The 57671-nt window shown below is 49.8% G+C and carries 57 protein-coding genes, 1 rRNA gene, 1 other RNA gene and 1 riboswitch (1 of these 60 running past the window's edge); of the genes, 20 read left to right on the forward strand and 39 right to left on the reverse strand.

The features are described 5' to 3' along the window. The 16 genes from MRBLPE1_RS09440 to rpoE form a co-directional block, all read right to left on the reverse strand. Nucleotides 1–92, reverse strand: a 16S ribosomal RNA gene (locus tag MRBLPE1_RS09440); the annotation flags it as partial. 285 nt (nt 93–377) lie between these two features. After that, the gene (locus MRBLPE1_RS09445; RefSeq protein WP_364144629.1) at nt 378–641 is read right to left on the reverse strand and encodes a pro-sigmaK processing inhibitor BofA family protein; all 264 of its coding nucleotides are present in this window, start codon (nt 639–641) and stop codon (nt 378–380) included. Then, a complete protein-coding gene (locus MRBLPE1_RS09450; RefSeq protein WP_364144632.1) occupies nt 638–886 on the reverse strand; it encodes a DUF2508 family protein in 249 nt (82 codons plus the stop codon). The genes MRBLPE1_RS09445 and MRBLPE1_RS09450 overlap by 4 nt, the downstream gene beginning before the upstream one ends. A gap of 165 nt (nt 887–1051) precedes the next feature. Further along, nucleotides 1052–1651 carry a recombination mediator RecR gene (gene recR, locus MRBLPE1_RS09455; RefSeq protein WP_053373262.1) on the reverse strand — a complete coding sequence of 200 codons (600 nt, stop codon included), beginning with the start codon at nt 1649–1651 and terminating at the stop codon, nt 1052–1054. Between the two features lie 41 nt (nt 1652–1692). After that, nucleotides 1693–2004 carry a YbaB/EbfC family nucleoid-associated protein gene (locus MRBLPE1_RS09460; RefSeq protein WP_138756088.1) on the reverse strand — a complete coding sequence of 104 codons (312 nt, stop codon included), beginning with the start codon at nt 2002–2004 and terminating at the stop codon, nt 1693–1695. A 24-nt stretch (nt 2005–2028) separates the two neighbouring features. Beyond that, nucleotides 2029–3822 (reverse strand): DNA polymerase III subunit gamma/tau, encoded by a 1794-nt coding sequence (gene dnaX / locus MRBLPE1_RS09465; protein ID WP_364144637.1) that lies wholly within the window; start codon nt 3820–3822, stop codon nt 2029–2031. Between the two features lie 221 nt (nt 3823–4043). Then, nucleotides 4044–4311, reverse strand: an RNA gene (gene ffs, locus MRBLPE1_RS09470) — signal recognition particle sRNA large type. A 72-nt stretch (nt 4312–4383) separates the two neighbouring features. Beyond that, complete coding sequence (locus MRBLPE1_RS09475; protein ID WP_364144640.1) at nt 4384–4803, reverse strand: hypothetical protein; 420 nt, start codon at nt 4801–4803, stop codon at nt 4384–4386. Nucleotides 4804–4886: 83 nt separating this feature from the next. Next, a complete protein-coding gene (gene rpmE / locus MRBLPE1_RS09480; RefSeq protein ID WP_053373265.1) occupies nt 4887–5084 on the reverse strand; it encodes a 50S ribosomal protein L31 in 198 nt (65 codons plus the stop codon). 143 nt (nt 5085–5227) lie between these two features. After that, nucleotides 5228–6481 (reverse strand): radical SAM protein, encoded by a 1254-nt coding sequence (locus MRBLPE1_RS09485; protein ID WP_364144643.1) that lies wholly within the window; start codon nt 6479–6481, stop codon nt 5228–5230. Between the two features lie 21 nt (nt 6482–6502). Further along, nucleotides 6503–7837, reverse strand: a complete 1335-nt coding sequence (gene rho, locus MRBLPE1_RS09490; RefSeq protein ID WP_364144646.1) for a transcription termination factor Rho — start codon at nt 7835–7837, stop codon at nt 6503–6505. A gap of 123 nt (nt 7838–7960) precedes the next feature. Further along, nucleotides 7961–9223: a UDP-N-acetylglucosamine 1-carboxyvinyltransferase gene (locus MRBLPE1_RS09495; protein WP_364144649.1), complete on the reverse strand. Its 1263-nt coding sequence runs from the start codon at nt 9221–9223 to the stop codon at nt 7961–7963. Nucleotides 9224–9337: 114 nt separating this feature from the next. Beyond that, nucleotides 9338–9553 carry a class II fructose-bisphosphate aldolase gene (locus tag MRBLPE1_RS09500; RefSeq protein ID WP_364144653.1) on the reverse strand — a complete coding sequence of 72 codons (216 nt, stop codon included), beginning with the start codon at nt 9551–9553 and terminating at the stop codon, nt 9338–9340. 155 nt (nt 9554–9708) lie between these two features. Beyond that, complete coding sequence (locus MRBLPE1_RS09505; RefSeq protein ID WP_364144656.1) at nt 9709–10107, reverse strand: response regulator; 399 nt, start codon at nt 10105–10107, stop codon at nt 9709–9711. A gap of 158 nt (nt 10108–10265) precedes the next feature. Next, on the reverse strand, nt 10266–11867 hold the full coding sequence (locus tag MRBLPE1_RS09510) for a CTP synthase (protein WP_364144659.1): 1602 nt from the start codon (nt 11865–11867) through the stop codon (nt 10266–10268). Nucleotides 11868–12343: 476 nt separating this feature from the next. Then, on the reverse strand, nt 12344–12919 hold the full coding sequence (gene rpoE, locus MRBLPE1_RS09515; RefSeq protein WP_364144663.1) for a DNA-directed RNA polymerase subunit delta: 576 nt from the start codon (nt 12917–12919) through the stop codon (nt 12344–12346). 460 nt (nt 12920–13379) lie between these two features. On the opposite strand from rpoE, the gene MRBLPE1_RS09520 reads away from it, so the two are divergent. Further along, entirely contained in the window at nt 13380–14513 is a 1134-nt protein-coding gene (locus MRBLPE1_RS09520; protein ID WP_364144665.1) for a S8 family peptidase, read from the forward strand. A 30-nt stretch (nt 14514–14543) separates the two neighbouring features. Here MRBLPE1_RS09520 and argS read toward each other — a convergent pair whose 3' ends face one another. The 9 genes from argS to MRBLPE1_RS09565 form a co-directional block, all read right to left on the reverse strand. Beyond that, nucleotides 14544–16223 carry an arginine--tRNA ligase gene (gene argS / locus MRBLPE1_RS09525; RefSeq protein ID WP_364144668.1) on the reverse strand — a complete coding sequence of 560 codons (1680 nt, stop codon included), beginning with the start codon at nt 16221–16223 and terminating at the stop codon, nt 14544–14546. Beyond that, complete coding sequence (locus tag MRBLPE1_RS09530; RefSeq protein ID WP_364144671.1) at nt 16223–16693, reverse strand: DUF1934 domain-containing protein; 471 nt, start codon at nt 16691–16693, stop codon at nt 16223–16225. Before MRBLPE1_RS09530 ends, argS begins: the two co-directional genes overlap by 1 nt. A gap of 79 nt (nt 16694–16772) precedes the next feature. After that, nucleotides 16773–17282, reverse strand: a complete 510-nt coding sequence (locus MRBLPE1_RS09535) for a DNA-deoxyinosine glycosylase (protein ID WP_364144673.1) — start codon at nt 17280–17282, stop codon at nt 16773–16775. A 377-nt stretch (nt 17283–17659) separates the two neighbouring features. Then, nucleotides 17660–19861: a bifunctional 2',3'-cyclic-nucleotide 2'-phosphodiesterase/3'-nucleotidase gene (locus tag MRBLPE1_RS09540; protein WP_364144810.1), complete on the reverse strand. Its 2202-nt coding sequence runs from the start codon at nt 19859–19861 to the stop codon at nt 17660–17662. Between the two features lie 228 nt (nt 19862–20089). Then, nucleotides 20090–21109, reverse strand: coding sequence for a tyrosine-protein phosphatase (locus MRBLPE1_RS09545; protein WP_364144675.1), 1020 nt, complete (start codon nt 21107–21109; stop codon nt 20090–20092). A 38-nt stretch (nt 21110–21147) separates the two neighbouring features. Continuing rightward, on the reverse strand, nt 21148–21981 hold the full coding sequence (gene phnE, locus MRBLPE1_RS09550; protein ID WP_364144677.1) for a phosphonate ABC transporter, permease protein PhnE: 834 nt from the start codon (nt 21979–21981) through the stop codon (nt 21148–21150). Next, complete coding sequence (phnE, locus tag MRBLPE1_RS09555; RefSeq protein ID WP_364144679.1) at nt 21981–22772, reverse strand: phosphonate ABC transporter, permease protein PhnE; 792 nt, start codon at nt 22770–22772, stop codon at nt 21981–21983. The genes phnE (MRBLPE1_RS09550) and phnE (MRBLPE1_RS09555) overlap by 1 nt, the downstream gene beginning before the upstream one ends. Nucleotides 22773–22774: 2 nt before the next feature. Beyond that, entirely contained in the window at nt 22775–23575 is an 801-nt protein-coding gene (gene phnC / locus MRBLPE1_RS09560; RefSeq protein WP_364144682.1) for a phosphonate ABC transporter ATP-binding protein, read from the reverse strand. Nucleotides 23576–23606: 31 nt separating this feature from the next. Next, nucleotides 23607–24569: a phosphate/phosphite/phosphonate ABC transporter substrate-binding protein gene (locus MRBLPE1_RS09565; protein WP_364144685.1), complete on the reverse strand. Its 963-nt coding sequence runs from the start codon at nt 24567–24569 to the stop codon at nt 23607–23609. A gap of 193 nt (nt 24570–24762) precedes the next feature. On the opposite strand from MRBLPE1_RS09565, the gene MRBLPE1_RS09570 reads away from it, so the two are divergent. Then, nucleotides 24763–25410 (forward strand): GntR family transcriptional regulator, encoded by a 648-nt coding sequence (locus MRBLPE1_RS09570; RefSeq protein WP_364144688.1) that lies wholly within the window; start codon nt 24763–24765, stop codon nt 25408–25410. Between the two features lie 148 nt (nt 25411–25558). Here the strand turns inward: MRBLPE1_RS09570 and speB are convergent, their stop codons facing one another. Together speB and speE are read right to left on the reverse strand one after the other, a co-directional pair. Beyond that, nucleotides 25559–26428, reverse strand: a complete 870-nt coding sequence (gene speB / locus MRBLPE1_RS09575; RefSeq protein WP_076271583.1) for an agmatinase — start codon at nt 26426–26428, stop codon at nt 25559–25561. 36 nt (nt 26429–26464) lie between these two features. Then, the gene (gene speE, locus MRBLPE1_RS09580; protein ID WP_364144690.1) at nt 26465–27292 is read right to left on the reverse strand and encodes a polyamine aminopropyltransferase; all 828 of its coding nucleotides are present in this window, start codon (nt 27290–27292) and stop codon (nt 26465–26467) included. A gap of 344 nt (nt 27293–27636) precedes the next feature. On the opposite strand from speE, the gene MRBLPE1_RS09585 reads away from it, so the two are divergent. The 7 genes from MRBLPE1_RS09585 to MRBLPE1_RS09615 all read left to right on the forward strand — a co-directional run bounded on the left by MRBLPE1_RS09585 (nt 27637) and on the right by MRBLPE1_RS09615 (nt 35731). After that, nucleotides 27637–29739: a transglycosylase domain-containing protein gene (locus MRBLPE1_RS09585; protein ID WP_364144692.1), complete on the forward strand. Its 2103-nt coding sequence runs from the start codon at nt 27637–27639 to the stop codon at nt 29737–29739. A 181-nt stretch (nt 29740–29920) separates the two neighbouring features. After that, entirely contained in the window at nt 29921–30202 is a 282-nt protein-coding gene (locus MRBLPE1_RS09590; RefSeq protein ID WP_364144695.1) for a hypothetical protein, read from the forward strand. 284 nt (nt 30203–30486) lie between these two features. Next, nucleotides 30487–31491, forward strand: coding sequence for a ubiquinol oxidase subunit II (gene cyoA, locus MRBLPE1_RS09595; protein WP_414698860.1), 1005 nt, complete (start codon nt 30487–30489; stop codon nt 31489–31491). Between the two features lie 62 nt (nt 31492–31553). Continuing rightward, nucleotides 31554–33524: a cbb3-type cytochrome c oxidase subunit I gene (locus tag MRBLPE1_RS09600; protein ID WP_364144698.1), complete on the forward strand. Its 1971-nt coding sequence runs from the start codon at nt 31554–31556 to the stop codon at nt 33522–33524. Further along, nucleotides 33524–34165: a cytochrome o ubiquinol oxidase subunit III gene (cyoC, locus tag MRBLPE1_RS09605; protein ID WP_364144700.1), complete on the forward strand. Its 642-nt coding sequence runs from the start codon at nt 33524–33526 to the stop codon at nt 34163–34165. Before MRBLPE1_RS09600 ends, cyoC begins: the two co-directional genes overlap by 1 nt. Nucleotide 34166: 1 nt before the next feature. Continuing rightward, nucleotides 34167–34496, forward strand: a complete 330-nt coding sequence (gene cyoD / locus MRBLPE1_RS09610) for a cytochrome o ubiquinol oxidase subunit IV (RefSeq protein ID WP_364144702.1) — start codon at nt 34167–34169, stop codon at nt 34494–34496. 200 nt (nt 34497–34696) lie between these two features. Then, a complete protein-coding gene (locus tag MRBLPE1_RS09615) occupies nt 34697–35731 on the forward strand; it encodes a GNAT family N-acetyltransferase (protein WP_364144705.1) in 1035 nt (344 codons plus the stop codon). A gap of 77 nt (nt 35732–35808) precedes the next feature. On the opposite strand, the gene MRBLPE1_RS09620 is transcribed toward MRBLPE1_RS09615, so the two are convergent. The 5 genes from MRBLPE1_RS09620 to MRBLPE1_RS09640 all read right to left on the reverse strand — a co-directional run bounded on the left by MRBLPE1_RS09620 (nt 35809) and on the right by MRBLPE1_RS09640 (nt 39556). After that, nucleotides 35809–36492 carry a hypothetical protein gene (locus MRBLPE1_RS09620; protein ID WP_364144708.1) on the reverse strand — a complete coding sequence of 228 codons (684 nt, stop codon included), beginning with the start codon at nt 36490–36492 and terminating at the stop codon, nt 35809–35811. Next, a complete protein-coding gene (locus tag MRBLPE1_RS09625; RefSeq protein WP_364144710.1) occupies nt 36489–37670 on the reverse strand; it encodes a hypothetical protein in 1182 nt (393 codons plus the stop codon). The genes MRBLPE1_RS09620 and MRBLPE1_RS09625 overlap by 4 nt, the downstream gene beginning before the upstream one ends. Nucleotides 37671–37704: 34 nt before the next feature. Further along, on the reverse strand, nt 37705–38283 hold the full coding sequence (locus MRBLPE1_RS09630) for a zf-HC2 domain-containing protein (RefSeq protein WP_364144712.1): 579 nt from the start codon (nt 38281–38283) through the stop codon (nt 37705–37707). Further along, the gene (locus MRBLPE1_RS09635; protein WP_414698861.1) at nt 38280–38732 is read right to left on the reverse strand and encodes a sigma-70 family RNA polymerase sigma factor; all 453 of its coding nucleotides are present in this window, start codon (nt 38730–38732) and stop codon (nt 38280–38282) included. Before MRBLPE1_RS09635 ends, MRBLPE1_RS09630 begins: the two co-directional genes overlap by 4 nt. A 299-nt stretch (nt 38733–39031) precedes the next feature. After that, nucleotides 39032–39556: a YwhD family protein gene (locus tag MRBLPE1_RS09640; RefSeq protein WP_364144716.1), complete on the reverse strand. Its 525-nt coding sequence runs from the start codon at nt 39554–39556 to the stop codon at nt 39032–39034. A gap of 106 nt (nt 39557–39662) precedes the next feature. On the opposite strand from MRBLPE1_RS09640, the gene MRBLPE1_RS09645 reads away from it, so the two are divergent. From MRBLPE1_RS09645 to MRBLPE1_RS09665, 5 genes are all read left to right on the forward strand, one after another. Then, nucleotides 39663–41678 carry a M1 family metallopeptidase gene (locus MRBLPE1_RS09645; protein WP_364144719.1) on the forward strand — a complete coding sequence of 672 codons (2016 nt, stop codon included), beginning with the start codon at nt 39663–39665 and terminating at the stop codon, nt 41676–41678. Nucleotides 41679–41705: 27 nt separating this feature from the next. Beyond that, nucleotides 41706–42524, forward strand: coding sequence for a hypothetical protein (locus tag MRBLPE1_RS09650; protein WP_364144722.1), 819 nt, complete (start codon nt 41706–41708; stop codon nt 42522–42524). 128 nt (nt 42525–42652) lie between these two features. After that, nucleotides 42653–43237: a hypothetical protein gene (locus tag MRBLPE1_RS09655; RefSeq protein WP_364144725.1), complete on the forward strand. Its 585-nt coding sequence runs from the start codon at nt 42653–42655 to the stop codon at nt 43235–43237. A 413-nt stretch (nt 43238–43650) separates the two neighbouring features. Further along, a riboswitch (cyclic di-AMP (ydaO/yuaA leader) is annotated at nt 43651–43803 on the forward strand. A gap of 3 nt (nt 43804–43806) precedes the next feature. After that, on the forward strand, nt 43807–44283 hold the full coding sequence (locus tag MRBLPE1_RS09660) for a C40 family peptidase (RefSeq protein ID WP_364144727.1): 477 nt from the start codon (nt 43807–43809) through the stop codon (nt 44281–44283). 159 nt (nt 44284–44442) lie between these two features. Further along, nucleotides 44443–45786 (forward strand): cryptochrome/photolyase family protein, encoded by a 1344-nt coding sequence (locus MRBLPE1_RS09665; protein ID WP_364144730.1) that lies wholly within the window; start codon nt 44443–44445, stop codon nt 45784–45786. Between the two features lie 143 nt (nt 45787–45929). Here the strand turns inward: MRBLPE1_RS09665 and MRBLPE1_RS09670 are convergent, their stop codons facing one another. Next, nucleotides 45930–47171, reverse strand: coding sequence for an MFS transporter (locus tag MRBLPE1_RS09670; protein WP_364144732.1), 1242 nt, complete (start codon nt 47169–47171; stop codon nt 45930–45932). A 124-nt stretch (nt 47172–47295) separates the two neighbouring features. On the opposite strand from MRBLPE1_RS09670, the gene MRBLPE1_RS09675 reads away from it, so the two are divergent. After that, entirely contained in the window at nt 47296–47817 is a 522-nt protein-coding gene (locus tag MRBLPE1_RS09675) for a GNAT family N-acetyltransferase (RefSeq protein ID WP_364144734.1), read from the forward strand. A gap of 2 nt (nt 47818–47819) precedes the next feature. On the opposite strand, the gene MRBLPE1_RS09680 is transcribed toward MRBLPE1_RS09675, so the two are convergent. Together MRBLPE1_RS09680 and MRBLPE1_RS09685 are read right to left on the reverse strand one after the other, a co-directional pair. Next, on the reverse strand, nt 47820–49055 hold the full coding sequence (locus MRBLPE1_RS09680; protein ID WP_364144736.1) for an EAL domain-containing protein: 1236 nt from the start codon (nt 49053–49055) through the stop codon (nt 47820–47822). Between the two features lie 133 nt (nt 49056–49188). Continuing rightward, on the reverse strand, nt 49189–49482 hold the full coding sequence (locus MRBLPE1_RS09685) for a hypothetical protein (protein WP_364144738.1): 294 nt from the start codon (nt 49480–49482) through the stop codon (nt 49189–49191). A gap of 181 nt (nt 49483–49663) precedes the next feature. Here MRBLPE1_RS09685 and motA point away from each other — a divergent pair, with 181 nt between their 5' ends. Both motA and MRBLPE1_RS09695 read left to right on the forward strand, forming a co-directional pair. After that, nucleotides 49664–50464, forward strand: coding sequence for a flagellar motor stator protein MotA (gene motA, locus MRBLPE1_RS09690; RefSeq protein WP_364144740.1), 801 nt, complete (start codon nt 49664–49666; stop codon nt 50462–50464). Beyond that, nucleotides 50448–51290: a flagellar motor protein MotB gene (locus tag MRBLPE1_RS09695; RefSeq protein ID WP_364144742.1), complete on the forward strand. Its 843-nt coding sequence runs from the start codon at nt 50448–50450 to the stop codon at nt 51288–51290. Before motA ends, MRBLPE1_RS09695 begins: the two co-directional genes overlap by 17 nt. A 69-nt stretch (nt 51291–51359) precedes the next feature. On the opposite strand, the gene rluF is transcribed toward MRBLPE1_RS09695, so the two are convergent. From rluF to MRBLPE1_RS09710, 3 genes are read right to left on the reverse strand one after another with little or no spacing between them, the layout of a single operon-like run. Continuing rightward, entirely contained in the window at nt 51360–52061 is a 702-nt protein-coding gene (gene rluF / locus MRBLPE1_RS09700) for a 23S rRNA pseudouridine(2604) synthase RluF (RefSeq protein WP_364144745.1), read from the reverse strand. A gap of 7 nt (nt 52062–52068) precedes the next feature. Next, nucleotides 52069–52857, reverse strand: coding sequence for an NAD(P)H-binding protein (locus MRBLPE1_RS09705; protein WP_364144748.1), 789 nt, complete (start codon nt 52855–52857; stop codon nt 52069–52071). A gap of 44 nt (nt 52858–52901) precedes the next feature. After that, complete coding sequence (locus MRBLPE1_RS09710; protein WP_364144750.1) at nt 52902–54728, reverse strand: ATP-binding protein; 1827 nt, start codon at nt 54726–54728, stop codon at nt 52902–52904. A gap of 199 nt (nt 54729–54927) precedes the next feature. Here MRBLPE1_RS09710 and tadA point away from each other — a divergent pair, with 199 nt between their 5' ends. Then, a complete protein-coding gene (tadA, locus tag MRBLPE1_RS09715) occupies nt 54928–55392 on the forward strand; it encodes a tRNA adenosine(34) deaminase TadA (RefSeq protein WP_364144753.1) in 465 nt (154 codons plus the stop codon). Between the two features lie 6 nt (nt 55393–55398). Here the strand turns inward: tadA and MRBLPE1_RS09720 are convergent, their stop codons facing one another. Further along, nucleotides 55399–55593 carry an aspartyl-phosphate phosphatase Spo0E family protein gene (locus MRBLPE1_RS09720; RefSeq protein ID WP_364144756.1) on the reverse strand — a complete coding sequence of 65 codons (195 nt, stop codon included), beginning with the start codon at nt 55591–55593 and terminating at the stop codon, nt 55399–55401. Nucleotides 55594–56104: 511 nt separating this feature from the next. On the opposite strand from MRBLPE1_RS09720, the gene MRBLPE1_RS09725 reads away from it, so the two are divergent. After that, the gene (locus tag MRBLPE1_RS09725) at nt 56105–57292 is read left to right on the forward strand and encodes a carboxylate--amine ligase (protein WP_364144759.1); all 1188 of its coding nucleotides are present in this window, start codon (nt 56105–56107) and stop codon (nt 57290–57292) included. A gap of 47 nt (nt 57293–57339) precedes the next feature. Continuing rightward, on the forward strand, nt 57340–57671 hold the 5' end (the start) of the coding sequence (locus MRBLPE1_RS09730) for a UDP-N-acetylmuramoyl-L-alanyl-D-glutamate--2,6-diaminopimelate ligase (protein WP_364144762.1). Its footprint extends 1138 nt past the window's final position; 332 of the gene's 1470 nt are visible here — the first part of the coding sequence; the start codon lies at nt 57340–57342; the stop codon falls past the right edge of the window.

Genomic DNA, 57671 nt, shown 5'->3' on the forward strand with positions numbered 1-57671 from the left:
AACCTTGTCCCGAAGGACAAGATCCGCTCGACTTGCATGTATTAGGCACGCCGCCAGCGTTCGTCCTGAGCCAGGATCAAACTCTCCAAATTGGTGTTTGAAATGCTCATTACTTTTTATCGCTTTTTTCGCTTATCCCAAAGGATTTGCGAGGCAGTTATTACTCGTTGTTCAGTTTTCAAAGAGCAATCTTTTCTTTCGTGTCGGCCGTGTTTCTCGTTGGCGACTTTTATAATATATCACAGATGCCCAAGTTAATGCAAGTGTTTTTTTTATTTCTTTTTTTGAAGCTCATTCACTCTTCCTTGGCGCGAGATATAATGTAGCATATAAATGATACGCGAGTCAACCTTTTGTTCAATCCTTTTTACAAATCGTTAAACCGCTATCCACTGAACGCCAATAATCAAACCGACTCCAGGTACACCCAAAGCAAGCACCGTGCCAATTGTTAAAGGATTCAGCGGAATATACATGCCGGGTACGAGCCCTGAATAATTCAGTAGGTACAATAACCCCGCAGCCAAAACAAGATGAAGAGCAAAGCTGCGAAGCAAGCCCCATGACAGCTTGCTTCGGAATAGAACGGCAGCCAATAAAACCGAGGAAACAATTAAAACGGTTAACCAAACAACTTTCATAAACTCATCCCTCTCCAAGCCGGCCATTTATCACTCATACGCTTTGCCAATCGAAGCAGCATTTCATATCTCTTCTCCGCCGTAATCAAATAATATATTGCATAATCAATTTGATCTTTTCCGACTGCATAGTCAAAGAAACGAATGGCGTTCTCCCAATCCCGATGCGCTTCCGCTATTTCAAAGCGGATATCTTCCATTTGTTTGGTTTCTTTCTCCATGGTCGCTAGCTGCTTGCTGGTCAAACCTATCCCCTCCCGCATGTCCTCGCTATTCAAAGCTCTTTACTATATCTATAGGCTTGGACATTGAATTAGAACGGGATCTTGATCGGCCGCAGCATCTTATTGAAACAAAAAAAGCAGCAGACCGAGTTTTCACCCGATCTGCTGCTTTGAAATGGCATTTCTTTAATTGATTTCCCTTCGGCCTTCTAATGCTTTCGATAAAGTAACCTCATCCGCATATTCAAGGTCCCCGCCAACCGGAAGCCCATGCGCGATCCGCGTAACACGGATCCCAAACGGCTTTATAAGCCTCGAGAGGTACATGGCCGTCGCTTCGCCCTCAATGTTCGGATTCGTCGCCAATATAAGCTCCTGCACGCGCTCATCACTTAGTCTTCGCAACAGCTCTGCAATTCGAATCTCATCCGGACCGATCCCTTCCATTGGAGAGATGGCACCTTGCAGGACATGATATTGCCCTTGAAAATCCTTCATTCGCTCGATAGCCACTAAATCCTTCGATTCTTGCACGACGCAAATGACGGAATTGTCACGAGACTTATCTTGGCATATTCTGCACGGATCGGTATCGGTGATGTTACAGCAAACCGAGCAATAGAACAAATTGCGCTTAACGCTTACGAGCGCCTTCGCAAAATCAATGACGTCGTCTTCTTTCATTCGAAGCACATGAAACGCCAGTCGGGCGGCCGTTTTGGGCCCAATACCCGGTAATCGCGTAAATGCATCAATTAACTTCGCTATCGGTTCGGGGTAATACAAAACTGGGTACAGCTCCTTTCAAACGGAAGCAAGGCTGCTTTTTAGAACAATCCAGGAATTTTCATTCCGCCTGTAAATTTACCCATATCTTTATTCGCAAGCTCATCTACTTTAGCCAGCGCATCATTGACAGCAGTAAGCACTAGGTCCTGCAGCATTTCAACATCCTCCGGGTCAACCGCTTCAGGCTTAATCGTAATGTTAAGAAGCTTCTTATGGCCGTTGGCAGATACCGTTACCACTCCGCCGCCCGCTGTTCCTTCAACCGTCTTTGTTTCAAGCTCTTCTTGCGCCTTCATCATTTGATCCTGCATCTTCTTAACTTGCTTCATCATTTGGTTCATATTGTTCATTTCCATTCACCTCATCGTTAGTATTTAATCGTTGTCCTTCACAACTACCAGGTCTTCGCCAAAAAGCTTTACGGCTTCTTCCACCCATACGGGCCTGCTTGGCGTTTGTGGCGCGTTAGGGGCGTTTGATGACTCAGGCTCGAGCTGGAGCGTCTCGCTCTTCTGTTCGCTGGCTCCCTGCGCCGCCGCCTGCCAATCCTTCATCATGACCGTTACAATCCTGAATTGACCTCCAAGCACGTCATGCATTACCTTCTCAATAATATCACGATTTGCTGGTTTTTCGGTGGTTTCACGGTGCATTGTGTTCTTAAAAGCTACAAGGATGGCATCATCAGCCGATGCGACAGGCTCGCCGTCCTTCAACCAAGCGTGAACGGTTATTTTGGCATCCTTCACGCCTTGCAGCACATCATTCCATTTCATGCGGACTTGATTGAATTCTGGACTCCCGGCTGTCGCTAAATAAGGATCCAGCTTAACGGCTGATCTTGCAATACCACCTGAGCCTCCGAATGAAGTGCGAACCGCATTGGTGCGGGCAGCTTGTTTGCTAGCCGCATTGTCCGAAGACGTTTGGCCTCCGCCAGCCACTCCATTTTGAATAGCCTGTTCGAGCTTGCGTTCAAGCGCTTCAACCTGTTGCCGCAAACGCCCTACTTCGGCGGATTGCGCACCGCTCGAAGGCGAGGAAGCTGCATTTGCAGATGCCGCTCCATTTGCCGGTTGCTCGTCGCCTAGAGTGCAAAGCTTCATCAGCGCCACCTCAAACAAAGTTTGCGGCTGCGAAGCATGCTTCAGCTCTACTTGATAACGATTAAGCGTATCGATCATCGCAAACAGCCTTGCAGGCGTAAAAGCTTCGGCCATCATTTTGAAGCGCTCCGGATCCACTATACGTTCCGTAACTGCACCGCCCTGCGGCGCAAGCTTCATAACGAGCAAATCACGGAAATAATAAATTAAATTTTCCATACATTTATCCGCGCTTTTGCCGGCTTGCATCAAGCTTTCCACAAGCGGCATGATGGCAGATACATTACGATCCTTGACCGCCTCGGCCAGCTGATAAAAATGATCAGCCGCCATTCCACCGGTTACATCGACCGCCGCTTCGAGCGTGATGCGGTTGCCGGCAAAGGCAGAAACCTGCTCGAGCAAGCTTATAGCATCGCGCATGCCGCCTTCGGATAGTCTTGCGATATAAGCAATTGCATCCTTCTCGGCTTCTATGCCCTCTTCAAGACAAATCTTAAGCAAATGCTCTGTCTGCTCTTCGAGCGATACCTGCCTGAAATCGAAACGCTGGCAGCGGGATATAATCGTCGCCGGCAGCTTATGCGGTTCGGTCGTCGCCAAGATAAAAATCACATGCCCCGGCGGCTCCTCCAATGTTTTTAACAAAGCATTGAATGCCTCGGCCGTAAGCATATGTACTTCATCTATGATATAAACCTTGAACCGCACTTCCGAAGGCGCATAACGCACTTTATCGCGAATATCGCGTATTTCATCAATCCCGCGATTGGATGCGGCATCGATCTCGATTACATCCATAATATGTCCCGCGGTAATCCCTATGCAAGCATCGCATTCATTACAAGGCTCTTCAGCCGGACCGCGTTCGCAGTTAACCGCTTTCGCTAGAATCTTCGCAGCACTTGTCTTTCCCGTTCCCCGGGGTCCGTTAAAAAGATAAGCATGCGAAACGCGTTGTTCGCGAATGGAGTTCTGCAGCGTTTGAATAATATGCTGTTGTCCAACCATGTCCCGAAACGTCTGCGGACGCCAGGCACGGTATAAAGCGATATGTGACACGCAGACCTTTCCTTTCAACTTGCCTTTTCGTTACAATAAATTGCTCTACCCTTATTATACAACAACTATGTAGCAAGCAAAACTTTCTTTTGCCCGCTCAAATCCCATTCTAGTAAAATTAAAAAGCCCAATACACAAAAACACCTGCATCCGCTATTTCCGATAAAAATCGAACAGCGTCAACAGGTGCTACTTTTTGTTATTGTAATTATCTTTGAGTACCGTGCACCTACTCCTGATAAATGCGACCCAGGCGGCATCCTTGCACTACAGCTCGAGTCAGGCACTCCCCCGGCACATGAACTAATTTGCTTATGGCTGCTTCCTTCCGGACCTGACCGGGTTCACAAACGTCCATTGCGGAGGACCCAACTGTCAACACTGCTCGCAAGTGCCAGACCCTACATCAGCATAACCTCAAGTAGGAATTCAACCTCGCTACAGCGGATTGCGAGTTACAGGGCACCGCTACCTCCCCATCTAGCACGGTAAAAACAAGTATAGCTGATTCCGTTACAAAGCGCAACTCGTACTACCGAATTGGAAACCGATTACTGCCGATTACCTTTTCGTTTCCACATGCACCCTGTACCGAGGCATATTATACTGCACAACAGACTGTGCCTTCGCGCGCAGCTGCTCGATTTGACTATCGGACAAAGAAGCATCTACGTCTAAATTCACATGAAGATCTGTTCCGTTAAAATAAATTTGCGTATGCTCAATGCCGGCAATCGGCTCCAGCACTTGTTCAATCATTTTGCCGTCCGCGTTATAGTTAAGGTATTGATGGCGATTCGGCAAGTTTGGGTTACTGTTGGAATACCCCATGTATCCGTCGTGGCCGTAGGTTTTCATATTATCCTGCTCGCCATTCCCACAGGCCGAAAGTGTTACGGCTAACAACAGTACGCAGATCGCCATCATAGAAATTCGACATATAAACAAACGCTTGGAAAATTCGAACCGTTTCTTATGCAATCAAAAAACCTCCCTTCTAACCAATAGGATGGCTGAGGGAGGCTCTTGTATTCTGCCAAATAAAGGCGGAACGATTTGTTGGATTAAATGCCGTATTTCTTCTTGAAACGATCGACGCGACCGCCAGCATCCAGGAACTTTTGCTTACCCGTGTAGAATGGGTGGCATTGGGAACAAACCTCTACGCGAAGGCTCGGTTTAATCGAACCTGTCTCGAAGGAATTTCCACAAGCGCAAGTTGCTGTAATGATGTGGTATGTCGGATGAATAGCTTGTTTCATCTCGTTCACCTCTTTCTGCCCTGAATCGCATGCGGACCCAGAGTTAAATCGCACATCTTGGATTATAGCATGAACTCTTTTGTAGTTGCAATGAATAATCGCTCATATGTCAATATTAGCTCTATTTACCGATATTGGAATTTTTAACGAAGCAATGCGGCTGGCGGAACATGTGTGTAAGAGCCAATCACGACATCCGGAAGCTCCTCGCGGAAAATCTCAAGCATTTGCTTCATTCCATAAATCTCGCCCTGCGCCTTTGGAATAATCGCCAAGTAGCTCTCCGGGTCGATATTCAGATTTCGCATTTGAATAAGTTTCAAGCCCGTACGCTTCACAAATCCGATCATCGCTTCGATTTCTTCCTCGCGATCGGTAACACCTGGGAAAATCAAGTAGTTAATAGAAGTATATACTCCTTTATCAGAGGCATACTTCAGCGACTTCTCGACATTCTTCAGTGTATAGCCCCGCGGCTTATAATAAGCATTATAGTGGTCGTCGAGCGCGCTAATTGTGCTGACACGCATAAGATTAAGGCCCGCATCAACGATGGCGCGCATGTAATCCGTCAAACCTGCGTTGGTGTTAATGTTAATGAAACCAAGCGAGGTTTGGCTGCGCACACGCTGCATCGCCTCGACTATAATTTTGGCCTGCGTGGAAGGTTCGCCTTCACAGCCTTGTCCAAAGCTGATAATCGACTCCGGCTCGCGCAGATGCTCCAGCATAATTTCAACAACCTCATCGACCGTCGGCTTAAAGTTCATCCGTGTTTGAGGAGCGACAAAGCCGCTGTCATCCGGTTGCTCCGATATGCAGCCAAAGCAGCCGGCGTTGCATGAATAGGATACTGGTACAGCTCCTTCCCATCTTCCAAGAAACGTATTGGAGGAGGTCAGGCACTCATAGCCTAAAGCGCAATTGGAAAGATGCTTATAAAGACGATTCTCTGGGTATTTGGCAAGCAAGCGCTCGACTTGAATGGCTAACTCGCCACGGTCGCAATTAAGCGGATCCCATCTCTCCGGATTATCGCTCTGCTCAGCCGTTACGTAGAAGTTCCCATCCTTCCATACGACAGCCGTATAGCCGAAAAGAGGGAGCTTTTCATTCTTGTCTGCTTTTACGTATCCAGGCAAGCATAAACGGGTGAAGCCTTGCGGCAGCAAGGCGCCAACCGCTTGCGCTCCGCCGGGAAGCATTTGCATCTCGCCCGTCTCTGGATTAAGTCCGATTGGCCTAGTGAACGGCAAGCTCACTAAAGTCGCTCCGTTAGGAAGAGGAATCAATTCCTCCTCCATAATTTCCACAATCATATCGCCGCTTCTGCCAAGGGCTATAAAGTCGGGGTGATCAAATACATTTCCTTTTTCATCCGCATATACGAGATTCATGTTGTTCTCCTTCCTGCGGTCTTACGAACCGTGCGTGGTTCTTGGCGCCGGACGCCTGCTGGTCGTTGTCGTACTGCTCTTGATGCCGGACCGCTCCGGCTTCGCTTCTACCGTTGTATCAAGAGACATGAGAAACTGTTCGTTATTCTCACTGTCTTTAAGTTTTTTCAAGAAATTATCGACATAGTCCGGCGTATCCGTCATCCCTCTGCGGATGGCCCAAACCTTTTCAAGCTCTTCCTTCGTAAGCAGCATCTCTTCGCGTCTCGTGCCTGATCTGCGCAAATCGAGAGCCGGGAAAATACGACGTTCGGAGAGTTTGCGGTCGAGATGAAGCTCCATGTTGCCTGTACCTTTAAATTCTTCATAAATGATATCATCCATACGCGAGCCCGTCTCGATTAGCGCTGTCGCGAGAATCGTCAAGCTGCCGCCCTCTTCAACATTCCGGGCCGAACCGAAGAACCGTTTTGGACGATGGAACGCCGCAGGATCGATACCGCCGCTCAGCGTACGTCCAGATGGAGGAATAACCAAGTTATACGCCCTTGCAAGTCGGGTGATACTATCCATCAAGATAACAACATCCTTCTTGTGTTCAACAAGACGAAGCGCTCTTTCTAGTACCAGCTCAGCTACTTTAATATGATTTTCCGGCAGCTCGTCGAATGTGGAGGCAATAACCTCGCCTTTAACAGAGCGCTGCATATCCGTAACTTCCTCGGGACGCTCATCTATGAGCAGGACAAACAATTTGATATCGGGACGGTTTTCTGAAATACTGTGGGCGATTTCTTTGAGCAGCAATGTCTTACCCGTCTTCGGAGGAGCAACGATCAAGCCGCGTTGTCCAAGTCCTACAGGAGCGAGCAAATCCATCATGCGAGTGGAAAGCTTCGACGATGTCGTCTCAAGAACCAGCTTCTTTTCTGGATAAAGAGGAGTAAGCGCAGGAAAATGCAGTCGTTCCGAAGCCGTTTCAGGGTTTTCGCCATTTACGGCGTTGACCTGCAGCAAACCAAAGTAACGCTCATTTTCTTTTGGCGGCCGGCATTTGCCGGATACAAGATCTCCGCTCCTTAAATCGAACCTGCGAATTTGCGATGCCGAAATATAAATATCTTCCTTGCTCGGCAGATAGTTAATAGGCCGTAAAAATCCGAAGCCTTCCGATAAAATATCGAGCACGCCTTCCATAAACATAAGACCGCTCTTCTCGGCCTGTGCACGTAGTATGGCAAAAATTAATTCCTTCTTCTTTAGCGTTCCGTAATAGGGAACTTGAAATTGCTTCGCTAATTTGTATAGATCAGTCAATTTCATCTCTTCTAGATCCGCGATCTGAAGGTCTGTCATATTCTCACCACTTTATTCAATTTTCATTATGATTTTGTATATCTAGTAAAATCATAGGACTGATTAAACAGCATTGCCGAATTAGGCGCCGTCTATTCCACAGCGCCCGCATCGTTCTATTCCTTAGGATGAGGCTTCCGTTTCACGCCACACTTCAGCACCCAACCGGCATAGATTTTCTACTAGATTATCATAACCTCGGTCAATATATTCGACACCTGAAATTTCGGTAACGCCTTCGTCAACCGTCAGAGCGGCAACAACAAGCGCAGCGCCTGCGCGCAAATCGGCAGCTTTTACTTTAGCCGCATTGAGCTTTCCGCCCTCGATAACTGCCGAACGGCCTTCAACGCGAATGTTGGCTCCCATCCGAGAGAGCTCGGGAACATGCTTGAAACGAGTGCCATAAACGTAATCCGTCAGTATACTGACTCCGTTTGCTTGCGTGAGCAAGGTCGTCATTGGGGATTGAAGGTCGGTAGGAAATCCTGGATATACAAGTGCCTTCACATCGATGGATGTATATTCGGGCCGGCCAATAATTCGGATGGATTCATCCATTTCGATGACTTGAACACCCATCTCTTCCAGCTTAGCCGTCATGGCTTCCAAGTGCTTAGGAATAACATTATCAATAAGGACATCACCGCGGGTTGCAGCAGCGGCAATCATGTACGTGCCGGCTTGAATACGATCAGGAATAATGGAATGACGGCAGCCGTGAAGCCGGTCGACTCCTTCAATACGAATCGTCTCGGTTCCAGCACCTTTGATTTTTGCGCCCATGGCATTTAGGAGAGTAGCTACATCTATAATTTCAGGCTCTTTTGCCGCGTTTTCGATAATCGTTAATCCTTTGGCCCGGGAGGCCGCAAGCATAATGTTAATGGTAGCTCCGACACTCGATACATCGAGATAAATTTTCGCTCCGCGCAGCTCCTTGGCGAAAATTCGAATCGAACCGTGATCATTGGTAACCGTAGCGCCCAATGCTTCAAACCCTTTAATATGTTGGTCGATCGGCCTCGGTTCAAAATTGCAGCCGCCAGGCATACCTATCGTTGCTTCTCCAAATCTGCCGAGCATTGCGCCCATTAAATAATATGAGGCACGAAGCAGCTTTACTTTTCCATTCGGCATGGCCTTAGAGACAAGTTCCGAGGGGTCAATGCGCATCATGTCGCCGTCACGCTTGACGACTGCGCCAAGTTCTTGCAAAATTTCGCTGTAAACAGCTACATCGCTTATAATCGGCAAGTTATCCAGCACAACTTCTGATTCTGCCAAAATGGCAGCAGGTACAAGCGCAACCGCGCTGTTCTTCGCCCCGCTGATCTGTACAGTACCGTGAAGCGGCCGTCCGCCGCGTATCATCAATTTCTCCATCTAATTATATTTCCTCCCGTAGATTGGAAGAGAATAAAGGAAGAACCGCCAAAGCAAGCGAGCTTTGTACCCGATTGCCCTTTTAGAGGCGGTTTAGTTCCTTTGCTCCTGTTATTACGCTTGGTTGTTGCTTCCGAACAAACGGATATTTCTTGGACAACAGATAACAGCCTTCATCGCATTGCGAGCAGGCGTCGTGTATTTGCGCGGATCGAATACTTCGCTGTTAAATGAATGGTATTCACGAACAGGTCTCGTATAAGCCGCTTTGATTTCTGTAATTACGTTGGTTTGCCTGCGCCAGCTGTGATGGACTAAGGAATTCTTCAAACGGAACGTTCATGCTTATGCCTGTTCCGACTTGTCATTCTGAGCCATTATAACATATTGGGGCTTGAAATACTAAAGCTTGTTTACCGCTTCCAATAAATGAAAAAAAACGACACCGTCTTCAAGCAAGCGACGATGCCGTTTATTAGCTGAATTTAGGAGCCTATTGCAAAGCGACTTGCGGAGTTTCCGCCGCGCAGCTGCATATTTACCGCAATCCGCATCTCATCGATGTCGAATGGCTTCGTAAAGTGCATTAATGCGCCAAGATCCGTCGCTTCTTTGATCATATCGAGTTCACCGTAAGCCGTCATCATGATGACTTTGATGTTGCGATCGATCGCTTTGACATGCTTCAAAATTTCCAAACCATCCATGCCAGGAATTTTCATATCCAGCAGCACAAGATCGGGAGCCTCGTTTTTCACGATTTCCAAAGCCAGCTTGCCATTAGACGCTTGGAACGTATTATAGCCCTCGCTGCTGAAAACTTCCATTAGCAACACGCGAATACCGTTCTGATCATCAACGATCAATACTTTCTTCTTATCCAACTCCAAATCCCCCCGCGACCGAGTTTACCCTTGAAAATGGCCAACTCTTCCATAATCGTTAATATATTCGCTAAAGTGGGTATATAATCCTTCTCTCGGCGAGAAAAACTTATCAGGTGTTGTTATAGAATATGTCATTGATAGAAATGGCTCAAAAATTACTCCGAATAGTTAAGCGCAGCTTGTACGAATCCGCGGAACAACGGCTGCGGGCGATTCGGTCTTGAAGTGAATTCCGGGTGGAATTGAACAGCCAAGAACCATGGGTGATCAGCCATTTCTACCATTTCCACCAGACGTCCGTCCGGTGAAGTTCCGGAAATCGTCAGACCGGCTGATTCAATCGCTTCGCGGTACTCATTGTTAAATTCATAACGATGACGGTGACGCTCGTAAACAAGCTCATCCCCATACTCGCGCGCAGCAAGGGTTTCGGACTTCAGCTTGCAAGGATATAGACCCAAGCGCATCGTACCGCCCATATCTTCAATGTCCTTCTGATCCGGCAGCAAATCGATAACCGGATACGGCGTGGACGAATTAATTTCCGAGCTATTCGCACCCGCAAGTCCCGCAACGTTACGGGCATATTCAATGACAGCCACCTGCATACCTAAGCAGATACCGAAGAATGGAATTTTTTTCTCGCGCGCATATTTGATTGCCGTAATCTTGCCTTCGATACCGCGATCGCCGAAGCCGCCTGGCACAAGAATGCCGTGAACGCCTTGCAGCTGCTCTTCCACGTTCTCGTCCGTAAGCTCATCGGCATGCAGCCAGCGGATTTTCACTTCCGAATCCGATGCGATACCCGCATGCTCGAGCGATTCCACAATGCTGAGATAAGCATCGTGCAAGGCAACGTATTTACCTACGATAGCGATCTCCGTTTTCTTATGGAGCGATTTAACGCGCTTAACCAGTTCTTCCCATTCGCGCATGTCCGGCTGTTCGGTTTTTAGCTTGAGATGGTTTACGACAATCTCGTCAAGACCTTCTTCGCGAAGCATCAAAGGCACCTCATACAAGGTGGATGCATCGCGGCATTCTACGACTGCATTTGCATCGATATCGCAGAACAAACCGATCTTGCGTTTCAAGTCTTCGGCAAGCGGATGCTCCGTACGGCAGACAATAACGTTCGGCTGAATGCCGATGCTGCGCAATTCCTTAACGCTGTGCTGAGTCGGCTTCGTTTTCACTTCGCCTGCAGCTTTGATATAAGGAATGAGCGTAACATGAATGTACATCACGTTGTCGCGTCCGATATCGCTCTTGATTTGACGGATGGCTTCAAGGAAAGGCAAGCTCTCAATGTCGCCTACGGTACCGCCGATTTCTGTAATGACAACATCCGATCCCGCTTCTTTGCCCGCACGGAATACACGATCCTTGATTTCATTCGTAATATGCGGAATAACCTGAACGGTTCCACCCAAGTAGTCGCCGCGGCGTTCTTTGGTAATCACGTTGGAATAGATTTTGCCGGACGTCACGTTATTGTTCTTCGAAAGGTTAATATCGATGAACCGTTCATAGTGACCTAGATCCAGATCCGTTTCCGCACCGTCATCGGTAACGAATACTTCACCGTGCTGATATGGACTCATCGTTCCCGGGTCCACGTTAATGTAAGGATCAAACTTCTGAATCGTTACTTTGAGGCCCCTGTTCTTCAGCAATCGGCCGAGCGAGGCTGCTGTAATCCCTTTGCCCAAAGACGACACTACGCCGCCGGTTACAAATATATATTTGGTCACTGTGATGATACCCTCCAAGCTCCTATGGTTAATGTTTAGGTTTGCCCATTTACTCGATAAACATGGATGCGGATACACTCCGCCAATCCATCCAGTTTGTGGAAATGCATCCTACAGACCCATCCCTCACAAACAAAAAAAGTGACACCCGTAGCAACGGGGCACTTTTCCTTTTTTGGCATATATAAAAATATAAGCAAGCACAACTATGCCATCATGCTGCGCTTATATCTCAGCGCGCGACGAGTCTCTACCTCGATAAGACGGCAGCAGTCGTACACGCTTGTATGCATTATTTGTTAACCGAATCTTTAGCCCATGAGATAGTTTACTCCGCGCTTATAGCACCTGTCAAGCGAAACTGACAGGATGCTCGGTACACCGCTGCCATTTACTCGGCTGGAGCTCGTACCACCGTGGATGAAAAAGGAAGACAACGTATAAGCTTGTTGATTCGGCCTTAGCCATTCAGCAAACTACTTGCCGTCATTCTCTTCTTCATCCTCAAAATCCTCGTCATCCGAATCATCGTCATCCGCGTCCAATTCGCCGTCGACTTCTTCTTCGTCCAGCTCCTCGTCATCGATGCCGACTTCCTCGTCAACTTCCGCTTCCTCTTCCGCTTCTTCGAAGTCCTCACGGTCCTCATCGAATACGTCATAGTCTTCTTCAGCCTCTGCGTAAGTATCCTCTTCTTCGTCCGCGAACACATCGTCATCCTCAAGATCATCGTCGTCGTTAATGATACGTGTGCGCTTCGCATTGCCAACAGGATCCTCGGAACGTTCAACCGGATACCAGCGCTTCAGTCCCCACATATTGCTGCCGACGCAAGCAAAACGGCCGTCAATGTTGATTTCCGTATATACCTGGGCGATGAACTGGTTGATTCCGTCTGCGGAAAGACCGCGTATTTTAGCGATCTCCATCATAAGATCGCGATAGTAGTAAGGCGTATTAGCCGCTTTCAGCACTTCAAAGGCCAAATCGACCATAGGCATTTCCTTCATACGTTCAGGATCCAGCTTTAACGTAAAATTGCTGCTGCTCATATGGACACATCCTCTCTTGCCAATCAAATTATGTACTCGTTCATTCCTTCAAAATGCAAGGATCGTGTACGTTGTCCTCTTATACACCGCTCACATTTCATTGCGCAGCGAGCGGATCGTGCCAGAGGATGGCATCCGTCGATTACGCTAGTCAAAGTATAGTAAAACCTATTTCCTCCAAAAAAGCAAGCGGCCCCGATTGCTCCGGCACAGCTTGGACTTAAATGCAAAAAGCGAAAGGATAATCCTTCCGCTTTGACTGTATCCATCCGGCCATGACACGAGGTAACGTACCTTGGACGTAAGAGCCCCTGAGAACTCTTTGTTCATCGTATGTACACGGGCGATTTTTGACACCGTTTGCTGCCTATTTCTGCGAAAAAAGGCAAGTGGCTCATGCGATAACGAGCGCTTGGTCATACAATAGTGCAGCATGGTCCGTCGGGAGGGGAAGCCAAGTTTGGACACCGTCGCTTTTATCCGCTTGTTGCAGGATACGATGGCTTGCACGGACAAAACGACTGTAAAACGAATCATTCGTTTTCAGCGTGCGAGCGACTACCGATACTTCCTACAGCAAATGCCTCAGGTCGCTTCGTCGTCGCCACAAAAAAGCATCAGAAAAATGCCCAGCATTCTTGGAATAGCTTGCAGATTGCCGGCCGAGGAAACGTTAGAGCGGTTCTCGGGACGTATATGGATTGAAAAGGACTGCAAAATAAGCGTTCATTCTTCTACGCAAAAATCGATTGTCGTTGATAAAGGCATACCTTGGGGCGTCAATCAAATCAAAGCTCCGCAAGCATGGAGCACCACGACCGGCCATCGGATAAAGGTCGGCGTCATCGATACGGGGGTTGATTTCAGCCATCCCGATCTTCAGCATTCGCTCTCGCGAGGCATCAACTTGCTGAATCGCAGCATGCTCCCGCATGACGATAACGGTCACGGCACGCATATTGCAGGAACCATTGCGGCAGCCAATCAGCTTCAGGGGATGATCGGCGTTGCGCCCCGTGCATTGGTATCGCCCGTTAAAGCCTTCGACCATAATGGGAGCGCCTTCGTTTCCGACATTATTCTCGGTATCGAATGGTGCATTCGCAATCGCATGAATGTAATTAACATGAGCTTCGGCATGAAGACCCGCAGCAAAGCCCTGCTTGGAGCCGTCATAAACGCCCACAACGCCGGGATCATCATCGTCGCTTCCTCCGGCAACGACGGGAAGCGGCGCTCTGTCGATTACCCGGCGCGCTATCCGCAGACGATCGCTGTCGGAGCAACCAACAAGCTCCGCCGCGTTGCCCCGTTCAGCAATCGCGGCGCATATATCGATGTCTATGCGCCGGGCGACAAAATCATTTCGGCTTGGCTCCGCGGCAAATATAACGAAATGAGCGGCACGTCCATGGCTACCTCGCATGTCAGCGGAGCGATTGCGCTGTTGCTCGCGCATAAGCCAGGCTTAACGCCTGCCGAGATCAAGGCCATTATTAAACGCTCCGTACAGTCTCTAAGGGGCAGCAAAGCCCGCCGAACGATCGGCGAGCTTGATGTGATGCGTATGATGCAAGCCGTGGATAAGGCATGATTCCACGGCTTGTTTTTATGGAACGGGAGCTTACATACGCTCGGGAGCGGAAACGCCGACAAGACGAAGCACGTTGGCAATCGAGATACGTACGGCTGCAAGCAAGGCAAGGCGGGCCTGCGATTGCTCGGCATCCTCCGTAATCACCCGCTCCGCTCTGTAATAGCTGTGGAACTGGGACGCCAGCTCATATACATAACGGATAAGGCGATGCGGCGCGTATTGCGCAGCCGCTTCCGAGATTTCCTGCGGCAGCTCGCCGATCTTGCGAAGAAGATCGAACTCGCCTTCCGCAGTCAGCTTGCTGAAGTCGATGCTGTCAGCAGCATTAAGCACTAATCCTTGTTCCTCCGCCTGCCTGAAAATGCTGCAAATCCGCGCATGCGCATATTGCACATAGAATACCGGGTTTTCATTTGACGTAGAAATGGCGAGATCCATATCGAAATCAAGATGCGAATCCATGCTCCGCATAGAGAAGAAGTAACGAATCGCATCGATGCCAACCTCGTCCATCAAATCCTCCATCGTAACGGCTTTACCCGTACGCTTGGACATTTTCATTTTCTCGCCGTTTTGGAACAAGCTGACCATTTGCGCAATGAGCACGGTCAATTTCTTCGGATCGTTGCCGAGCGCCTCCATAGCCGCTTTCACGCGCGGGATATAACCGTGATGATCGGCACCCCAAATGTTGATCATTTGATCGAAGCCGCGGCCGTATTTGTCGCGGTGGTAAGCGATATCCGGCGTCAAATACGTATAAGAGCCGTCATTTTTCACAAGGACGCGGTTTTTGTCATCGCCGAAGGTCATCGTAGACAGCCACGTCGCGCCTTCTTCTTCATAGACATGCCCTGTTGCTTTTAGAGCTTCAAGGCCCTGCTCCACTTGGCCGCTCTCATAAAGCGCAGTCTCGCTGTACCAAACATCGAAGCCTACGCGGAATCTTCCGAGATCGCGTTTGATCTTGTCGAGCTCGCGCTCCAAACCGAACTGGCGGAAAAACGTAAACCGTTCCTTATCGGGGAGCTCCAGCAGCTTATCTCCCTCTTGCTCTACGAGCAGCTGGGCAAAGCCGATAATATCCTCGCCGTAATAACCGTCTTCCGGCATTTCAGCAGCTTGTCCAAGCGCCTGGCGGTAACGGGCCTCAATGGACACAGCCAGATTCTCTACCTGTTTGCCGGCATCATTGATATAGTATTCGCGCGTAACATCGTAACCCGCGTAATCCAGCACGTTACACAGCGCGTCGCCCACGGCCGCGCCGCGCGCATGCCCAAGATGCAGGCTGCCTGTCGGGTTTGCGCTGACGAACTCTACCTGAACGCGCTTGCCGTTGCCGTCTAACGTCCGCCCGTAGTTTTCGCCGGCTTCGATCGCAGCACTTACAACCGGATAAAGGTAGCTGTTGTCCATGCGGAAGTTGATAAAGCCCGGGCCAGCAATCTCCGCGGATTGAATGGACGCTTTTTTTGTATCCAAGTTCGCTATGATCGCTTCCGCAATCTGACGGGGATTCTTCTTCGCAAGCTTAGTCAGCTGCATAGCTGCATTCGTTGCCAAATCCCCATGCGTTTTGTCCTTTGGCACTTCAATGACGAAAGCAGGAAGCTCTTCCCGCGCCGCCAGGCCTGCTGCTACTGCTGCATCCGCGATGGCCGCCTTTACCTGCTCGTACATTTTCTCTAATACGTTTGCACTCATTAATTTATTTCCTCCTGTATATGGAGCCGAATATGGAAACGGCCCGACATTTGATCATCTACGTGCATTTCGTACTCCCACTCCAGCGTAAATGGCAGCTGCTCCGGCAAGGTCCCCGCAGCCGCGTTCCCGCCGTCACCATCCGGGATCAGCAGGGATAGCCGCATCGTATCCGTTTCAAGCGAAAATGACGTCATCGACGAATCGTATCTTCCCGTACGCCTAAGTCCCGGCACAAATAGCTGTTCCGATTCAATGACGCCTCGGCGCATGATGGACAGCTCGCCCTGGCGGTATTTGACAAGCGTACGCACTTCTCCGGACTTTGGATCGCCTTCTATCGCCGGCTCGCTGTAGCGAATATAAATCGACCGTTCCTTGCGGAACCATTCGCCTTTATAAACGTGAATGTGCGAGCTTCCGTCCTGCACGCTCTCCAAAGTAATTCGCACTTTCCTGTTCTCAGCCATCCTCTTGCTCCTGTTATCAGTCTAATCTTATGTAACTACTATATACAGGAAGCCTCTTAATTTCAACGCTAGAGCACGGTTAAGTTGCAGCATACGGCACAATTACCCGCCACGCCTCTACCCGATCCTCCAGTGTTCTCATTTTCGGCGTAGGTATCGGACTCGATGAAGGAAGCTTCAACAGCGTGATATGCTGAAAGCTGTCATGCCCGCGGTAAAACTTATGAAAGGTGTCGTAAGCCTTGGCTCCGTTAAAAGCAAAGCAGCGCAGCCCGGGGTAATCGGCAACAAGCTCCGGCAATTTCTGAGGCACCTCCGCGCGAATATTCATGTCCAAGCTGCCTTCCCGCTCACAGGACTCCATCACATCCCACAGCGCCAGGCGATGCTCCTTCAGAAAAGCAAGGCGGTTTTCATATACGGGATCCATGTCGGAATCGTTAAACAAACGGTAAATAATACGCCACATAAAGTTTTGCGGATGTGCGTAAAATTGCTGGTGCTCCAGTGATTTCACGCTGGGCGCCGTCCCTAAGATCAGCACGCGCGCGCGTTCATCAATAACAGGCGGAAACGAATATATGCGCATAAAACATCCCCCAATATATGAATTCGTTTGATATTTCGACAAAATAGAATTCCATGCCAGCGCGTCCGCTGCATACAGCACATGAAGGCCGCCGGATGCCGGTCTATAGGCTACACCGTAGTTTGCGCATCGGGAACTTACCTTAATCGCCCAAAAGCACCCCCATCTCTTCACTGCAGCCTTTGAGCTGCTGCGAACACCGCGAGGTCCTTATTGTCCATACTAAAGCAAAATCAGCAATTTGAACCGTATAAACCAGCTATTTTGCCCTCATGCAGGCACGGCTGGCCTAGCAAGCGGATGCTGCCGGAAATCAAAGCAGCTGCCACCATCAGGCACTCAGCCTTCTGTGACAGCCGCTTTTCGAACAACGCGTTCTACTGTTTAGCAGGTATTTTAATTTTTTGGCCCGGATAAATCAAACTCGCGTTTTTCAGCTTATTATAGGCGGCCAGCTTCTGCCATGTCGTTCCGTACTTCCTCGCAATGGCAAAGAGCGTATCGCCCGGTTTCACCGTGTATACAGTGTCCTGAGTCACGGAGACAACCGGCTGTTCAGGCTTGGATGGCTCAGCATCAGAATCTGTATCTGGCTTCGCTGGCTTTTCCGGCGGCACAACGGCGGCCTTTTTGCCCAAGTCCAGCTTAAACTCCGCATATCCGTCTTCCGTATCCGCAGTGAAGGCAATCGATTTATTCGTTTCATCCGCGCTTTTTGCTTCCGGAGAGGTCTTAAACGTGACATTCACCGTGTCATTAATCGAAGCGAGCGACCAGTTGCCGTCGGCTGAAGGATTAATCGTCTGGAAGGATCGGATATAATCGATTACAACCTGGCGGTTCTCGTCGGGTGCGGCAAGAATAATGCGTTTACCGTCAGGGTTGGCGAATTTGCTGGAGGATGCGCGGTAGTTGTTGGTAGCTACAACGAATTTTTGATCCGCTTTAATCGGTTTGCCTCCAAACTGCAAATTGACAATCCGTTTCGCCCCCTCGTTCTTGAGAACCCCGTTCGCTTCATACTTCTGCGGCTGCGTGACATCGATTTGATAGGTGACGCCGTCAATGACATCGAAGTTATACGTTGGAAAATCATAATTGATCAACTCTTGCTTCTCCTTGCTCTTCGCGTCGATCTGCTTGAATTGCCCCGCTGACCACTCGAGCCACTCCTTAAGCTCCGCACCCGTGACGAGCACGGCGTTCACCGTATTGGAGTACAAATATAAATCGGCAACGTTCTTTATCGCAATGTCGCCTGCTTTAATATTCGTATAATAATTTGGCCCTTGGCGGCCGCCTGCTTTGAACGGCGCGCCCGCCGACAAGACGGGAAGGCCCTCGTATTCCGTCCCTTGAAGCTGCTTCTCGACATACCATTTCTGCGCATTGGTAACGATTTGTATGGAGGGGTCGTCCTGAATAAGGGCAAACCAGCTATTGATGGATGCCGTTGTTTTACCGACAGGTCCCCGCACATACTCCAGCGTATGCTCATGATCCTCTTTTACGGCATCGATAACGGTTTGGTCAGCCTCAACTAAAGGCATCTTGTTGACCGTATCATAGATGGGTTTCACCTCGGCCTTCGAGTCGGTAACCGTCCATTCCCCTTCCTTTTTCTCCAGCGTAAGATCGATAATGCCGAGGTTATTCCCCCAGAAGCCCGGTTCAACAGACGGAATTCCGTTAATGGTGCCTTTGGCAAGGTCGACCCCCTTCTTGCCTTCAAAGGATTTGTCGGGAAACACTTTATGCGCATGCCCGAACAAAATCGCGTCAATACCCGCTACTTTGCTTAAATACAGCACCGAGTTTTCCATCAGCGGCGTTTGCGGGATATCCTCAAATCCCGAGTGCGGTATCGCGACGATAAGATCCGCACCCTTGGCCTTTATTTCCGGCACGAACTTCTCTGCCGTCTTCACGATATCCTTGACGGTCACCTTTCCTTCCAAATGCGCTTTGTCCCATTGCGTAATTTGCGGCGGCACAAAGCCGATTACCCCCACCTTCAGATTATGCTTTACGCCGGCGCTATCCGTGACTTCCTTGTCGAGAATGAGATACGGCTCGAATAAATTAACGTCATTCGTTTCGTCTTTATCTCCATCGTCCTTATAGATGTTGGCATTGACGTATGGGAAATCTGCACCTGCCAAGGAGGTTTCCAAGAATGAAAGACCGTAATTGAATTCATGATTGCCTAAATTGCCTACGTCATAATCAAGCAAATTCATTGCTTTGTAGACAGGATGAGTTTCGCCCTGCTGCAGCTTGTCGACGGTCGCGACGTAATCGCCAAGCGGATTGCCTTGAATCAGATCGCCATTGTCGAATAATAAGCTGTTCGGGGCTTCCTGCCGGGCTTTCTTAATAAGCGACGCCGTTTTCGCCAGCCCGTATTCATCCGTAGGCTTGTCCGCGAAATAATCGTAGTTCACCATGTTCACATGCAGATCCGACGTTTCCATAATACGAAGCTTCACAGTGCTTCCCGTACCCGTTTCAGCCGTTGCCGTAATCGGCATTGCGACGAGACTGGCAGAAATGACAGCCGCAAAAGTTCCCTTCCACATCGATTTGTACGGTTTCGCCACTCCTAACTCCTCCTTTAATCTCTTTCTGAACGCAGAAGCCCTGATGCTAGGACATAATGATCCAATGTTTTCCTAAATTATCATAATTTAAATATTCAGAATTGTCATTCAACGTTTTTGACGAGGAGGTGCGCATTTTGTCGAACAATCCGCGACAAACGCAAAAAAACCGCACGGCATGCCAGCGGTTTCTTATTGTTATCGTTTCTATGGCGTGAGATACATGGATTGAAGCTTCTCGCGGTCTGCTTGCGTGAACCCCAGCGCCTGCTCCCAGTACTGCTCGAAGCTGCCATAGCGCGCGTCGATCTCATCAAAAGATGCCTGCAAGTAAGCCGGCCTTGCTTCCATAAGCGCTTGAGCCACTGCGGGCGTAAGCTCGCTCATAAACGGCGCGTGTGCTTGGTTTGCGCCATTCCACTGTTCTTTGAAACGGTCGGTGAACAAATTCGTCAGCGCATAATCATGCAGCACGGTGCTGCGCGGCACGCCCATCGCTTGCAGGAGGACAGCAGATACAAAGCCGGTTCTGTCTTTGCCTGCCGCGCAGTGGAATAAGGCCGGAGCGCCGCCGCCCTCAAGCAGCTTTTGCAGGATAGCGGAAGTAAGGGCCGTATTGCCCACCATATGACGGTTCATATCAACCAGCATCGATTCCGTGATGCCGGCTAACGCCGACATCAGATTCGGGTTCGCTGTCGGCATAAAGGACAAATTTTCATTTTGCTCGATTCCGATTTGCGGACTCGGGCTAAGCGCGACCTCTTCGGCCGTGCGCAAATCGCAAATCCATTGAATGCCCAGCTCCTTCAGATATGGCAGGTCGGTTGGCGACAAGCGCGACAAGTCAGCCGACCGGAACAGCGAGCCCCATTTCACTCTTCTGCCGTCCTCCGTTACGTAACCGCCCATATCGCGGAAGTTTAGGGCGCCCTCCAGCGGCAGCACGCGGTCCGTGACCGATATGACCATGCTCTCGCTAAACTTGACATAATAATATCCCCTTGCATTCGGCTGCGGATCCTGGAACGTCCACTGGCTCCCCTGCGTCACAATCGCAATGAGATGCGACTCCGCTTCATTAAATTCGTTAGCCGCGCTTCTATAGATGGCAACCTTCTCCAACTTGACCGGCGGATGCCATGAAATTTGAATTTGATTTTCTCCCATGCGCACCATTTTTAATTCGATAGACTGCGCGATGACTTCCGTTTGCTGAAGATTCATTTTAGCTCTCTCTCCCTATCATGGAACGCTTGCCCGATTTAGGCGCGCATTCTCATTTTTAATTTTAGTCGGTTGGACACGATTTCCACGCTGAATACCATCAGGAAAATAACAAGGCCTACAAATAAAGCTTGGTCAAAATGGTAGCTCCGCATCGCATGCGACAGCTCAAATCCGATACCGCCCGCGCCAACCGCGCCTAATATCGTCGATTCCGCAAGATCCCCCTCGAAACGCATGACGCACCAAGCAAGCAGCGCCGATAAGGCACAGGGCAGCACCCCTTGCAGCACGATTTGCAGCCAGCTTGCCCCTGTCGCACGCATGGCCTCAATCACACCCTCATCTACCTCTTCCAGCGACTGGGCAAACACCTTAATCAGCCCGCCTACCGCATGGACCATGATCGCAAGTACCCCGGGCAGCGGCCCCATGCCGACCGCAACGATAAAGATCAGCGCCCAAATGAGCGTTGGGATAGCCCGCAGCAGTGAAGCAAAGCTGCGGATGAGCCAGCTTACTGTTTTATTGGGCGCAATGTTGTCAGCCGCCAGAAAGGCGAGGAAAAAGGCAATAACAATACCGATAACGGTGCCTAGTATAGCTACCTGAATCGATTCGACCGCCGCCAGCAATACATGCTTCCACTGCGAGGCGTCAGGCGGGAACATGAGGCCCACCGTCTTTGCAAACTTTCCGATGCCCGGGAGCAATCGGCTGTAATCGAGCTCCAACTGGACCAGGCTGAAAACAAAAAACAATGCAGCGAATATACCGTACAGCTTGAGCGTCCGATTCCTCTTGGATCGCATGCTTTGAGCCGGCCTTGCTTCCTGCTTGGACAATTCATCCGACCGTATTACAGTAGCCATTAAATAATCCGCTCCCTAATCCGATTCGTCATAAATTCCGTCACGAGTACAATCGCAAGCACAAGAAGCACGGCCATGCTTACCTCTTTATATTGGAACAACTTAAGTCCGGACTGAATCGTAAAACCTAATCCGCCGCCTCCCACCATGCCGACAATCGTGGACGCCCGAACGTTAATTTCAAGATTATAGAGCGACCAGCCTACAAAGCTTGGCAGAAACTGCGGCAGCACCGCTTGCGTCATCACCTGGGCATAGCCAGCGCCCGTTGCCCGCATCGCCTCTACTTGCCCCATATCGATTTCCTCTAATGACTCTGCAAAGCAGCGCACCAGCATCCCGATTGACACAATAATGAGTGATAGCGTGCCGACCAGCTTGCCGAGACCGAAGGATGCAACGAGCAGAATCGTCCATATGATAACGGGAATGTTGCGAAACAATGCCGAGAACGCCCGGAGCCCAATTTGCAGGACGGGATGCGGCGAAGTTGTCGCTGCGGCGAAAATAGACAGGAAACCCGCTACGACTGCGCCAATCACCATGGCCACGAAGCTCATATAAATCGTATCTAATGCCGGTTCGATCAATCCCGGGAAAGAAGCTACTTCGGGCGGCATTAAGTCGACGAACAAAAACCGCGCGCCATCGCCAAGCCCGCTCCAGAGCGCACCAGGCGTGAAGTCCGTGCCAACCGCAGACCAAACGGTCAGCGCAGCCAAAAACAAGGCCATGATAATGAGTTGATTGCGCTTGCTGCGCTTTACCATCTGAAGCTGCTCTGCTTTCATCCTTATGCCGTCTCCTTCTGCTTCGAATGGATAGAATCTGCGTGCGTGGCGTGAGCTTTTTTGTTCTGGTTGTAAATAAGATCAATCATGTCGTCGGTCAATTGCTCCGGCGTGCCGTCAAACACCTTAGTCCCTTTGTAGATGCCGATAATGCGGGTTGCATACTTCTTGGCAACATCGACTTGATGCAGATTGCACACGCAGGCAATACCGTCTTCCTTGCAAAAGTTATACAAGCTATTCATAACGATATCCGACGACGCAGGATCTAGGCTTGCTATCGGTTCATCGGCCAAAATCAGCTTCGGCTTCTGCGCGAGTGCCCTCGCGATCCCGACTCGCTGCTGCTGTCCGCCGCTAAGCTCGTCAGCCCGCTTATGCACTTGTTCGCCCAGCCCGACCCGTTCCAGCAAACGAGTCGCTTCCCGCACATCCGATTTTGCGTACAGACCGAGCGCGCCGCGCCAGCTGCTCATATAACCGAGCCGGCCGTGGAGGACATTGGTGAGAACGGACACACGCTCAACCAGGTTGAAGCCTTGAAAAATCATGCCCATTTCCCGGCGGATGCGCTGCAGCCTGCGGTTGCCCGCTCCGATTGTTTCTACCCCTTGGAACAGCACCTTGCCCGAGGACGGCTGAACCATCTGGTTCAAACATCTGAGCAGCGTACTCTTTCCCGCTCCGCTCGGTCCGATCACCACGATGAATTCGCCTGCCTCCACTTTCATATCAATACCGTTTAGCGCGGCCGTTCCGTCGGCGTATACCTTCTTCAAGTTCTCTACCTGCAGCAATGCCATTTCACTTGTCCTCCTCATCCTCGATCAATTTCTATTTCAGCATTTCCTCAGGCGACATCTCGAGCATCTTCGCTACCTCGCGGACGCTGTCGAAGTCTGAATCCTCCGCAGGGAAGAAGCCGGCCACTCCCAATGCTTTAAAATACTCGGGATGCTCCTTGCTATAGCCGAGTGCAAATTCCCGCATTTTCTCTACAAGATCAGCCGGCAAACCATCTCGGTAGGATAAGGCTCCACCGCCTGGAATCTTGTCCGACTCGGCAATCACGCGTACGTCTTCTTCCTTAATCAATCCGGCATCCGCAATCATTTTGATACACTGGCTGCATGTTGCCGCCCCATCAGCATCGCCATTGGCAATGGCAAGAAGCGATTTGTCATGTCCGCCCGAGAACGATACGTTGCTGAAGTAGGTTTCGATCTCGTCATTGGTTATGCCCAGCTTCTTCATCAATGTCGCACGCGGATACAAGTGTCCGGTCGTAGAAGCCGGATCGGCGAACAAGAAGCTCTTGCCTTTCAGATCCTCAACCGTTTTGGCCGGGGAATCCTTCGGCACGATGATTACGCTGGTGCCTTCGGTACCGGGACCGTTGTTCATCGCGGCGAGCAACTTGGCGCCGCTTCTCTCTACCGCAATAATGTAGCCGAAGGGACCGAACGTCGTAACATCAATCTTTTCGGAGCGCACCGCTTCAATCATCATGTTGTAATCCTCGCCCTCGAACGTCTCCACTTTTATGCCGAGGTACTCGCCAAGATCGTTAGCGAACTGATCTGCGTTACGGGAGGATTCGCCGTCTTCCATCGGAAGATTTCCGACTCGAAGCACTTCCGGCCATTTGGTTGACGCTGCTGCTTCCTCCGTGCTTGCCTTACCATCCGCGCTTACGCTGCCGTTATCGGCGTTGTTTGATTTCTGACCGCACCCTGCAAGCACCAGTATTACCGCTGTTATGACAAGAGCCATTTGTACACCTGTTTTCTTTAGCACCGTATAGCCTCCTATATTTCTATTGAATATTCATCTGGTACGCAACTAGAATACAAGTTGAATGTCAATGCAATGTTCGCGTAGTTTTGAGATATTGTTAAATTCGAAATCATATTGCGGACTGGAAAGCGGGACTGTTAAGATGGGGTTAACCAAATGAAAAGCAATTATGAAAGTGAAAGGAAATAGAGCCATGACATCACAAACGCTCATGAATACGGCCTATACGACGCTTCGTGAGAGAATTATAGGTGGCAAACTCATGCCCGGAACGCTTTTATCCGAAAACGAACTGGCCGAAGAGCTGCAAATGAGCCGCACGCCTGTCCGCAATGCCATTACCCATCTTGAATCGGAGGGTTTTGTCGTTTCGCTCAAAAACCGCGGCGTTCTGGTGAAGGAAATCAGCGGCAAAGAAATGCTTGATATGTATGAAGCAATGATGTCGCTGCTCGTCTACGCCATTGACATAAAGACGGAAAGAAACAGCAGCATAGACATGGCAAAGCTGGAGGAGTGCTTGGAGCGTCAGTTCAAAGCGGAGCAGGAGGATGATTATTTCACGTATATTCAAAACAACTTTTTGTTTAACCGTATTATCGTATCCTCCATCAACAACCATGCGATGATGGCGATTATGGACATGTACGTGGATAAAATGGCCATGGCCTCTTACATCAATTACAAAATGACGCCTCATATCAAGCATTATTCGGCCAATATGCTGAACAAATCGATATACGACGCCTTGAAGGCGGGCAATGACGAAGAAGCCCGGCGCATGGCGAAAGGCGCTTACACCTATGCGCGCAGCCGCATGTTCGATAACGGACGGTTCTAGCGGGGGCAAATCCATACCAAAAAGGCTTCGCCGCCAAGCGGGATGATTACCGCTGGCGGCGAAGCCTTTATTTGATTTCTTCTATTTCTCCGCGAAACGAACTTATGCCGCCAATGGATGGCGACGGCGTTTACGCCTGTAACAAATGCTATTTCAAGAAACCGAGCAGCATCTCGCGGATGACCTTAGCCGCTACGATCTGCGTTTGCTCTGTCGGATCATAAGCCGGCGCAACCTCAACGAGGTCAAAGCCGACGATATTCACGCCGGAACGAGCGATGGCATGCACCGATTCGATAAGCTCCTTCGATGTGATACCGCCCGCTTCCGCCGTACCTGTACCAGGCGCCGCGGATGGATCAAGCACATCGATATCGATAGTCAAATAAACCGGACGGCCCTCAAGCTCTGGAAGTACCTTTTTCAACGGCTCCAGAACCTCAAACGGGTGGAAGTTGATGTTCTCGCGCGCATACTGCCATTCCTCGCGGGAACCCGAACGAATACCGAATTGGTAGATGTTCTGTCCGCCCATTAAACCAGCTGCTTTGCGAAGCGGCGTGGAGTGCGACAACGGCTCGCCTTCATACGACTCGCGCAAATCAGCGTGAGCGTCGAAGTGAATGATCGCAAGATCAGGGTATTTCTTGTACACCTCTTGGAAAATCGGCCAAGAAACCAAGTGCTCGCCGCCGAGTCCAACAGGGATTTTGCCATCGTCCAGAACGCCGCGAACGAATTCGCCGATGATTTCCAGACTGCGCGCCGCGTTGCCGAAAGGCAGCAGCAAATCGCCGGCATCGAAATATTCGATATCCTCGAGGCTGCGGTCTAAGTAAGGGCTGTATTCTTCGAGTCCGATCGACACCTCGCGGATGCGCGGGGGGCCGAATCGGGAGCCCGGACGGAAGCTGACCGTGAAATCCATCGGCATGCCGTAGATAACCGCTTTGGAAGCTTCATAATTGTCCGAACTCAAAATGAAGACATTGCCCGAATATTTTTGATCCAATTTCATGAGGCTTGTCCTCTCCTTCTATAGCGTAGCCGCTTGTTACTTAATAAGATCTTCTACGAATTTAGGCAGCACGAATGCAGCCTTGTGAAGACGCGGCGTATAATATTTCGTCTCGATTTCCGGGATTGCCGTTTCGTCAACAGCAGTCGGATCGTACTTTTTGCTGCCCATCGTGAACGTCCACAGACCGCTCGGGTAAGTTGGAATGTTCGCGCCGTAAACACGAACGATCGGGAATACTTCCTTCACGTCTTTATTTACGCTTTGGATCAGGTCAGCCTTGAACCAAGGGTTATCCGTTTGCGCAACGAAGATGCCATCTTCCTTCAAGGATTCGTAAATGCCTTGGTAGAAGCCTTTGGTAAAGAGGTTGGCAGCAGGGCCTACTGGCTCCGTAGAATCAACCATGATAACGTCGTACGTATTTTTATGATCATGAATATGCATAAAGCCGTCGTTTACAAGCACTTCAACGCGCGGGTTGTCGAGCTCGCCAGCGATGGATGGCAAGTATTTTTTGGAGTACTCGATTACTTTACCGTCGATATCGACAAGTACAGCCTTTTTCACTTTCGGGTGTTTCATGACTTCGCGAATGACGCCGCCGTCTCCGCCGCCTACAACCAGCACATACTCCGGATTCGGATGCGTGAAAAGAACAGGATGCGCAACCATCTCGTGGTAAACGAACTCATCCTTAACCGTTGTCATAACCATGCCGTCAAGCACAAGCATCGTTCCGAATTCTTCGGTTTCGATCATATCCAGCTGTTGAAAATCCGTTTGTTCATTAACATAAGTTTTAGTAATCTTCGCCGTAATGCCGAAGCTGTCTGTTTGTTTTTCCGTATACCACAATTCCATGTCGTAAAATCCCTTCTTTCCTTCAATCGTTCAACCTGTATTATAGTAAAATTATACCCCTACTACAAGTGTTCAGTAGCGACTACCATGTTAATGTATTTTGAACGGTTTTTCCATATATCCATTGATTTTTCTAAGATGATTATATCTTCTGTAGCATAACACCCGCGCTTCGCAATTATCCTTCGCAAACCGCCTCGCGGTTTCCCCCCTCTGACGATAAACAACCATTTTCAACGGCAGCAGCCAAATATTTAGGCAATCGACGGCTATTCTTGAATAGTAAGTTCCCTGTTTTTCCATACTAAGGAAAAGCGAAGTTTGCACGGAAGGGAGCCCGCTCCATGAAAAAATCATCCAACCGGCAGGGGAAGACGCGACGTCAGCCTGTTATACCCTACATAACTGAAAGGTTCCTTCCCCATGTTCTGAAAATGAAAAGATGGCTGCGCTGGTCCATAGCGGCGTTCACCCTATTCCTGCTTATCATGGCCGGCACGCTCATCTACTTGCGCACGCAATCGCTTCCGGTCACCGCCATCAGCCAAACCTCGCAGATGATCGATTTGCAGGGAAATGTCATCGACACCTTTCACGCCGGAGAAAACCGCCGTTCCGTACAGCTCTCGGACATCTCGCATTACGTCATCGAAGCGACCTTAGCGATTGAGGACAGGCGGTTCTACGACCATCGCGGCTTTGATGTCAAAGGTATGGCCCGCGCCGTGATGGTCAACGTCCAAAGCTTCTCTGCCCGGCAGGGCGCGAGCACGCTCACGCAGCAGCTGGCGCGCAATCTTTATTTGACGCATGAGCGTACCTGGCAGCGCAAAATGAAGGAAGCGATGTACACTGTTCAGCTTGAGATGAGCTACTCCAAGGACGAAATACTCGGCATGTATTTGAATCAAATTTATTACGGGCATGGCTCTTACGGCATCGAAGCCGCGGCCATGATGTATTTCAATAAACATGCCTCCGAGCTCTCATTGGCGGAAAGCGCCATGCTGGCAGGCATTCCGAAGGGGCCGAAATACTATTCCCCCTACTTGAACATGAAAAACGCCAAAGACCGCCAGCTTACGATTTTGCAAGCCATGCTTGAGGGCGGCTCCATTACATCCGAACAGGCAGACGCAGCTTATGCGGAGGTCCTGGATTTCCAAACGCTCGGCTCCGGCTCGCAGGAGGGCTTTGCTCCGTATTTCCGCGATTATATCCGGTACGTTGCCGTGGACAAGCTGGGCATCGACGAGCATTTGCTGAACGAGGGCGGCATTACGATTTATACGACACTGAATCCGGAGGCGCAAGCAACGGCCGAGGAGGTCATTGCGGAGGGGATTCCGGAGAGCTCGGAGCAGCAAGCGGCGCTTATCGCCATCGATCCGCGTAACGGGTATATCAAAGCGATGGTCGGCGGCAGAAACTATAAGCAAAACCAATATAACCGCGTTTTTGCCAAAACGCGCCAGCCCGGCTCCTCCTTTAAGCCATTCCTGTATTTAACGGCTTTGCAAAGCGGCTTCATGTCGCCGGTAACCCGGTATATGAGCGAGCCGACCGTGTTCACCTACGATGAAGGGCGCAAAACCTACGAACCGCATAACTATGGCGATAAATACTTGAATGAGCTCATTGACATGCGGAAGGCGCTGGCAAGCTCGGATAATATTTATGCGGTCAATACCATTATGACCGTTGGCGCCGACAAAGTGATTGAGACCGCCAGAAAGCTCGGAATCGACAGTCCCATGCAGCCTGTTCCTTCGCTGGCGCTTGGCACCTTTCCGGTCAGCCCGTTCGAAATGGCATCCGCTTTCGGCACATTCGCAAACGGCGGCATTCATGCCGAGCCGATTGCGATTATCCGTATCGAGGACCGTAAAGGACAGGTATTATATGAAGCGAAGCAGCAAGCCGAGCAAGCCGTGTCCGCTGCGGAAGCCTATGTCATGACCAGCTTAATGGAAAGCGTATTTGAAGAAGGCGGCACCGCATTTCGGGTGTCTTCCATGATTAAGCGCCCCGTCGCGGGAAAAACAGGCACTACGCCAACCGATGCCTGGCTGGTCGGCTATACGCCTGAGCTCGCCACCGCCGTATGGGTCGGCTATGACAAGGATCGTAAACTCACGGTTGCCGAAGCTTATCGCGCAGCGCCGATCTTCGCTAAGTTCACCGAACAGGCGCTCGCAGCCATACCGCCGAAGATTTTCCCGATCCCCGAAGGGGTCGTCAGCGTATATATCGATCCGACGAGCGGCAAGCTTGCGGAAGGAAGCTGTCCGAATAGGCGTCTAGAGGCCTTCTTAAGCGGAACGGAGCCTACCGAGGTTTGCGGCGAGCCTGCCGCTGCCGGCGAAGGCGGCGCCGGCAAAGACGGTAAAAACGGGGCAGGAAAAGGATCTTGGTGGAGTGACTTAAAGCGTTGGTGGACAGACTAAAGAGCAGCGGCCCTTGATGATTTCAAAGGCCGCCTCCCTTCTGCCGCCGATGATGCCTTCGTGACCTCTGCACATTTTTGTCCGATTTATGATCAAAAAGTGAATTTTCTTTGAACAAAAGCATAATGTTGTGGTATAGTGAACATAAGAAAACACTTACAATTAATCGGGAGTGTTCAATATGACAACAAAAACAGCAACAATAAGCCACGTTCAGCATTCAAAATCAGATGTCAAGCGTCTTGTCAAAGCAATGACTGCGATCGCTTGGGTCGTTTTAGCCGTTGGCGTTTTACTTAGCCTAGTCAATTTAAGCCATTTCAGCGATCAAAATGTTGGACTTATGGTCGGCATCGGATTTCTAATCGGCAGCGTTCATATTTATGTTATCGGCACAGCGATCGGCTTGGTCCATGCCCGCCTAAACCAAGAGCAGCAGTCGAACGATTCAAATCAACAATAACGGCAAATACTGCCCCTATCTTAAGAAACAAATAGACAGCCCCGCTCGGATACTATCCGAATGGGGCTGTCTATTTGTTTCTAATGGTACGCCCATTCGATCTTTGGGTAATGATAAGGTAGGGTATTCCATGCGGCGATGTTCCTAAATGTAACAGTTGTCTAAGCCGTGAACTTTCTATTACAGAAAAAAGACGAATTATTGTCGTAATTGTTAACCCCGCAGTTATTCCCTTGCGGATCTGCTATTGTAGTCGTAAGCAGTAATTTTGAGGAGTTGAACTGATGATGAGACCGTTTCTTCGTGTGCTGACACCCGTATTCATTATGCTAATGGCCGTTATGCTTACCGGCTGCGGCGAGCAATTTATCGTGCTCGATCCAAAAGGGCCTATCGGCGAGTCTCAGAAAGATTTGATTTATTTTTCAACCATTCTATGCGCGGTTATTATCGTTCCCGTACTCATCCTGACAGCTGTTATCGTCTGGCGGTACCGCGATAAGCCCGGCAGCAAAGCTTCCTATAAACCAAATTGGGAGCACAGCACGAAGCTTGAAATTACTTGGTGGAGCATTCCGATTGTTGCGATCCTCATCTTGGCAATCGTCACCGTTAAATACACGTATGCGTTGGAGCCATCCAAACCGATTGAATCGGCTAAAGCGCCAATTACGATCCAAGTAACCTCGCTGGACTGGAAATGGTTATTCAAATATCCGGAAGAAGATATCGCAACCGTCAATTACATTAAAATACCGGAAGATGTGCCGATTAAGTTTCAATTAACTTCCGATACAGCCATGAACTCCTTCTGGGTTCCGCAGCTTGGCGGACAAATTTATTCCATGTCGGGCATGGCCATGACCCTTTTCCTGCAAGCCGATGAACAAGGCAGCTATTACGGCTCCGGAGCGAACTTCACAGGCAAGGATTTTGCGCAAATGACGTTCAAAGTGGACGCCACCACCGAAGAGAATTATAAAGCATGGATTGACGAGGTTAAGACAACCTCTCCTGAGCTTACCATGGAGGGCTTTGAGAAACTGACTGAGCCTGGCGCTTCGGATGTACAGCTGTTCTCCAGCTTCCCTGAAGGATTATTCAATAAAGTGGTCACGCAATATGTGAACGGCGGAGGCAGTGCTCATCAGCATCATGGCAGCACGGAAGAAGATTCTGCCGCAACCGCAGACGAGCACGCTGCTCCGGCGGATTCGACCGAGACCGAGACGCATAACCATAATGCCAGTAACACTGAATCGACGGTTCAAAACCATGCGGGCCATTAACCCGCTAACAAGCGAATGCTTAAGAAGCGAGTTTGTTCGACAAACTTTTAGGAGGACCCCTCATGTTAGACAAAATTAAAGAATTCGCATCCGAATTTTTCGTTACTGGCGATCCGCTTATTTTAGGGGCTCAAGTATCCATCGGCTTGTCGCTCGTCGCGATCATATTCGTGCTCACCTTTTTCAAAAAATGGCGTTGGCTTTGGACCGAATGGCTAACCAGCGTCGATCATAAGAAGATCGGTATCATGTACATCATCGCATCCATTCTTATGTTGTTCCGCGGCGGCGTCGATGCGCTGCTGATGCGTGTTCAACTGGCAGCTCCCGAGCTTGAGTTCCTGCATCCGGAGCATTATAACCAGATCTTTACCACGCACGGCGTTATTATGATTTTGTTCATGGCGATGCCGCTCATGTTCGGTTTATTTAATATCGTTGTCCCGCTCCAAATCGGAGCCCGCGACGTTGCATTCCCGTTCCTGAACTCCCTTAGCTTCTGGATGTTCTTCTTTGGAGCGATGCTGTTTAACGTTTCCTTCATTATCGGCGGCTCGCCGGATGCAGGATGGCTGGCTTATCCGCCGCTTTCCGAGCTTTCAGGCAGTCCGGGCCTTGGCCAGGACTTCTATATCTGGGGTATCCAAATTTCAGGTATCGGTTCCTTGGCTACAGGGATCAACTTCGTCGTAACGATTTTGAAAATGCGCGCGCCAGGCATGAAGCTCATGCAAATGCCGATGTTCGTATGGTCCGTGCTTTCGTCTTGCATTACCATTATGTTCGCTTTTCCGATTCTAACCGTTACGTTATTCCTTCTATTCATTGACCGCTATCTGGGGGCGCATTTCTTTACGCTCGACGGCGGCGGCAATCCGATGATGTACATCAACCTCATCTGGATGTGGGGACATCCCGAGGTTTATATCGTTATTTTGCCGGCATTCGGCATATTCTCCGAGATCGTATCCGCATTTTCGAAGAAAAAGCTATTCGGCTACAAATCAATGGTGTTTGCTCTTATGTCCATTAGCTTCTTCTCGTTCTTCACTTGGGCGCATCACTTCTTCACGATGGGCTCCGGCGCGAATGTCAACGCGTTCTTCGCTTTGACGACCATGCTGATCGCAATCCCTACCGGGGTGAAAGTATTCAACTGGCTGTTTACGATGTACCGCGGCCGTATCAAATTCTCGACTCCGATGATGTGGACGATTGCATTCATTCCATGCTTCGTTGTCGGCGGGATGACCGGCGTACTTTTATCCGTTGCGCCGGCTGACTTCCAGTTCCATAACAGCTACTTTCTTATCGCGCATTTCCATCAGGTGCTGATCGGCGGCGTCGTGTTCGGTTATTTCGCGGGCCTCTACTACTGGTGGCCGAAAATGTTCGGTTTCCGCCTGCATGAAGGCCTTGGCAAATGGGCATTCTGGTTCTGGAACATTGGTTTCTATGTTTGCTTCATGCCGCAATACGCGCTTGGCCTAATGGGTATGACGCGTCGCTTCAACGAATACGACTTTGATATGGGCTGGCAGCCGCTCAACGTCGTATCGACAGTCGGAGCATTCTTAATGGGTGTCGCATTTATTTTCCAAGTATGGCAAATCGCTCACAGCATTAAGTTCTTCAAGAAAGAGAAAGACGGCGACGCATGGGACGGCCGTACACTCGAATGGTCGATTCCATCTCCTGCTCCGCTCTACAACTTTGCTCGCTTGCCGCAGGTTACGAGCCAAGATGATTGGTGGGAAGAGAAGCAGCGTATTGCAAACGGCCAGCCTGCGAAGCCTTTGGCTCCGCTTGAGCCGATTCATATGCCGAAAAACTCGGGTATTCCGTTCATCATGTCGCTTTGCTGGTTCACAGCAGGCTTCGGCTTCGTATGGGATTGGCTGTGGATGGCCATACCGGGCCTGATCGGCGTAGCCATTTGCATGCTTGCCCGTTCGTTCTCTTACGATACCGATTATTACATTCCGGTGGATGAGATTGAGCGTACGGAAGCCGCGTTAAGGGGGACAAAATAATGGCACATGCAGTTTCTACTCCAGCAGAAGCGCATGGCGGACACTGTGCCGGTCACGGCGGCGGTCACCATGACGAGCATCATGACCAAGAATCGATGAAAATGTTCGGCTTCTGGCTGTTTCTAATAACTGACGTAATTCTTTTCGGAACATTGTTCGCCACTTTTGTTGTCCTTCGTCTCAATACGGACGGAGGACCGACAGGCGCGGAGCTGCTCGAGATGAACGGAATCATTATTTCAACCTTCATCCTCCTGACAAGCAGCTTCACAAGCGGTATTGCCGTTCTTGAGATGAACAAAGGCAACAAGCGCGGCCTCATATTTTGGCTCGCCATTACCGCTTTGCTCGGCGCAGCATTCATTTTTCTGGAAGTAACCGAGTTCATGCACTTGGTACATGAGGGCGCTAATATCGGAACCAGCGCATACTGGTCCGCCTTCTACGTTCTCGTCGGGACTCACGGCCTTCACGTTTCGGTTGGTCTGGTCTGGATGATCGCACTGATGCTTCAGCTCGGCCGCCGCGGCATCACGCCCGTCACGAAGCGCAAGGTCGGCATCATCAGCTTGTACTGGCATTTCTTGGACGTCGTTTGGATCTTCGTGTTCACGATCGTTTACTTGATGGGGGTGATGTAGGATGGAAAAGCATGATACGCATGCGCATGATGCACACGGCTCCCATGGCGGTTCGATGAAATCCTATGTCATCGGTTTCCTTTTCTCTATCATTTTGACGATTATCCCGCTCGTTGTCGTGATGAATGATATGCTCAGCAAAAAAGCTACCACGGTGCTTATCCTTGTGATGGCCGTCCTGCAGTTTGCCGTACAGCTCCTCTTCTTCATGCACATTAGAGACGAGGAGAAACCGCGGTTCAATCTGATGGCGCTCATCTTCGGCCTTGTCATTTTGCTGACGATCGTTGCCGGCTCCATTTGGATCATGACTTACAATGCGGTAGGCTGACAGCTAGCCGTGCAATGAAATCGTTCGATAATAAACTGCGCCAATGTCCTAGTGACTGCGGCGCAGTTTTTTTCTTGCCTATGCAAGCAGCCGCTGCCCTCCTCGTACGTTCTTTATTGTTTATAGCCAAACTCTCCCTTCCGACAGCCGCTCTACTTATGTCATAATTTTCCTATAAGTGAAGTAAATACAAACAAGAGGTGATCACGATAACCATTACTCTTCGTCCCTTGCAGCTGCCGGATGACTATGAGCAGCTTGCAGGATTACTAAACCAAGTATGGTCGGAGCCGACTTCAGCAGAGCGTCTTCTTGAGGATGACCAGAAGCTTTACGAGGTTGGACATACGTGGATGGATGACAACGGATTGCTTGCCGGATACGACCGGGAGCGGCAGGTTGCGGTCAATGAGCAAGGAGAAATTGTCGGTTATGCTTGGTCATGGCGAGCGCCATGGACAGAGCCCGGACATTTGTGCAATACCCTCGTGGTTGCCGAAGCGTACCGTAAACAAGGTATCGGGCAGCGCTTGCTGCTTCACGTAGGCGAATGGGCATCGAAGCTCGGTGCGACCACACTTTTGGCGGAAGTGTGGGATGATAACGAGGATGCCCAGCAGTTTGCAAGCCGCCGTGCTTTTGTGAAAGAACGCCATGCCTTCCAGTCGCTTCTGCGGTTAGAGAACGAAGAGGGAAGCCAAGCCGCGCTAATTCCCGATCCGCCCGCGTTGGGAGGCTTGCGGTTTCTAACCCTTGCGGATGAGCCCGGCGACGAAAGCGAGCTCAAGCTTTATGAGCTTTATAAAGAAACGCTGGTGGATATCCCCGGTTTTATGGGAGAAGTGCCCGCGATAAACGAATGGAGAAAATGGTATTTGCAAGTAGTCGGCTATGCTCCTGAACGAGTGATTATCGCGGCGGACGGAGAAACCTTCGTAGGCGTAACGAACGTCCTGCATAACAAGCAAACCAATGGCATGTACCATGAATATACCGGCGTGAGCCGGGCATACCGCGGACGGAAGGTGGCGCAGGCCTTAAAAATTAAAGCGATTCAGCTCGCCAATCGCCATGGCGCTTCCTATATTCGCACGGATAACGACTCCACTAACGAACCAATACTCCGAATCAATCGCAAGCTGGGTTATGTTCCGCTTCGCGGCTCCTACCGGCTTCTAGCACCGCTTAATGAAGTGTTAGCTAGTCTGAGCCTTCACGGCAAGGCTTCAAAATAAGCATAAAAGGCTGTCCTAAGGTCGACGACCTTAGAACAGCCCTTCATCATGCCATAATGACATAAATTCATTTCATGCTATCGTCCTTGCTCCACAACCTCTATCCCCTGCGGCACGATTAACGTCAGCTCCGGATGAACCGTATCCGAGATCAACCCGCCATCCCGGCGTTCGATCGCCCCTACCATAACATACATCGTTTTGCCTACAATTTCAGTTTGCAGCAGTCTATTATCCAGCCGCTCCATCTTCTCCGCCGACCAATAACGAACTTGCCCCAGAAGCTTCAGCTCGCTCGTATCGGACTGCTCGAATGTCACTCCGTCCCAAGCGTGGACAACGATTTTAGTGATTTCATCCGGCACCTTCACGGTCTTTGTATCCACGAAGGCTGAGCGCTGGGTCATCTGCATGCCTCTCTGCAGCTCATCGAATAGGCCCGTTGACATCATCAGGGCGAGTCCGAGACTGGCCGTGCCAATGACTCCCACGAAGAAAACGCTCATCCAGTCGTAGCGCACGATCGCCCGCTCGCTGCTTGAGAACTTCAGATAAAGCAGCAGCTCTGACCCAAGCATGATAAAAACAACGGGAGCCACCCACAGCAATACATCATAGGCCTCTATATCCTGCCAAAGCGATACTGCAAGCGCGGTACCCATCAGCATCAGCGTAACCCCCATCGATAAGGAGCCGACGCGCCAGGTACGCATGCCTTCCGGTTTATTAACCGCTGGGTTCGCCATATTTACGGGGTTCACCGCGATTCCTCCCCGCGCTTAGCAAGTAACGTCGGTGGAAGTTCAGGCGGTTTTCCCTTGCCTCTATCCGCAGCCGCTCTGCTGCCGAATGCCAATCGCAACCCAACAATGATCATAATGAAAGCAACAACCGCCGTTGGAATCATATATTTGACCGCCATATACTGACTATAGATCTCATTTGAAAAGTGGGATGTGACCTCTGCGGCCACACGGTCGAGCAAATAGTAAACACCAAAGCCTAGCAGCCCGAAGCCAAACCAGCGCTGATAAGGAACCAGCTGTGTCAGTACCGGCTCATCCGCAAGCGTCTCACGCTCGTAACGCGATGTCTGCTGCAGCGCATCGAAGAAAGCGAAGCACCAGAACAGCGGAAGCAGGAAGAAAAACAGCGACAACCGCAAATTATCCATAATAAAAACAGTCAACAGAAAGCCGCCCATCAGCTGCAGCCCCCGTTTTTGCAGACCTAAATAGAGATGGCCTGCGCCAGGGAAAATCGATAGCGCGATAGCAAGCACCTTGCTTTTGCGCCCCGAAGCAATGTAGGCTTCCATATCCTCGAATATGGCGCGATCCGCCAAATGCTCGCCGCGCTGCTTGGCATGCAGCTTGCTGATCGCGTCAAACATGCTGTATATCCAGATGACCGGAAGGGCAAGCAGGAAGATAAGCAGCTCTCCCCTGTGAATGATTGCGCTTAAAAAGACAATAATCGCGAACCATCCGATAAACGAAATCAGAATGGTTATACCCCGCTGCATGAGTCCCATATTCATATGGCCAAGGCCCGGAATGAGGGAGAACAAAATCGTCCGCGATTTCTCGCGCTGCTGCTCGAACTCCAAGGGCACAAAGCCGGGACCGAAGTGATCCGCAGGATATTCATTCGGGTAATGCTGTGTTGTATGTGCAGGATGCCGCGATACTCCTTTGCCTACCAGCAGGGTAAACAGCATATCGATCATATTAATGACCCAGACAAAAAAGGCAAGCATCAAGAGCACGATTACTTCATCATTACCTGACCCGTTAGCCATCGATAAGAGCAGAAGCAAAGCCAGCGATCCAAAAAAACCTCCCCCATACAGCACCGCGCGCACGGGCCTGCCTATATAGCCATGTCCTACGCCGGGCAAAAATGCCAGCAAAAACGCCACTAAAGGGCTTTTATTCATCAGCTATCCTTCCTTTCCATGTCCTTGTTTTCTATTATTTAAAACGGGTCGCTTTCAAGCCATCCAACCAGGTTCCGGTTTGATCGACTATTTTGTCCGACCACGATTCCGAGTACTTATCGTTGCCGGCTTGCGGTTTCGGAGGCATGGACTCCTGCATGTTCTCATTCATATCCAGCTGCGCCAGCTTCTGCGAGAAGGTCGCAAAGGTTCCGCTGAAAAGCAGCAGCAGCGTAATGGAGGCCGCTATCGTGTAATGGGTCACCGGGTGCTGCAGCCATGTGCGCAGGCGGGGAGGCTTCTCATGCTTGGCCGCTGATAAGCCCGGTGCCTCAGCTTTAGCCTCATGGAGCTCTTGTTCGCTTAGCAGCTGCCCAACAACGCGCTGTTCAAGCAGCGCCATATCGGGAAGAGGTATGCGAGAAGTCTTGCTATCTCCGCCGTATAAGGATGAATGCTCCTCGCCCTCAGACGATGCCATCGCAGCCATAAAGAGACCCAAGCAGAAATCGCAGCCATCCAAATGCCGCTCAACCTCCGCCCGCTCAATCTCTGTCAGGCTGTCGTTTACATATTGATTCATTCGATGCTGCGGTATGTGCTCATTCCTCATTCGAAATCCTCCTTCCGCCAGTGGCGCTTCATCCAGCTTCGTGCCCGGTACAGCCTGGACTCTACGCTTTTACGCTCCAGCCCGGTTTCAGCCGCTATCTGCTCATACGACTTGTCCTCCATATAAAATGCGGTTACGACCTCCCGGTAGTTATCCGGCATTTCTTCCACCCGCTCGCGAACCTGCTGCCGATCAGCCTGCTCGATTGCAACGAGCTCCGCAGCCGGCATGACGGAGTTTTCTTCCTGCATTCTCTCCGACATCGCATCGCTGTCCGCCAACTCCTCCGGACGGCGGGCCCTGCTTCGTTTGAAATCAATCGACCGGTTAACCGCAATCCTTGTAATCCACGTCTTCAGTCCGTCTAAACGGCAATCCGGAAGGGAGCGATAGATTTGCAGCAGCACTTCCTGCGTTACATCCTCCGCATCATGCGGGGAGCGAAGCACGGCAAAGACTGTTCTATATATGTAAGGACCATATGCCTGCACGAAAGGTCCATAATGCTCGGGCCCGCCCTTTTGTACCGCAATGATCCAATCCTCGTCCTGAATGTCGCTCCCCTCCTTCCCAATCTAATAGACGCCGGCCGGTCCATCTTACCCTGCACTAAAAACAAAAAAACTTTCGTGCACGTTCAACTAGCTTCCAAGCACGCAGAAACCCCCGTTATTCATATGGTCTTCCATACGAATGACGGGGGTTCTCATCCCTTATTGGCACATGCGTATGCGCCTGCGCTTCGCTTTTACACGTTCAGCGCTTGCTTAAGCTCTTCCGGCGAACGGTCCCACCACTCCTGGTTATGCTCAACCAGAAGCTTGCGAAGCGCGGCCTTCTCCACCTCGCCAAGCTCCGTTAAGTTATAGCGGCGTTTAATGGAATGATCCAGCTTGTTGACGTGGTCCGCAAGAATTTTCCAGCCGCGGCGCGCCTCGGAATCGATAAGCATCTCGCATGCCGTTGCCCCGGCATAATACGAGCCTTCCTCGTTGCGGTCGACGGCTACCCATACGATCCAGCACTGGCGGCCGTTTGGCGTATCCTCTTTGTTCGGCGTAAACTTAATGCCGCGTTCCACTTTGCTCTTCGCATGCATGGCGCCTACATCGATATAAGCGACGCCATCATCGATAATGACACAGGATACAGAGCTCAAATCAATCGTCCCTGCGCCAAAGCCTTTATGTTGTTTGTTGCTCACTACGTTGAGCGACAGTGATTTCTTTTCCTTCTTTTCCGGTTGAGCCGGCTGTCCTTGTTCTTCCGTCATGCGTATTCACACCTTCCCCAATACAATAATTCCATTTTAGCTAATAATCATCGAAAAGCAAACATATACATGCTGTAGATGCTTGTCAACGGGAGGGAAACGTTCAATGACTCCACGCTATTTCAAACGAATTTTACTCGTAATACTCGCAGTCGTGATGCTCGGTATATCTGTGCAATACGGCTTCGGGAATGCTTGGCAATCCCAATATACTTATGCTTTCGCCCCCGCCGCCAAAGCCAAGCAAGCACCAGCCCCTGCGCCAAAATCGTCCAAGCCGCCAGTCGTGCAGGAACCAAACACGGTCATGACGCCAAAGCCTGTGGAGCTCAGCCAACGAATCGTGGAATACCATATCAGCGTGCATTTAGTTGATGACGCGAAACGGTTAAACGGCGACCAGACCGTGACATGGACCAACCCAGGCAAAAAAACAGTGTCCGAGCTCTACTTCCATCTGTACCCGAATGCCTTTCAGTCCGAGCAATCCACGTTCATGAAGGAGTCCGGCGGCAAGCTCCGTCAGGACAAGGCAACCCTGAACAGCCAAGGCTACATGAAGCTGCTATCCTTGGAAACGCTTGAAGGCGAGAGCCTGCTGCCGCGTCTGCAATACGTGCAGCCCGATGACGGCAACGCCGACGACTTCACCTTGGCCAAAATACGGCTGCCTGAGCCTGTTGCCCCAGGCAAATCCGTCACGCTGCAAATGAGCTATGAGGTGAAGCTGCCCGAGGTTTTTGCAAGAATGGGCTACTCCGGGAATTTCGTCATGGCGGGGCAATGGTTTCCGAAGCTTGCCGTCTACGAGCCGGTTGGAACAAGGGGACGTACCGCCGAAGGGTGGAACGTTCATCAATATCATGGAAATTCTGAATTTTACAGCGACTTCGGCATATACAGCGTAAAGATAAAAGTACCTGAGGCCTATACCGTTGCTGCTACCGGCTTTCAAACCAAGCCCATTGAAATCAAAGACCAGATGAAGATCTACCAATTTTACGCGGATGACGTACATGATTTTGCCTGGTCAGCCTCTCCGGATTTTGTCTATGAAGAGACGGCTTACTCCGATACGGGCATTCCAGGCGTACGGATTAAGCTTTACCTGGATCCGACGCATGCCGCTCTAAAGGACCGTTACATGCATGCCGCCAAATCCGCTCTCTCCAGCTATGCGAAGTGGTACGGCGAGTACCCCTACAGCACGCTGTCGGTCGTTGTGCCTCCGAAAGGGGCAAATGGTGCCGGCGGCATGGAATATCCTACGCTCATTACCGCCTTCGCCGCGGAGAAGGAAAACCCCGGCTACGATCTCGAGCGAACGGTTGTCCATGAGATTGGACATCAATACTGGTACGGGATGGTTGCCTCCAACGAGTTCGAAGAGGCGTGGCTGGACGAGGGCTTTACGTCCTACGCCGAGGATAAAGTCATGGAAACCGCTTATGGTTTAGAGTCGAATTTGCGAATGGAAGCCAGTTATATGACTGACCCTGCGCCGCTCAAGCAGCTGTCATGGACCTACGGCAGCCACTCGCAATACGCGGAAAACGTATATATGCGGGCTAAGCTCGTGCTTGTCGGAATAGAAAACAAAGTCGGCTCCAGAACGATGCAAAAAATCTTGCGCACTTATTTTCAAAAATATAAATTCAAGCACCCGAACACCGCTGACTTTCAGCGTGTTGTCGAGCAGGTAACCAAAGAGAAATGGCATGATTATTTCAGCCAATACGTTTATGACGATCAAATGGCGGATTTCTCTATTGAATCCATCCATGTGCGCCCGGTTACGCAGGATGGAGCCCAGATGTATGAGTCGATTGTGCTCGTCAAAAAGAACGGCGGCAGCAACGGCGACATCAAGGTGCTGATGAAATTTACAGACGGTTCCAAAGTGACGAAGCTGTGGAACGCCGAGGAATCCCATATGCAATACAAGCAGGTGCATTCCGCTCCGCTTGAATGGGCCATTGTCGATCCTAGCTACAGCAATGTGCTCGATAATAAGCTCATTAACAATTATATGCAGGCTCAATTGCCTGAGGAAACGCGGACGAGATGGAGCCTCGGCACAGTCAAGCTGATTGAAGGTCTGCTCGGGTCGCTGAGCTGGTAAGTAACTGCGTTCAAGGAGCGATAAACGATGAAGATACATTTGAAGCAAGGCTGGCAACTCGCGGTTAAACATTTTTACCTCGTTATTTTAATGTTTCTTTACCAGCTGCTATGGGGATTTTTCCTCTACCGTTTCATTGATTCGGTCGTATCCCCGCTGCTGCGAAGATATCCAAGCTCTTATCCGTCCGAAACGGCCGCTCAGCTCTTCCTGACCGAAGCGCAGTTCCAGCTGTTCAAGACCGATATCATCTCGCCGTACGTTTGGACATTCGGAGCCCTTCTCGTTGCACGGATGCTGCTCACGCCCTTGTTTAATGCCGGGCTGTTCTACTCGTTGAACCAAGCCCGCTCCGACGGGGGGACCCGTTTTCTGGAGGGTATCCGCAAAGCGTGGAAACCGGTAGTGCTTCTATACTGGATCGAGGCCGTCCTGTCGCTTGCTCCCGCTTGGTATTTGCTGCCGCGCTCGCTTGACGCCCTGCTGGAGAGCGGCTCCGTACCGGAGCTGCTGCAAGCGGTGCTTCCGGGAGCCGCGCTCTGGCTGCTTTGGGGCACACTGCTCCATCTGTTGTTCCTTGCCATGCAGTTCGGCGCCGCTTCAGGCGAAGGGGTATTCCGGTCCCTCTGGCGGGCGCTCCGAAACTTTATTTCCTACGGCGCCCTGTCATTGGTTATGTGGGGGATTGGCGCTGCTGCGGGACTCGCAGTCACGAGTTTATCCATGTTATGGGCGGGGCTGTTCGCGCTTATCCTGCATCAAGGCTATCATCTCATTCGCACACTCATGAAGGTATGGACGATTGCCGCGCAGTACGATTGCCTGCAAACCAAGCCTCTGCAGTAACCAAAAGCCTTCGGCCCGCAACGACTGCGGAAACGAAGGCTTTTTTTATTTTGCAGACGAGCGCAACTAAATGATGGCATTTTTGTATAAATAGTTAAGAGAACTTGAACAATGGGGGATACACGCAAATGATGCGTAAAAAACTGATTATTATATCGATGGCATTGCTCTTAACTGGCGGTTCAATCGTTGCAGCAGACAAATTATTGCAGAAAGTTACGTTGGTTTACAATAATAAGCAAACCGCAGAAGACGGTCTGCTCGTAGATGATAAGGTGTACATCAATATCCGCTCCTTAAGCGATTCCTTGCAAGCTTTTATCCAGTGGAAGGGCAGCGAGAAGAAGCTTCTCATCCAGAAGCCTAATGTCCATATGTTTCTGATGAATGAGAAAAGAACGATGTTCGGGCAGGTTGAAAAAGGCAGCGTTCAGAAGTTTTTGGTGCAAGCGCAAATCGATAACTTAAACGTCGCGATCACGGAATTCAAGGTCACGCTGGTTGACCCTAACGATAAAGAAACCACCATTGACCGACGCAGTCAGTCGGATGACGATTTTAAGGAATTCGTTGAGAAGGATACTTTCTGGTTCAGTTCGAAGCTTGTCTCCTATGACTTTAAATACGCAGGCAAATACAAGCTGCGTTTTTGGATGGAACAGAAGAACGGCGATCCTCAGCTTATTTCCGAGAAAATCATTACCGCCAAATAATCAAGATGACTTATTTTGGAAAAGGGCCGTTCCCAGGAATGGCTCTTTTTCATTTTATAACGACATAGAAGTCGTTCCTTGTCCAACTAAGCCGTTGCTTTGCTGCACCGCGCTGAACGAGATGAGATTTTTTTAATCTAATGCGAATAAACGGCGAACTACCGCCGTTTAGGGGACTTTAGACTAGCCCGATCGACCCGGCTTCTCAAGGATAAATCGGTATATTTTACACAAAAGTCACATAATTAATGAAATTGAGTCATCACTTTTGGTCAGAAAGAACTACTATCTGCATTTATTTTACACAAAGAACGGTTAAACGCATCAAAATGGCAAAAGGTTACATGAGAATTATTAGAAATTGCAACTAAAGGCAGGAGATCAATGAAAATAATCGAATAATTCTCAAGAGCAATAAAAAACGGCCTAATTCCCTATCGGGAAACGGGGGAACCACTCTGGGTGAATTGATTCCGACGTCTGATTAATTGGCAGCGCCTGAGGAATCATAGGGAACCTTCAACCGAACCCCACAGCTAACCTCGTCGGCATTGGAAGGAGTTTCACAATTGAAAAAGGTTACCGCAATACTCTTGGGTCTCGTTCTCGTACTCGCTTTTCAGGCGGGAAGCGCTTTCGCGGACTCGAAATTAAACGGATTCATCAATGATGTCATTGGTACTCCGTACAAAAGCGGCGGAACATCGTCGAGAGGGTTTGATTGCTCCGGCTTTACGGGCTATGTGTTCGAAAAAATGGGCATCGATCTTCCGCGCACTTCCGGTTCGCAAGCAAAAGCAGGCACGAAGGTCGCTAAATCCGACCTAATTCCGGGAGATCTTGTGTTCTTCGACACAGCCGGCGGCAACAACAGCGCCGTATCCCATGTTGGCATTTACATTGGAGATGGAAAGTTTGCCCACGCTTCCACTAGCAGAGGCGTTGTAACAGACAAACTTAACTCATCCTACTATGAAAACCGTTATGTGACTGCACGTCGTGTCATGGATGCGGATTCTTTCCAAACGTATGCCGACGCCCAATAGAGTAACCTAATCCCTCGCTAAGAGGGTTGCACGGGTAGACTCATCCAGCAAAGCCGCAGTTTTTTGTCCTCTGACGACAAATGACTTGCGGCTTTGCTGTTTCATTTCAAGCAAATTGCGGCGTAGGGTTAGCCGCTTTTGGAGAAGGAGCCATGCCTGATGTATTTGTTTATTCATCGCAAGGATTTGCGCACGGCAGATATGCGAGCCTTTGACTATTTGAGAAAAAAAGATACGCAAGGCATTCATTTGCTTATCATAGATCCCGTTCTTATCGGCGAAGGCCGATTGACCAGTCACAGCGGCAGAAACTTTATGGCGCAAGCCGCATCCTTGCTGCACAGCTACTCCAATGCAGGAAAGGAGCTGCATGTACTGTATGGTGATCCCGCACTCATTACCGAGGCTCTTCTGCAGGCTCATCCGATTGACGAGGTTATCGTCCATTCGGACTACACGCCTTACTCCCGCCAACGGGATGAGCGACTGCAGCAAATGACTCGCCGTTTTGGCCGTCACTGGCTGTCGATAGCAGACGCACCGCTTGCCGACTTGGAAGCATTTCCTGCATTTGCGCGGCGCTCCGAGCCGTATAAGGTATTTACGCCCTTTTACCGCATGTGGAGCAGCTTTATGCGGGAATGCTACAGCAGTGCAAGTGACACGACGATATTAGAGCTAGCTACCCTTCGCCAAATTGACAGCAAAGTCGCTCTTGCGTTCGCGCTGCCAGAGTCCGTTTCTTGCGCGCTCGGCGGCACGAATGTCGAAGGTGCGCCTAAGTCGGTCGCAAGGCTGGACCGATTCGTACGCGAGCGCCTTGCTTCCTATGCAGAAGGGCGCGACGCTTACGCATCGGAGCATACAAGCGGTCTCGCTCGATTCCTAAATACAGGCGCCATCTCGGCCCGTCAAGCTTACGAGTTTACGCAGGGGCTGCCCGGATCGGAGACCTGGGTTCGCCAGCTCGCCTGGCGTGATTTTTATTTGTATCAAGCGATGTATCATGATGATTTTTTCCGTTATGAGCACCTTGCTGATTTGTCTCCGCTCTCGGATACGAATTTCGAAGCATGGGCTTCGGCCGCCACGGGCATCCCAATCATTGATGCGGCCATGACGCAGCTCAACCGCACGGGTGAGCTGCCTAACCGTTTACGTATGGTAACGGCCATGTTCTTAACGAAAAATCTGTTATGTCCTTTTACGCGGGGGGAACAATATTTCCGCCTCCACTTGAGCGATTATGACAATACGCTTAACCGAGGCGGCTGGTTGTGGTGCTCGTCTCTTGGATATGACGCTGCGCCCTATTTCCGCATTATGAATCCGGCGTTGCAATCGCGAACGCATGATCCGAGCGGAAGCTATATCCGGCGTTGGCTTCCTCATTTGGAGCATTTGTCCGATAAGGAAATCCATCTGCCCCAAGGCGGAGCCATCGTCGATTTAAAGGCTTCGCGTGCGCGCGCTATTGAAGTATACAAAGCGATACTGAATTAGCCGCCTCCCATCCCAGAGTTGGACAAGCCTTTTCCATATTTCGTCTGATTACTAACAAATAAACCTCCGCATTGGCTTTGAAACAGCAAATGCGGAGGTTTTTTTTTCGAATGCAAGCGTAAACGGCTACCGCTTTAACGGTTTTAAGCTTTTGAACGCATTCCCTGCGTCTGTTTTCTGCCCAAAACCAGCATAACCGCCAGCAGAAGCAGCATTAATATAACGAGGGCGCTCACATACCATAAGGTTGACTGCACATTGTACCGATCCATAAACCAGCCGGTTACCCGCGGGAATATCGCCCCCCCAAGACCGCCGCATGCCACAAGCAGGCTCGTGGTTCTTTCGGTCATTCCCGGAATAAGCTCATTGGCATATACGAGAGCAATTCCGAAGATACCCGAGAAGAAAAGTCCGCTGAGAGCAACAAGAGCGAGCATCCAGCTGAGCTGCCCCATAACAGCCATCAAAACGAATATAACGGAAGCTCCGGCCGTTGCAATGAACAAGTAGCGGGAATAGCCCATTCGATCGGCAAGCACGCCTGCAAACAGACGGCCGAGCACCATCGTTCCCCAAAATAAGCTGAGGGCAGCTGCAGCGCTGGGCTCGTCTACCCCCGAGCGAACGATAAGAATGGAAGGCAGATAGTTAGAGAAGCTCATTTCCATACCCACGTAAATCATAAAAAATAAGGCCGATAATAATAGGAACGGCAGTGCCTTGCGCGGATAGCCGAAAAAGACGGAAGCTCCGGCAGCACGGGCCGTTACTGTCCCTTCCGGCCCGGCAGCCTCGCCAGGCTCAACAGCCCTGCGAGGCATATAGCCAAGCTGGTCATCCAGTTCCCCGAAGGACATGGTCAGCCACAGCACAAACGTGATGCCGGACATTGCCGCCAATATAGGAAAGGACACCTGCCAGATGCTTTGCTGAATAAGATAAGCCGCTGCGATCGGAATCAGTAACGCGCCGACGCCAAAAAAGGTTTCCAAACGGCTCATTGCTGACGCCTTACCGTTCTTCGCCATGTCAATAACCATAGCCCCGACCACTGCTTCAGTCATTCCAAAGCCAAGTCCGGCAAGCGGAGCGATCGCCAGCATCCACCCCCATGGGAGCAGCAAGCTGTAAACCGCTTCGCTAAGCGTAAGAATACCCATGGCAATGAGAACGGCACCGCGTTTACCAACTCTCGCGGTAATCGACGGCGCCAGAAGGACCCCTATCAAGAAACCGATAAACTGGTTCATAATCCATTGCCCGCCGTCTTTGTAGGTTAAACCGTAATAATCGATAAGCTGCTCCAAAATAGATCCGCCTACGACATGTGCAACCCCAATGACCAGATAGGACAAACAGCCAAGCCAAATTAATTTCTTCATTCTTATGCTTCTCCTTATATACGCACGCTCATCTTGCGCCTGTCTGATATAATAAACCTATTTCAATCCTTATAGCCTTATAGCCTTGAAGCACGGCAGTCCATTCCAGCGGAGGTACCGAACGATGACAAGCAACCAAAGCTCCACCTATTATAATCGAGAAGCATTCGATATGACTATACATCCGCTCGAAGTCGTCCACGCGCTTGAAATATGCGGGTGGAGCTACGAAGCGCCCTATGATTGCTATAATTGGCCGTCTTGGGAACAAATGAAAAAAGACGGAATCGAATTTGGCGATCCCGTCCTTCGCGCGTCTCAATATGCGGCTGTTTTGAATAACCGGCTCGAGCTGATTGGCTTTGCGCAGTTCTTTCCTATAACCGGTGTCACGCGGCTTGGGCTTGGACTCAGGCCTGATCTCTGCAGCCGCGGCTTAGGCCCCGCATTCACAGAACTTATCGTGTCCGAAGCCCAGCGCCGCGCCCCTCTAAACGAAATTGATTTGGAGGTGCTGGCTTGGAATAAGCGCGCCATCCGCGCGTATCAGCAAGCAGGCTTCAGAATTACGGATACCTATTCGCGATCGACCGCTGCGGGCTTCGCAGAATGCCACTGCATGGTCTATGAGTCTAGCTCAAGCTAAAGCTAAAGCCCCTGGGCACCGCCCTCCGTATCCTTTAAATCCATAAATAATATAAGTCCAGGCGCAACCAGCACCGATATAGTCCGAATCCAGGCATGGGAATCCAGGTCAGTATAGGCTCGTGATACGATTACCCGCCTATTTTCATTTAACTGAACCAAATTGGGTACAAAATAAGGGCGCCAGCTCCAATTTGCACCGCGATATTGCACCTCGCGCCGCCAGGCTTGGTCCGACTCCCGGCAGAAATTCGAGGAAAGCTGAATGCCGACATCATTGCAGAGGTAAACCCGCATGCAATGGGCATAAAGCTCGGGAAGCTGCTCCTCGATCCATTCATCTTTATCCTCGGGGTATTCCGCTTCCTGCAGCAGCTCGACGAGCTGCTCGGCTAACTGCTCCGATTGCCGCTGCCAATATCTCTCGGAACCTACATAGTGCAGCAAATGCTGCTCAAGCTCCGCTTCAATAACCGCCGCAAAACAATCGGGCTCCCGAAACTCCGGCTCCGCTCTCGCGAACATAAAGCCTTGGACATACCTCGCGCCGGCCTGGATGGAACGAGCCAAATCCTCTCTCGTCTCCACGCCTTCAACCAGCAGTGACGCGCCAATTTGGTCCGCCAGATCGGAGAAGGAACGCAGCACCCCGAAATACCCGTCATGCGTCGCGCTTTTTTTGATCATATGGATATCGATCTTTAGCAAATTCGGCTGGATATGCGCGATTCGATCCGTACTGCTGAAGCCGCTGCCGACATCATCGATGGCGATTAAGCAGCCCCGCTCCCGGTATAGATCTACCACGGTGCGAAGCCCTTCCATTGAGCCGTGGAAGCACTCCTCCGTAATCTCGATCACGATATGCTTCGGATCGATCCCATATTTGTCGAGCAAAAACAAGGTGTACAGTTCGCCATTCTTCTCGTATCGGTAAATCCAAGAAGGCTTTAAATTTATAAAGAGCATAGGCTGCTCTTCCATTAACGTCAGCTTTGAAAATGCCTGCTCGCGCAGCAATCGGTCCACCAGGATATGATCCTCTTCCGCAATTTGGTCATTGCAGAAAAAAGGCCCCAGACTGCGAACCGAATCGCCTTTTACCGCTCGGCCAAGCACCTCGTAGCCCATGATTCGCCTTGTATCCATAGCTATAATGGGCTGATAAAATGCGGCTAGTGTTTCGCCGTCTAAACCAAGCGCCTCCGGCAGCAGCAGCGATGATATGCACTCATTCATAGCGGTCTCCTCTATGTTACATCCGTGTTATGTTATCTATCATCTCTTGTAGAATAACATTGTAATAGAGTCGACATAAAATGTAAAGATCCGACAAATATATCCCGTTAACAGAGACGCAAATTTCGGATGGTTAGATCAGTCTTATAATTTGCGTGACTTTATCGTCCTGGGAGACCTCAATAATATGATGCTTGTTATTGTAGGCAATGACGCCGGTGCCCACCTCGATAACCGGATTTTCGCCTAAGCCAAAGAACACATCATCCGCCAGCGCCTCCATCACCTCGTGACGATCCTCTTCCGGAAGCACCGCCCATTCCTCCGCTTCCATTTCAAAAAAGGTATAGCTCTGCTCGATTTCCGCCACAGCTGCTGTCAAATCCTTCAATATATCTGCATATTCCCTTGCATGTCTAACGCCCATTTGCGCATACCACCTTTATCATCGTCATATTTAATGTACATCTCTCTACTATTCTACCGCATTTTCTTAAATTTTAACGCCTTCCTCTTCAAAAGTTCCATTTACTCTAACTTCAGAATGCCCATATGTCGATAATAGAAGAAGTAGAGAAATGTCGAAAATGATTTGGACGGGGTGTATGATGAAAAATTCAACAATTATCGGGCTTGTTCTAGGTTTAGTCGCTGTACTCGGAGGGATGGTTTTAAAAGGAGCACACCTGTCGTCTCTTTTAAATCCTGCTGCTTATATGATTATTATTTTGGGAACGGTAGCTTCCGTTATGATCGCCTTTCCCATATCCGAGCTTTCCAAGGTCGGGAAGCTGTTTAAAATGGTATTTACCGAGCAAAAGCTGCCTCAGCGTGATGAACTGATTCAACGTTTCATGGAATGGGCTTCTATTACGCGCCGCGAGGGCTTGCTTGCTCTTGAAGCAAAGGTTGATGAAATTGAAGATACATTCCTTCGGAACGGCATGCGTATGATTATTGACGGCAATGACCAAGATTTCGTTCGTGACGTATTGCTTGAGGACATTGCTGCGACGGAAGACCGCCATAAGGCGGGTGCGCTTATTTTTACGCAGGCCGGCACATACGCTCCTACGCTCGGTGTACTTGGCGCGGTTGTAGGCTTGATCGCGGCGCTTGCCGATATGAGTGACATGGAGAAGCTCGCCCATGCTATCGCGGGTGCTTTTATCGCTACATTGCTTGGTATCTTTACAGGTTATGTACTATGGCATCCCATTGCTAACAAACTAAAACGCATGTCTAAGCTGGAAATCCAAATTCGACTTATGATGGTTGAAGGTCTTCTATCCATTCAATCCGGCGTATCGACGATTGCGATTAACCAGAAGCTGTCCGTGTTCCTTACGCCTACGGAAAGATTGAAAATGAGGGAGAAGGAGGAAGGCGCCGTTGAGCAGAAAGCATAGACACGAAGAACATGAAGAGCATGTTGACGAATCCTGGCTCATTCCTTATGCCGACTTGCTCACCCTGCTGCTCGCACTCTTTATCGTGTTGTACTCCATGAACTCCGTCGACGTGAAAAAGTTCGAAGAAATGTCCAAAGCCTTTAGCGTTGCACTCAGCACGGGCAGCGGCGTCCTAACCGAATCGTCCATCGTTGAATCTGGTGATGATGACGGAAAGAAACAGGACGAAGCCGGCGGCATTATTGATTCCAAGGATGATAGCAAGGAGCAGACCCAAAGCCAAACCGCTGAGGAAAAAGCTCGCAAGGCCATTATGGAGCAGGAGCAAAAGGATCTCGAGGATCTGAAGAAGAAGATTGACGCTTATATCAAAAAGAACGGCCTGACAACCGATCTGGAAACGAAGCTCAATCTTTCCCAGCTCATGATTACCATTAGCGACAACGCCTTGTTTGCCCCGGCGCAAGCGTCTGTCAAGCCTGAATCGAAAGCGCTGGCCGTTGCCATCGGCAAGATGCTCCAGCAATATCCGGATTACGAGGTCATCGTATCCGGCCATACCGATACGACGCCGATCTCGAACGTCTTCTTCAAATCGAATTGGGATTTAAGCTCGATGCGTGCCATTCGTTTTATGGATATTTTGCTCGAAAATAAACAGCTAAAGCCCGAACGCTTCAGCGCGATCGGCTATGGCGAATATCGGCCGGTGGCCGATAACAAAACGGCGGCAGGCAAGTCCAAAAACCGCCGGGTTGAGGTTTCCATCATGCACAGCTACTCCGATGAAACGAACGCGCAGACGCTGCCCGTAACAAAATAACAACAAAACCCCTGAATCCGCTCGCTGCAGGAGCGTGATTCAGGGGTTTTTCTTTTTTCTGCCTTTAACCTACACCGGCTTGTAGTTCAACGTTTCAAATAAAGCCGCCTTCTCTGCATCCGTTAGGTCTCGCCACTTCCCGACATGCAATCCAGCCAGCTGGATATTCATAATCCGCTGCCGCTGCAGCCTCCTTACATGAAAACCAAATGCCTCGCACATCCTGCGGATTTGGCGGTTTCGTCCTTCCGTCAAAATAATGCGGAACACCCGGTCCGTCACTCTCGTGACCACGCATGGCAAGGTCATGCTTCCCAAAATACGAACGCCGCTGGCCATCCCTTGCAGGAAGGCATCCGTTACCGGCTTATCAACCGTGACTAAATATTCCTTCTCGTGCTTTCCTTCCGAGCGAAGGATCGGGTTTACGATGTCCCCGTCATTCGTAAGAAGGATTAGGCCCTCAGAATCCTTGTCCAGCCTGCCGATGGGAAAGATACGCTCCGGATGGCCGACGAAATCAACGATATTCCCTTTGATATGAAGCTCGGTCGTACTCGTTATTCCTACCGGTTTATTAAGCGCAATATAAACATGGTTTTTTTGCTCTCCGATTTTCTTTCCATCGACCCGCACATCGTCGCCAAGCTCAGCCTGGCTGCCGAGCTGCGCCGTAACGCCGTTAATCGTTACGCGCCCGCTGTCTACCAGCTTATCCGCCTCGCGCCTGGAGCAAAATCCCGTTTCACTTATAAACTTATTGATTCTCAAAGCTGTCTCACCCCGTTGTATGTACTGCCAAATCGGCAATTTTGTCCGATGGATAATAATGCATAGCCGGCGTCTTGCTTACCGCGGCTGCAGCATTCACTGTTATTGCGTTTCCCGCTGCCCGGATCATCGCTATTGCGACATCCGCTCCCTTGATCGGCCGATATTTGCGCAATGGACCAATCATCGCAAACTGCAGACCTTTTGATACGATCGCTCCGAAAACTTCGCCTGGACGCGCGGCTGCCCGCTCACCAAGCAGAAGAGAAGGTTGAAACACCTGAATCACCGGAATACGGAGAAGGGCCAACGCATCCTGCAGCTCTCCCTTGACTCTGCTGTAAAAGACGCTCGAGTTTGAAGCTGCGCCCATTGCCGTAACGACAGAGAAAAGCGAAGCGCCCGTTCGTTCCGCAAAACGAGCCAGCATAAGCGGATACTCGTAGTCGACCTTTCGGAAGGCTTCCCTTGTTTTAGCTATCTTAATCGTCGTCCCTAGCGTGCAGAACACAGCATCCGCGGTTACCTGCCCTAACGCTTGATCCATGCCATCAAGGTCTGCCACGATAACCTTCAGCTTCGCCAGCTCGCCTGCCGTTCCTAATCCCTTGGCCTCTATAGGCCGCCTGGAGAGAACCGTCACCTCTCTTGCGAGAGGATCACGAAGCAGCTGCCCAAGCAAAGCTTTGCCGATTAAACCGGTAGCCCCGACAAGCAGGGCGCTGTAGCCGGCAGCTTTATTAACAGGCAAACCTTCATTCGATCCTGTCTTTTTCAAAACGAAATCATGCTTCAATGGAGAATTCCCTCCCTGGCTTACTTAAGAAGCCTGTTCCATTCTTATGCTTCCAGTATAACGCTCTCACTCACTTCTTTCAAAGCCGGAAGCATGATATGTACCGCCGTTCCCACATTCACTTGGCTTTTGATCTCCATTGTCCCCCGGTGGCTGTTAATAATCCGCTGGGTCACCATAATGCCAAGTCCGGTACCGGTCTCCTTGCCCGTAAAAAAGGGATCGCCGATTTTGGGAATCATATCGTCCGGAATGCCCATGCCCTCATCCGTAATCGTAATGGAGATGTGCTCCCTTTTGTGGCCTATCCGAATATGGATTTCGCCTCCGCTCGGCATGGCTTCAATCGCATTTTTCAGCAAATTAATAAATACCTGCTTCAATTGATTTTCCTCGCATGATATAAGGCAAATTTCTTCCGTTAACGAAATTCGGAACTCTATATTATGCAGAAGCGCCTCGCTATTCATTAATGCAATGACATCTTGCAGCACTTGCCTCACGTCTTTCGATACAAATCGCGTTGCCTGCGGCTTGGCGAGGATGAGAAACTCACCGACGATGAGGTTAATACGGTCAAGCTCCGACAGCATAAGAGTGACGTGGGAAAGCGCCAGCTTCTTGCTCTCCTGCTGGAGCTGCAGAAAACCGCGCAGCGTCGTAAGCGGGTTCCGGATCTCATGGGCAACGCCCGCAGCAAGCTGTCCTACCGTCGTTAGCTTCTCGGATCTGCGCAGAAGCTCCTCCATTTTATTACGGCTTCTCATATCCCTGGTAATGCTGGCAAACGCGCGAATCGTTCCATCCGAATCACGAATAGGCGAAATCGTCACGCTGACCGGTATCAATTCGCCTGACTTGGTTAGACGCATCGTCTCCTGTGCAGGCAGGGCCTTTCCTAACAACAGCTGATTCAGCATGTTCTTCATTTCGGTGCGGTGCGTTTCCGGAAGTATCGGATAAATAAGACCGACGGCCTCCTCTTCCTCGTAGCCGAAGAGCTGCTCGAAAGCCCGGTTTACCTGAATCACCTTGCCATCCAGATCGTTTAGATGAATCGCGTCGCTTGTATGGTTAATGAAGGATTCCAAGTGTTCTTTCATTCTGCGGTTTTCTTCGAACGCCCTTCGCAGCTTGTTCATGTATATACTTAAATTTTGCGACATCGCATTTACCTTTAACGCAAGCAAACCAAATTCATCCTTGCGCTTGATGCGAATGGGCTGTTGAAAGCGTACGGAAGAAACTTCATTTACCTTCCATAAAATATCCTTGAGCGGCCGGATCATTACGCCGACCAGCCAGTAGCTGATGATAAGCACCAGAATCATCGTTATTCCCGTAAAGATTAACGTATCATTGCGTTTTTGGCTGATGAGCTGTTGAATCCCCTCGCCATCATAAACCACGCTGATGATATACTTGTCCATCTTATCGGCTGAGTAAAAGCTTCGAAAATACGGCTTCCCGTTGATTTGCATTTTCCGCAGCCCAAACCCCGTGTCCTTCGCATCGGTTATTAGGGGAAGATCACTCGTGGAATCCAAATAGGTATAGGTGCCGTATACGACCGATAGCGTGTCTTGCTCAAATACCGTTATTTCCTTTATATTTGGAATTATTGTTTCTACAATGTCAAAAAGATGCTCCGGACCGTAAGGGTCGTCTTTCTCAAGGGTAATTCCGAGTCCCGACTGCTTCTCATAGGCCGAAAAAGTGTTAGCAACATGCATAGAGGTATCCTGCATCGTACGGCGCGCTTGCTCACGCATGTCCTGCATCATCGAATATTCACTTAAAAAGTGGTGTAATATGAAAAATGTAAATACGATCAGCGTAATCAAGACAGAGAATTTCATCTTAATCGACAATGTATGACACATCCTTTTACACAAAAACGTGTTTATTAACAACTTATACACATTACTAACAATTGTTGTGCACAGCTCTGAATAAAATGTGAGTATTTTTGTGCATATCCCGTTAGTTATCCACAAAGTTATCCACTACATGTTAACAACAGAATATTTGTTCGTCGTATAATGAAAAAAATTAAAGGAGTTTTGATGTATGACAAGAGAGCAAGAAGACCAGAATTGGATGCTTGAAGCCATAGAAGAAGCTAAAAAAGCCGAGCAAATCGGGGAGGTTCCAATAGGAGCTGTAATCGTTAGAAACAATGAAATCATAGGAAGGGGCTACAATTTGCGCGAAACACGGTTTGATCCAACCGCGCATGCCGAAATGGTAGCCATTCGTGACGCCTGCGATCGCATCGGCGCATGGAGATTGTTAGATTGCACGTTATATGTCACGTTAGAGCCTTGTCCAATGTGCGCGGGCGCCATTGTCCAATCCAGGGTAAAACGTGTTGTATACGGAACAACTGATCCAAAGGCGGGATGTGCAGGGACGCTCATGAACTTATTGCAAGAGCCCCGTTTCAATCATGAAACGGAGCTCACTAGTGGCATTTTACAACCGGAATGCGCATCTTTGTTAACACAATTTTTTCGTAGGCTTCGGGAGAAATAAAATTCCCTATAGGTTATCACGGCGTACCGTAATATGTGTTATCTCATTTCTTTGTATATGCTGTAACGCAACAATAAGCTGATCGGCCTCTTCGCTAATGGCTAGAACATCCGGATCTGTCAAACTGCCGCGTTCTTCGGCGATTTCATGAAGCTTTAGCCGTAGCGACTGCAATTGTATTAGCAAGTTTTTTTTGTCCATAGCTCGCTTCGGGGCACGCTCCTTATCTAGCACTCGTGTGGTAATGCTTCTATTATACTCTTAGCGCAATAAGGAGTTTGTAAAAACTTGTCGACGAAAGCAGACAATTTTCGGGCATTATTCGACAAAATGAAGTTATTTATACCATTTTATAGTTCTTTTTAACTATCAAAACCTATCATAATTTGGTAATTTTTATTCTTGCTCTTTTCAGACTAGTGAAATATTCATGCCTATAAATGGCTCGCAATCATCATAGCCATAAAACGGAAAAAATGACTAACCTTTTCATAATCTTTTTTTAATCCTCGTCTGCATAACGATTGGCTGCAAACAAATCTTTAGTTTGCTCTTGTTTTCCAAGCGTAATCTCGGATAAAAACCCGCCAGCCATCCGCTATTATGAGGATAAATCCATTTGTATTATAAGAAAGTATGAAGTAAAATTATTTAAACATTAGTCGTAATGTAAGTGAAATGAACATAAATTCGGATGTCGGGATGTGCCCTAGTGAATAATAAAGCAGTTATTTTAGGATGTAATTATTATATCGGTTTAAGCACTATTCGTTGCCTAGGCATTAACGGCGTACATACGGTTGCCGTTGATTATTCTACTAAAGATACCTATGGAGCGGATTCAAAATATACGTCAGAGAGACTAATCTCTCCTCATTATAAAGAAGATACGGCTGCATTTATTCGTTTTTTGAAGGATTATGCCCGCAAGCAAAGCGCTCCGCCGGTCCTAATTCCCTGCCATGACTCCTACCTTGAGGTTATTGATGAGCATTTGGAGGAGCTGAGAGAGCATTATCTCATTCCGCAAAACATACCAGGCATTTATTCGGATATGATGAATAAAGAAGTACTACAGCGTTTGGCTCTCGAAAACGGCGTTTCGGTTCCGGAGACGGTCCGTGTGAACGAAGAGAATTTTTTCGAGAAAATAGACCAGACGATCAAGTATCCATGTATCGTCAAGCCGACTGACTCCCCTTCCTTCGTTGCGAAATTCAGAAGAAAGCTTTTTAAAGTGAACAACCGAGCGGAGCTCGAACAAGCACTAGCCAAGTCGCAGGAAGCAAATTTGGAAGTCATCGTACAGCGGATCATTCCGGGCTTTGACGATCATATGTATACCTTTGACGCTTATTTAAACCAAGATTCCAAAGTGACCCACTGGGTAACCTGCCAGAAATTCCGCCAGTATCCCATCAACTTCGGGGCATCCGTGTACACCGGCCAAAGATACGTGCAAGAGCTGTTCGATATCGGTGCTCCTTTCCTGGAAAAAATGAAATGGAAGGGCTTCGCCGAGATCGAGTTCAAGAAGGATGCCGAGACTGGCCGCTATTATCTCATCGAGGTCAACTGCCGGATTACAAACTTGAATAACCTGCTCTACAAGGTAGGCGTAAATATTCCCTGGATTACCTACCAAGAGCTGACAGGCGGCAACCTTGTGCCTCCCAAAGCCGTCAAGGAGGATACGAACCGCGTATTCTGGTACGGCTATGAAGACATGCTCGCCGTCCGCGATTATGTCAAGACCGGGCAGCTGACATGGAAGCAGGTATTCGTCTCGTTATTTAAGCCGAAGGCTTATGCCATTTGGGATTGGAAAGACCCTAAGCCAGCCTTCTCTTACGCTTCCATTATTGGCGGCAAGCTGACGAAAAAGCTTCTAAGAAGGTAGTCCGTACAGATAGAAATAGGTCACTAGAATGGAGCTGATCGTATCATATGTTGTTGACCTCCTTAATTACAGATCTTGAATATAAGCTCGTGAAAGGCGATTTACATAGAGAAGCAGCTTCTATTGCCTACGATTCCAGAGAGGCTGCGGCAAACGGCGTATTCGTTGCGATTTCCGGTTTTTCGGTGGACGGCCATCGTTTCATTGATAAAGCGATCGAGCTTGGAGCAACCACGATTATCGTAGAGAAGGATGTTCCAATCTCTGCTGACGTAACCGTCCTGCAGGTAGCCAATACGCGCGAAGCGCTTGCACGAATAGCTGCTAATTTCTATCATCGCCCGACGGAGCAAATGAATCTTCTCGGCATTACCGGAAC

The sequence above is a fragment of the Paenibacillus sp. LPE1-1-1.1 genome, from assembly GCF_040676435.1.
Classification (GTDB): Bacteria; Bacillota; Bacilli; order Paenibacillales; family Paenibacillaceae; genus Pristimantibacillus.

What these genes read in the sequence shown, in the direction of transcription:
- MRBLPE1_RS09445 (WP_364144629.1), bottom strand. Translation starts at nt 641, where the DNA reads ATGAAAGTTGTTTGGTTAACCGTTTTAATTGTTTCCTCGGTTTTATTG.
- MRBLPE1_RS09460 (WP_138756088.1), bottom strand. Translation starts at nt 2,004, where the DNA reads ATGAACAATATGAACCAAATGATGAAGCAAGTTAAGAAGATGCAGGAT.
- rpmE (WP_053373265.1), bottom strand. Translation starts at nt 5,084, where the DNA reads ATGAAACAAGCTATTCATCCGACATACCACATCATTACAGCAACTTGC.
- MRBLPE1_RS09485 (WP_364144643.1), bottom strand. Translation starts at nt 6,481, where the DNA reads ATGAATCTCGTATATGCGGATGAAAAAGGAAATGTATTTGATCACCCC.
- rho (WP_364144646.1), bottom strand. Translation starts at nt 7,837, where the DNA reads ATGACAGACCTTCAGATCGCGGATCTAGAAGAGATGAAATTGACTGAT.
- MRBLPE1_RS09495 (WP_364144649.1), bottom strand. Translation starts at nt 9,223, where the DNA reads ATGGAGAAATTGATGATACGCGGCGGACGGCCGCTTCACGGTACTGTA.
- rpoE (WP_364144663.1), bottom strand. Translation starts at nt 12,919, where the DNA reads ATGAGCAGCAGCAATTTTACGTTAAAGCTGGATCCTGAACGTATGAAG.
- argS (WP_364144668.1), bottom strand. Translation starts at nt 16,223, where the DNA reads ATGAGTGCAAACGTATTAGAGAAAATGTACGAGCAGGTAAAGGCGGCC.
- MRBLPE1_RS09530 (WP_364144671.1), bottom strand. Translation starts at nt 16,693, where the DNA reads ATGGCTGAGAACAGGAAAGTGCGAATTACTTTGGAGAGCGTGCAGGAC.
- MRBLPE1_RS09535 (WP_364144673.1), bottom strand. Translation starts at nt 17,282, where the DNA reads ATGCGCATATATTCGTTTCCGCCTGTTATTGATGAACGCGCGCGCGTG.
- MRBLPE1_RS09540 (WP_364144810.1), bottom strand. Translation starts at nt 19,861, where the DNA reads ATGTGGAAGGGAACTTTTGCGGCTGTCATTTCTGCCAGTCTCGTCGCA.
- MRBLPE1_RS09545 (WP_364144675.1), bottom strand. Translation starts at nt 21,109, where the DNA reads ATGAATCTTCAGCAAACGGAAGTCATCGCGCAGTCTATCGAATTAAAA.
- phnE (WP_364144677.1), bottom strand. Translation starts at nt 21,981, where the DNA reads ATGGCTACTGTAATACGGTCGGATGAATTGTCCAAGCAGGAAGCAAGG.
- phnE (WP_364144679.1), bottom strand. Translation starts at nt 22,772, where the DNA reads ATGAAAGCAGAGCAGCTTCAGATGGTAAAGCGCAGCAAGCGCAATCAA.
- phnC (WP_364144682.1), bottom strand. Translation starts at nt 23,575, where the DNA reads ATGGCATTGCTGCAGGTAGAGAACTTGAAGAAGGTATACGCCGACGGA.
- MRBLPE1_RS09570 (WP_364144688.1), top strand. Translation starts at nt 24,763, where the DNA reads ATGACATCACAAACGCTCATGAATACGGCCTATACGACGCTTCGTGAG.
- speB (WP_076271583.1), bottom strand. Translation starts at nt 26,428, where the DNA reads ATGAAATTGGATCAAAAATATTCGGGCAATGTCTTCATTTTGAGTTCG.
- speE (WP_364144690.1), bottom strand. Translation starts at nt 27,292, where the DNA reads ATGGAATTGTGGTATACGGAAAAACAAACAGACAGCTTCGGCATTACG.
- MRBLPE1_RS09585 (WP_364144692.1), top strand. Translation starts at nt 27,637, where the DNA reads ATGAAAAAATCATCCAACCGGCAGGGGAAGACGCGACGTCAGCCTGTT.
- MRBLPE1_RS09590 (WP_364144695.1), top strand. Translation starts at nt 29,921, where the DNA reads ATGACAACAAAAACAGCAACAATAAGCCACGTTCAGCATTCAAAATCA.
- cyoA (WP_414698860.1), top strand. Translation starts at nt 30,487, where the DNA reads ATGATGAGACCGTTTCTTCGTGTGCTGACACCCGTATTCATTATGCTA.
- MRBLPE1_RS09600 (WP_364144698.1), top strand. Translation starts at nt 31,554, where the DNA reads ATGTTAGACAAAATTAAAGAATTCGCATCCGAATTTTTCGTTACTGGC.
- cyoC (WP_364144700.1), top strand. Translation starts at nt 33,524, where the DNA reads ATGGCACATGCAGTTTCTACTCCAGCAGAAGCGCATGGCGGACACTGT.
- cyoD (WP_364144702.1), top strand. Translation starts at nt 34,167, where the DNA reads ATGGAAAAGCATGATACGCATGCGCATGATGCACACGGCTCCCATGGC.
- MRBLPE1_RS09625 (WP_364144710.1), bottom strand. Translation starts at nt 37,670, where the DNA reads ATGAATAAAAGCCCTTTAGTGGCGTTTTTGCTGGCATTTTTGCCCGGC.
- MRBLPE1_RS09630 (WP_364144712.1), bottom strand. Translation starts at nt 38,283, where the DNA reads ATGAGGAATGAGCACATACCGCAGCATCGAATGAATCAATATGTAAAC.
- MRBLPE1_RS09640 (WP_364144716.1), bottom strand. Translation starts at nt 39,556, where the DNA reads ATGACGGAAGAACAAGGACAGCCGGCTCAACCGGAAAAGAAGGAAAAG.
- MRBLPE1_RS09645 (WP_364144719.1), top strand. Translation starts at nt 39,663, where the DNA reads ATGACTCCACGCTATTTCAAACGAATTTTACTCGTAATACTCGCAGTC.
- MRBLPE1_RS09650 (WP_364144722.1), top strand. Translation starts at nt 41,706, where the DNA reads ATGAAGATACATTTGAAGCAAGGCTGGCAACTCGCGGTTAAACATTTT.
- MRBLPE1_RS09655 (WP_364144725.1), top strand. Translation starts at nt 42,653, where the DNA reads ATGATGCGTAAAAAACTGATTATTATATCGATGGCATTGCTCTTAACT.
- MRBLPE1_RS09665 (WP_364144730.1), top strand. Translation starts at nt 44,443, where the DNA reads ATGTATTTGTTTATTCATCGCAAGGATTTGCGCACGGCAGATATGCGA.
- MRBLPE1_RS09670 (WP_364144732.1), bottom strand. Translation starts at nt 47,171, where the DNA reads ATGAAGAAATTAATTTGGCTTGGCTGTTTGTCCTATCTGGTCATTGGG.
- MRBLPE1_RS09675 (WP_364144734.1), top strand. Translation starts at nt 47,296, where the DNA reads ATGACAAGCAACCAAAGCTCCACCTATTATAATCGAGAAGCATTCGAT.
- MRBLPE1_RS09680 (WP_364144736.1), bottom strand. Translation starts at nt 49,055, where the DNA reads ATGAATGAGTGCATATCATCGCTGCTGCTGCCGGAGGCGCTTGGTTTA.
- MRBLPE1_RS09685 (WP_364144738.1), bottom strand. Translation starts at nt 49,482, where the DNA reads ATGGGCGTTAGACATGCAAGGGAATATGCAGATATATTGAAGGATTTG.
- motA (WP_364144740.1), top strand. Translation starts at nt 49,664, where the DNA reads ATGAAAAATTCAACAATTATCGGGCTTGTTCTAGGTTTAGTCGCTGTA.
- tadA (WP_364144753.1), top strand. Translation starts at nt 54,928, where the DNA reads ATGACAAGAGAGCAAGAAGACCAGAATTGGATGCTTGAAGCCATAGAA.
- MRBLPE1_RS09720 (WP_364144756.1), bottom strand. Translation starts at nt 55,593, where the DNA reads ATGGACAAAAAAAACTTGCTAATACAATTGCAGTCGCTACGGCTAAAG.